Annotated in this window: 49 protein-coding genes, 1 pseudogene and 1 riboswitch (1 of these 51 only partly in view); of the genes and pseudogenes, 15 read left to right on the top strand and 35 right to left on the bottom strand. The window is 73.0% G+C overall.

The features are described from left to right. Positions 1-34 precede the first annotated feature (34 nt). From ACGFH8_RS33690 to ACGFH8_RS33680, 3 genes are all read left to right on the top strand, one after another. Positions 35-970 carry a glutamate ABC transporter substrate-binding protein gene (locus ACGFH8_RS33690; RefSeq protein WP_393375388.1) on the top strand — a complete coding sequence of 312 codons (936 nt, stop codon included), beginning with the start codon at positions 35-37 and terminating at the stop codon, positions 968-970. A 79-nt stretch (positions 971-1049) separates the two neighbouring features. After that, positions 1050-1706: an amino acid ABC transporter permease gene (locus tag ACGFH8_RS33685; RefSeq protein ID WP_393375385.1), complete on the top strand. Its 657-nt coding sequence runs from the start codon at positions 1050-1052 to the stop codon at positions 1704-1706. A gap of 43 nt (positions 1707-1749) precedes the next feature. Beyond that, positions 1750-2622 carry an amino acid ABC transporter permease gene (locus ACGFH8_RS33680; protein ID WP_393375382.1) on the top strand — a complete coding sequence of 291 codons (873 nt, stop codon included), beginning with the start codon at positions 1750-1752 and terminating at the stop codon, positions 2620-2622. Positions 2623-2700: 78 nt separating this feature from the next. Here the strand turns inward: ACGFH8_RS33680 and rny are convergent, their stop codons facing one another. Further along, positions 2701-4467: a ribonuclease Y gene (gene rny / locus ACGFH8_RS33675; RefSeq protein WP_393375379.1), complete on the bottom strand. Its 1767-nt coding sequence runs from the start codon at positions 4465-4467 to the stop codon at positions 2701-2703. A 639-nt stretch (positions 4468-5106) separates the two neighbouring features. Between rny and ACGFH8_RS33670 the strand changes: the two genes are divergently transcribed. Next, positions 5107-5358: a hypothetical protein gene (locus tag ACGFH8_RS33670; RefSeq protein ID WP_393375376.1), complete on the top strand. Its 252-nt coding sequence runs from the start codon at positions 5107-5109 to the stop codon at positions 5356-5358. A gap of 210 nt (positions 5359-5568) precedes the next feature. Here ACGFH8_RS33670 and ACGFH8_RS33665 read toward each other — a convergent pair whose 3' ends face one another. The 9 genes from ACGFH8_RS33665 to ACGFH8_RS33625 all read right to left on the bottom strand — a co-directional run bounded on the left by ACGFH8_RS33665 (position 5569) and on the right by ACGFH8_RS33625 (position 15052). Next, the gene (locus tag ACGFH8_RS33665; RefSeq protein ID WP_393375373.1) at positions 5569-6276 is read right to left on the bottom strand and encodes a 3-keto-5-aminohexanoate cleavage protein; all 708 of its coding nucleotides are present in this window, start codon (positions 6274-6276) and stop codon (positions 5569-5571) included. A 30-nt stretch (positions 6277-6306) separates the two neighbouring features. Beyond that, positions 6307-7005 (bottom strand): regulatory protein RecX, encoded by a 699-nt coding sequence (locus ACGFH8_RS33660; protein WP_393375371.1) that lies wholly within the window; start codon positions 7003-7005, stop codon positions 6307-6309. A gap of 14 nt (positions 7006-7019) precedes the next feature. Beyond that, on the bottom strand, positions 7020-8066 hold the full coding sequence (recA, locus tag ACGFH8_RS33655; RefSeq protein WP_007456801.1) for a recombinase RecA: 1047 nt from the start codon (positions 8064-8066) through the stop codon (positions 7020-7022). A 184-nt stretch (positions 8067-8250) separates the two neighbouring features. After that, entirely contained in the window at positions 8251-8451 is a 201-nt protein-coding gene (locus ACGFH8_RS33650) for a DUF3046 domain-containing protein (protein ID WP_030489422.1), read from the bottom strand. 5 nt (positions 8452-8456) lie between these two features. After that, on the bottom strand, positions 8457-9956 hold the full coding sequence (locus tag ACGFH8_RS33645) for an MFS transporter (RefSeq protein ID WP_393375368.1): 1500 nt from the start codon (positions 9954-9956) through the stop codon (positions 8457-8459). 217 nt (positions 9957-10173) lie between these two features. Further along, positions 10174-10758 carry a hypothetical protein gene (locus ACGFH8_RS33640; protein WP_393375365.1) on the bottom strand — a complete coding sequence of 195 codons (585 nt, stop codon included), beginning with the start codon at positions 10756-10758 and terminating at the stop codon, positions 10174-10176. Between the two features lie 100 nt (positions 10759-10858). Continuing rightward, complete coding sequence (locus ACGFH8_RS33635; protein ID WP_393375363.1) at positions 10859-12463, bottom strand: flavin monoamine oxidase family protein; 1605 nt, start codon at positions 12461-12463, stop codon at positions 10859-10861. A 133-nt stretch (positions 12464-12596) separates the two neighbouring features. Beyond that, on the bottom strand, positions 12597-13301 hold the full coding sequence (locus ACGFH8_RS33630) for a UdgX family uracil-DNA binding protein (protein ID WP_393375361.1): 705 nt from the start codon (positions 13299-13301) through the stop codon (positions 12597-12599). A 410-nt stretch (positions 13302-13711) separates the two neighbouring features. Further along, positions 13712-15052 (bottom strand): aminotransferase class I/II-fold pyridoxal phosphate-dependent enzyme, encoded by a 1341-nt coding sequence (locus ACGFH8_RS33625; protein WP_393375358.1) that lies wholly within the window; start codon positions 15050-15052, stop codon positions 13712-13714. A gap of 36 nt (positions 15053-15088) precedes the next feature. Here ACGFH8_RS33625 and ACGFH8_RS33620 point away from each other — a divergent pair, with 36 nt between their 5' ends. After that, complete coding sequence (locus tag ACGFH8_RS33620; protein WP_393375356.1) at positions 15089-16330, top strand: bifunctional pyridoxamine 5'-phosphate oxidase family protein/GNAT family N-acetyltransferase; 1242 nt, start codon at positions 15089-15091, stop codon at positions 16328-16330. Next, positions 16330-17001, top strand: a complete 672-nt coding sequence (leuE, locus tag ACGFH8_RS33615) for a leucine efflux protein LeuE (RefSeq protein WP_393375354.1) — start codon at positions 16330-16332, stop codon at positions 16999-17001. Before ACGFH8_RS33620 ends, leuE begins: the two co-directional genes overlap by 1 nt. A gap of 154 nt (positions 17002-17155) precedes the next feature. Here the strand turns inward: leuE and ACGFH8_RS33610 are convergent, their stop codons facing one another. The 10 genes from ACGFH8_RS33610 to ACGFH8_RS33565 form a co-directional block, all read right to left on the bottom strand. Next, complete coding sequence (locus ACGFH8_RS33610) at positions 17156-18085, bottom strand: sporulation protein (RefSeq protein WP_393375352.1); 930 nt, start codon at positions 18083-18085, stop codon at positions 17156-17158. A 120-nt stretch (positions 18086-18205) separates the two neighbouring features. Then, positions 18206-19270 (bottom strand): hemolysin family protein, encoded by a 1065-nt coding sequence (locus ACGFH8_RS33605; RefSeq protein WP_393375350.1) that lies wholly within the window; start codon positions 19268-19270, stop codon positions 18206-18208. Beyond that, complete coding sequence (locus tag ACGFH8_RS33600) at positions 19267-20622, bottom strand: hemolysin family protein (RefSeq protein WP_393375347.1); 1356 nt, start codon at positions 20620-20622, stop codon at positions 19267-19269. Before ACGFH8_RS33600 ends, ACGFH8_RS33605 begins: the two co-directional genes overlap by 4 nt. Positions 20623-20793: 171 nt before the next feature. Further along, the gene (mnhG, locus tag ACGFH8_RS33595) at positions 20794-21153 is read right to left on the bottom strand and encodes a monovalent cation/H(+) antiporter subunit G (RefSeq protein ID WP_393375436.1); all 360 of its coding nucleotides are present in this window, start codon (positions 21151-21153) and stop codon (positions 20794-20796) included. Next, positions 21153-21416 (bottom strand): monovalent cation/H+ antiporter complex subunit F, encoded by a 264-nt coding sequence (locus ACGFH8_RS33590; protein WP_030489433.1) that lies wholly within the window; start codon positions 21414-21416, stop codon positions 21153-21155. The genes mnhG and ACGFH8_RS33590 overlap by 1 nt, the downstream gene beginning before the upstream one ends. Next, positions 21413-22006 carry a Na+/H+ antiporter subunit E gene (locus ACGFH8_RS33585; RefSeq protein WP_393375344.1) on the bottom strand — a complete coding sequence of 198 codons (594 nt, stop codon included), beginning with the start codon at positions 22004-22006 and terminating at the stop codon, positions 21413-21415. Before ACGFH8_RS33585 ends, ACGFH8_RS33590 begins: the two co-directional genes overlap by 4 nt. Beyond that, positions 22003-23508, bottom strand: coding sequence for a Na+/H+ antiporter subunit D (locus ACGFH8_RS33580; RefSeq protein WP_393375341.1), 1506 nt, complete (start codon positions 23506-23508; stop codon positions 22003-22005). Before ACGFH8_RS33580 ends, ACGFH8_RS33585 begins: the two co-directional genes overlap by 4 nt. Further along, the gene (locus ACGFH8_RS33575; protein ID WP_393375338.1) at positions 23508-23987 is read right to left on the bottom strand and encodes a Na(+)/H(+) antiporter subunit C; all 480 of its coding nucleotides are present in this window, start codon (positions 23985-23987) and stop codon (positions 23508-23510) included. Before ACGFH8_RS33575 ends, ACGFH8_RS33580 begins: the two co-directional genes overlap by 1 nt. After that, the gene (locus ACGFH8_RS33570; RefSeq protein WP_393375335.1) at positions 23984-26815 is read right to left on the bottom strand and encodes a Na+/H+ antiporter subunit A; all 2832 of its coding nucleotides are present in this window, start codon (positions 26813-26815) and stop codon (positions 23984-23986) included. Before ACGFH8_RS33570 ends, ACGFH8_RS33575 begins: the two co-directional genes overlap by 4 nt. Positions 26816-27034: 219 nt before the next feature. Beyond that, positions 27035-27415 (bottom strand): hypothetical protein, encoded by a 381-nt coding sequence (locus ACGFH8_RS33565; RefSeq protein ID WP_393375332.1) that lies wholly within the window; start codon positions 27413-27415, stop codon positions 27035-27037. 178 nt (positions 27416-27593) lie between these two features. Here ACGFH8_RS33565 and ACGFH8_RS33560 point away from each other — a divergent pair, with 178 nt between their 5' ends. Then, complete coding sequence (locus tag ACGFH8_RS33560) at positions 27594-32276, top strand: DEAD/DEAH box helicase (protein ID WP_393375330.1); 4683 nt, start codon at positions 27594-27596, stop codon at positions 32274-32276. A gap of 18 nt (positions 32277-32294) precedes the next feature. Here ACGFH8_RS33560 and ACGFH8_RS33555 read toward each other — a convergent pair whose 3' ends face one another. Then, on the bottom strand, positions 32295-32900 hold the full coding sequence (locus ACGFH8_RS33555) for a hypothetical protein (RefSeq protein ID WP_393375328.1): 606 nt from the start codon (positions 32898-32900) through the stop codon (positions 32295-32297). A 153-nt stretch (positions 32901-33053) separates the two neighbouring features. Here ACGFH8_RS33555 and ACGFH8_RS33550 point away from each other — a divergent pair, with 153 nt between their 5' ends. The 3 genes from ACGFH8_RS33550 to ACGFH8_RS33540 are packed head-to-tail and all read left to right on the top strand — an operon-like array spanning position 33054 to position 34617. Continuing rightward, a complete protein-coding gene (locus tag ACGFH8_RS33550) occupies positions 33054-33539 on the top strand; it encodes a GNAT family N-acetyltransferase (protein ID WP_393375325.1) in 486 nt (161 codons plus the stop codon). Positions 33540-33548: 9 nt separating this feature from the next. Continuing rightward, positions 33549-34349: an S-adenosyl-l-methionine hydroxide adenosyltransferase family protein gene (locus ACGFH8_RS33545; protein WP_393375322.1), complete on the top strand. Its 801-nt coding sequence runs from the start codon at positions 33549-33551 to the stop codon at positions 34347-34349. 25 nt (positions 34350-34374) lie between these two features. Beyond that, positions 34375-34617, top strand: a complete 243-nt coding sequence (locus ACGFH8_RS33540; RefSeq protein WP_110566168.1) for a CPCC family cysteine-rich protein — start codon at positions 34375-34377, stop codon at positions 34615-34617. Positions 34618-34642: 25 nt separating this feature from the next. Here ACGFH8_RS33540 and ACGFH8_RS33535 read toward each other — a convergent pair whose 3' ends face one another. After that, the gene (locus ACGFH8_RS33535) at positions 34643-35887 is read right to left on the bottom strand and encodes a hypothetical protein (protein WP_393375319.1); all 1245 of its coding nucleotides are present in this window, start codon (positions 35885-35887) and stop codon (positions 34643-34645) included. A 109-nt stretch (positions 35888-35996) separates the two neighbouring features. On the opposite strand from ACGFH8_RS33535, the gene ACGFH8_RS33530 reads away from it, so the two are divergent. Continuing rightward, positions 35997-36806, top strand: a complete 810-nt coding sequence (locus ACGFH8_RS33530) for a DNA-formamidopyrimidine glycosylase family protein (RefSeq protein ID WP_393375316.1) — start codon at positions 35997-35999, stop codon at positions 36804-36806. 164 nt (positions 36807-36970) lie between these two features. Then, positions 36971-40588: a hypothetical protein gene (locus ACGFH8_RS33525; RefSeq protein WP_393375313.1), complete on the top strand. Its 3618-nt coding sequence runs from the start codon at positions 36971-36973 to the stop codon at positions 40586-40588. Positions 40589-40697: 109 nt separating this feature from the next. On the opposite strand, the gene ACGFH8_RS33520 is transcribed toward ACGFH8_RS33525, so the two are convergent. The 7 genes from ACGFH8_RS33520 to ACGFH8_RS33490 form a co-directional block, all read right to left on the bottom strand. After that, complete coding sequence (locus ACGFH8_RS33520) at positions 40698-41483, bottom strand: hypothetical protein (protein ID WP_393375310.1); 786 nt, start codon at positions 41481-41483, stop codon at positions 40698-40700. A 23-nt stretch (positions 41484-41506) separates the two neighbouring features. Continuing rightward, complete coding sequence (locus ACGFH8_RS33515) at positions 41507-42379, bottom strand: PspA/IM30 family protein (RefSeq protein WP_393375307.1); 873 nt, start codon at positions 42377-42379, stop codon at positions 41507-41509. Between the two features lie 203 nt (positions 42380-42582). Further along, positions 42583-43023, bottom strand: coding sequence for a helix-turn-helix domain-containing protein (locus ACGFH8_RS33510; protein ID WP_393375304.1), 441 nt, complete (start codon positions 43021-43023; stop codon positions 42583-42585). Positions 43024-43303: 280 nt separating this feature from the next. Next, on the bottom strand, positions 43304-43864 hold the full coding sequence (locus ACGFH8_RS33505; RefSeq protein WP_393375302.1) for a CinA family protein: 561 nt from the start codon (positions 43862-43864) through the stop codon (positions 43304-43306). Positions 43865-44162: 298 nt separating this feature from the next. Further along, the gene (gene pgsA / locus ACGFH8_RS33500) at positions 44163-44753 is read right to left on the bottom strand and encodes a CDP-diacylglycerol--glycerol-3-phosphate 3-phosphatidyltransferase (protein ID WP_393375300.1); all 591 of its coding nucleotides are present in this window, start codon (positions 44751-44753) and stop codon (positions 44163-44165) included. Between the two features lie 65 nt (positions 44754-44818). Beyond that, the gene (gene rimO, locus ACGFH8_RS33495; protein WP_393375297.1) at positions 44819-46327 is read right to left on the bottom strand and encodes a 30S ribosomal protein S12 methylthiotransferase RimO; all 1509 of its coding nucleotides are present in this window, start codon (positions 46325-46327) and stop codon (positions 44819-44821) included. A 105-nt stretch (positions 46328-46432) separates the two neighbouring features. Next, complete coding sequence (locus ACGFH8_RS33490; protein WP_393375294.1) at positions 46433-47356, bottom strand: ornithine cyclodeaminase family protein; 924 nt, start codon at positions 47354-47356, stop codon at positions 46433-46435. A gap of 142 nt (positions 47357-47498) precedes the next feature. Further along, positions 47499-47562: riboswitch (guanidine-III (ykkC-III) riboswitch) on the top strand. A 62-nt stretch (positions 47563-47624) separates the two neighbouring features. Between ACGFH8_RS33490 and ACGFH8_RS33485 the strand changes: the two genes are divergently transcribed. After that, positions 47625-47939, top strand: coding sequence for a DMT family transporter (locus ACGFH8_RS33485; RefSeq protein ID WP_393375291.1), 315 nt, complete (start codon positions 47625-47627; stop codon positions 47937-47939). Positions 47940-47965: 26 nt separating this feature from the next. On the opposite strand, the gene ACGFH8_RS33480 is transcribed toward ACGFH8_RS33485, so the two are convergent. Then, entirely contained in the window at positions 47966-50422 is a 2457-nt protein-coding gene (locus ACGFH8_RS33480) for a DNA translocase FtsK 4TM domain-containing protein (protein ID WP_393375288.1), read from the bottom strand. A gap of 113 nt (positions 50423-50535) precedes the next feature. On the opposite strand from ACGFH8_RS33480, the gene ACGFH8_RS33475 reads away from it, so the two are divergent. After that, positions 50536-51015, top strand: coding sequence for a YbjN domain-containing protein (locus ACGFH8_RS33475; RefSeq protein WP_393375286.1), 480 nt, complete (start codon positions 50536-50538; stop codon positions 51013-51015). 34 nt (positions 51016-51049) lie between these two features. Then, positions 51050-52667: pseudogene (locus ACGFH8_RS33470) on the top strand (YbjN domain-containing protein); the annotation flags it as partial. A gap of 89 nt (positions 52668-52756) precedes the next feature. Here ACGFH8_RS33470 and ACGFH8_RS33465 read toward each other — a convergent pair. The 5 genes from ACGFH8_RS33465 to ACGFH8_RS33445 all read right to left on the bottom strand — a co-directional run. After that, the gene (locus ACGFH8_RS33465) at positions 52757-54445 is read right to left on the bottom strand and encodes a ribonuclease J (protein WP_327032393.1); all 1689 of its coding nucleotides are present in this window, start codon (positions 54443-54445) and stop codon (positions 52757-52759) included. 52 nt (positions 54446-54497) lie between these two features. Beyond that, the gene (dapA, locus tag ACGFH8_RS33460) at positions 54498-55424 is read right to left on the bottom strand and encodes a 4-hydroxy-tetrahydrodipicolinate synthase (protein WP_393375283.1); all 927 of its coding nucleotides are present in this window, start codon (positions 55422-55424) and stop codon (positions 54498-54500) included. A 47-nt stretch (positions 55425-55471) separates the two neighbouring features. Continuing rightward, a complete protein-coding gene (gene thyX, locus ACGFH8_RS33455) occupies positions 55472-56212 on the bottom strand; it encodes an FAD-dependent thymidylate synthase (protein WP_355031682.1) in 741 nt (246 codons plus the stop codon). Positions 56213-56387: 175 nt separating this feature from the next. Beyond that, positions 56388-56969, bottom strand: coding sequence for a DUF2752 domain-containing protein (locus ACGFH8_RS33450; protein ID WP_393375433.1), 582 nt, complete (start codon positions 56967-56969; stop codon positions 56388-56390). Between the two features lie 85 nt (positions 56970-57054). Beyond that, positions 57055-57671: the 3' portion of a winged helix-turn-helix domain-containing protein gene (locus ACGFH8_RS33445; protein WP_393375281.1), read on the bottom strand. It continues 613 nt past the right edge of the window; 617 of the gene's 1230 nt are visible here — the last part of the coding sequence; the start codon falls outside the window, past its right edge — the gene reads right to left on this strand; the stop codon is at positions 57055-57057.

Here is a 57671-nt window from a genome sequence, read left to right as displayed (position 1 = left end):
ACCACCGGCGGGCTTCTGAAAGAAGGAGAAGAGTATGCGTATGAAGCGCGTGGCGGCGGTCGCCATGATGGCCTCCCTCGCCCTGTCGGCCGCGGCCTGCGGCAAGGAGGGTGAGCCGACCCCGAGCGCGGGCGGCAGCGCCCCCGGTGGCGCCCAGTCCGACACCTGCAAGAGCTCCGGCGCGACCTTCACCCCCAAGACGGACGCGGCCGTCGCCGGCAGCCCGACCTTCGAGAAGATCAAGTCGGCCGGCAAGGTCTCCGTCGGCGTCAAGTTCGACCAGCCGAACCTCGGCTACAAGGACGCCCAGGGCAAGCGCTGCGGCTTCGACATCGAGATCGCCCAGTACGTGGCCAGCACGCTGGGCATCGACCCGGCGAAGATCGAGTACAAGGAGATCGCGTCGGCCAACCGGGAGACCGCGATCAAGGGTGGTGAGGTCGACTACTACGTCGGCACCTACTCGATCACCGACAAGCGCAAGAACGACATCTCCTTCGCCGGCCCGTACTTCGTCGCCGGCCAGGACCTGCTGGTCCGCAAGGACGAGACGTCGATCACCGGCAAGGACACCATCAAGGGCAAGAAGGTCTGCTCGGCCACCGGCTCGACGCCGATCCAGAAGGTCCGTGACGAGGGTCTGACCGAGGCGAACAACATCGTCGAGTTCAAGACCTACTCGGAGTGCGTCTCGCAGCTGCTCGACAAGAAGGTCGACGCCGTCACCACCGACGACGCCATCCTCAAGGGCTTCGCGGCCCAGAGCCCGAGCGAGCTGAAGGTGGTCGGCAAGCCGTTCAGCACCGAGAAGTACGGCATCGGCCTGCCGAAGGACGACAAGGCGCTGCGCGACTACGTCAACAACCAGATCGAGGCGTCGTTCGGCAACGGCACCTGGCAGAAGATCTACGACGGCACGCTCGGCCTGTCCGGCTCGGCGGGCGCCCCGCCCACCCTTGAGCGGTACTGACCGACCGGCTCGACACGAGTAGCGGCGCCGGGCGGGGCTCGTCCCCGCCCGGCGCCCGTCCGAGGACTGAGAGCGAGGCATGGGCGAGTTCTTCCGCGTACTGACGGACAACGGGCAGCTGTTCGTTGAGGGGTTCACCAACACCGTCAAACTTTTCCTGATCGCCGCGGTCGGCAGCCTCGTCCTCGGCACGTTGCTCGGCGCGATGCGGGTCTCCCCCGTGCCGGCGCTGCGCGCGTTCGGCGCCACGTACGTCAACCTGGTGCGCAACACCCCGCTGACGCTTGTCTTCGCGTTCCTCGTGTTCGCGGTGCCGAAGCTCGACGTCAACATCGACTACTTCGCCAGCGCCGCCATCGCGCTTACCGTCTACACCTCCGCGTTCGTCTGCGAGGTGATCCGCTCCGGCGTCAACACCGTCGCCGCCGGGCAGGCCGAGGCGGCCCGCGCGCTGGGCATGACCTTCGGTCAGGTGCTCACGCTCATCGTGCTGCCGCAGGCGCTGCGGGCGATGGTCCCGCCGATGATGAGCGTGTTCATCGCGATGCTGAAGAACACCACGATCGCCGCCGGTTTCTCGGTGCTGGAGGCCGGCGCGATCCCCGCCTACATGGCGGAGCGGGGCGAGCCGCAGTTCGCCGTCCTGCTCTGGATCACCATCGGCTTCCTGATCCTGGTCCTGCCGCTGGTGGCGTTGCAGCGCTTGCTGGAGCGTAAGTGGAGGGTGGCCCGATGAGTGAGCTGGCGAGCCCGACGGCCGCGAACGGAAGGTGGCTGAGTTGAGCCAGGCGTCGATCCTCTACGACCTGCCCGGGCCGCGTGCCAAGCGGCGCAACGCGATCCTGGGCGTCCTCTCCACCGCCGGCATCATCGCCCTGCTCGCCTACATCGGCTACAAGTTCGCCGACACCGGCCAGTTCGAGGCCCGCAAGTGGGAGCAGTTCCAGTACGCCTCGGTGCAGCGCGAGCTGCTCGGCGGCCTGTGGGCGACGCTGAAGGCCGCCGGCATCGCCGCGGTCCTGGCGTTGCTCTTCGGCGCGTTCTTCGCCAGCGCCCGGTTGAGCGACAAGTGGATCCTGCGCACCCCGGCCACCTTCGTGGTCGAGCTGTTCCGGGCGATCCCGCTACTGATCCTGATCTTCTTCGGCTACTACGTGCCGTTGCAGTACGGCTGGTCGATCGACAAGCTGTGGGCGCTCGTCATCGGGCTGATGCTCTACAACGGCTCGGTGCTCGCGGAGATCTTCCGCGCCGGCATCAACGCGGTGCCGTACGGGCAGACCGAGGGCGGGTACGCGATCGGCCTGCGCAAGAACCAGGTGCTGCGGCTGATCCTGCTGCCGCAGGCGGTCCGCTCGATGCTGCCGGCGATCGTCAGCCAGCTCGTGGTGCTGCTCAAGGACACCGCGCTGGGCTTCATCATCACGTACCCCGAGCTGCTCTTCGTGGGTAAGCAGATCGGCGGCCGGTTGCCTTTCGGGCTGCCGTACGTGCCGGCGTACCTCGTCGTGGGGGCGATGTACATCACGATCTGCGGTGCGCTGTCGGCCCTGGCCTGGTGGTTGCAGAAGCGGATGGGTCGCACCCCGCGGACGGCCGCGAAGGTGGTGCCGTCCCAGGATGTCGGCGACGCCGCCGGCCGGATGATCTGACCGGCGCTTCTCGTGAGATCGGGGTGTCCCCTCCGTGGGGACACCCCGATCTTGCTGAACTCGTGAGGATCGGGCCGGTCAGCGGGCGATCTCGGTGACCCGGGACTCGCGGACCACCGTGACCCGGATCTGACCCGGGTAGGTCAGCTCCTCCTCGATCTGCTTGGCCACGTCGCGGGCCAGCACGGCCGCACCGATGTCGTCCACGTCGTCCGGCTTGACCATCACCCGGATCTCCCGGCCGGCCTGCATGGCGAAGACCTTGTCCACGCCGAGCTTGCCGGCCGCGATCTCCTCGATGCGCTCCAGCCGCTTGACGTACGCCTCCAGGCTCTCCCGGCGCGCGCCCGGCCGACCACCGGAACAGGCGTCGGAGGCCTGGGTGAGCACGGCCTCGATGGTCTGCGGCGGCACCTCGTTGTGGTGCGCCTCGATGGCGTGCACCACGTCCTCGTGCTCGCCGTACTTGCGGGCCAGGTCCGCGCCGATGATGGCGTGGCTGCCCTCCACCTCGTGGGTGAGCGCCTTGCCGATGTCGTGCAGGAACGCCGACCGCTTGATGATCGGCACGTCCAACCGCAGCTCGGCGGCCATGATGCCGGCGATGTGCGCGGTCTCCACCAGGTGCTTGAGCACGTTCTGCCCGTACGAGGTGCGGTAGCGCAGGCGACCGAGCAGGGCCACCAACTCCGGGTGGATCTCGGTGATGCCGACCTCGACCAGGGCGTCCTCGGCGGCGCGGAGGCAGAGCTGCTCCACCTCCTGCCGGGCCAGGTCGTAGACCTCCTCGATCCGGTGCGGGTGGATCCGCCCGTCCAGGACCAGCTTCTCCAGGGTCAACCGACCCACCTCGCGGCGGACCGGGTCGAAGCAGGAGAGCAGCACCGCCTCGGGGGTGTCGTCGATGATCAGGTTGACGCCGGTCACCGACTCGAAGGCGCGGATGTTGCGCCCCTCCCGGCCGATGATCCGCCCCTTCATCTCGTCACCGGGCAGGTGCAGGACGCTGACCACGCTCTCCGCGGTCTGTTCGCTGGCCACCCGCTGGATCGCGTCCACCACGATGTGGCGGGCCCGCTGCTCGGCGGTGTTGCGCGCATCGGACTCGATGTCGCGCACCAGCAGCGCCGCCTCCCGCTTGGCCTGGGTCTCGATCGCCTCGACCAGCTCCAGTCGGGCCGCGTCGGCGCTGAGCCCGGCGACCCGCTCCAACTCCCGGCGGCGCAGTTCCTCGGACTCGGCGAGCTCGGTCTCCCGTCGGGCCAGTGCGGACTCCCGGGTGGCGAGTGCCGCACGCGCCTCGGTGAGCTGCCGCTCCCGCTCGGCGAACCGCTCCACCTCCTCGGTGTGCATCCGCTCCCGCTCGTCCATCCGGGCCGCCCGACGCTCCACCTCCGCGGCCTGCTCGCGGGTGGTGGCGGCGAGCACCGCGACCTCCCGCTCACCGCTGCGCCGGGCCGTCGTCCGCAACTGCTCGGCGTCCGCCTCGGCCTGCTTGTGGGCGCGCTCCAGGACGGTGTCCGCCTCGGCGCGGGCATCGTCGAGCACCCGGCGGGCCTCGGCGCGAGCGGCCTTCGCCTCGGCCTTCGCGGCCGCCGCCTCGGCACGGGCCGCCGCAGCCGCGGACTTCGCCACGTCGATCGTGCTGTTCGCCTCGTCGGCCGCGGTCCGCAGGGCAGCGAGGGACTGCTCCTGACGATCCTTCTCGGCGATGAAGGCGGGATCCTCCGGAGCCGGCGCGGCACCCATCCGCCGCAGCGTCCGGATGCCGACAAGCACGGCCCCGATCACCACCACGGCGAGGACGAGGACGGCCGCGAGGAGCACGACGTCGAAGGCGTTCATGCCGGGACCCCGTCGGGTCTACCGATGAACCTGTGCCGCCGCCCCGCCATGGCCGCCTCCCCTAACGTCGAGACCGCAGCGACCGTGCCGGGGCACACTCCTGCGGCTGTGGACGCCCGACCGGAGCGACTGGCCGTGGGGTAGCTCTCTCCGCCGGCGGTGCCCTCGGGCATCGTCGGCGACCGGGTGCAGTTGTCGCGGAGGTCCGGACCGGCCTGTCCAGATCTGCCGCCAAAGGCCGGGAGTCGGCCAAAGTGATGCTGTCTTGTTACGCGATCTATGTTGTGCGCTTAGCCTGCGCTGGTCGGGCAATGTGAGCCTGTATGGCGAGGCTAGGTCGCCGGGGGTGGTCTGGTCAAGGACTCATGATCAAACCCCCCGAACGGAGAGAAGTTGCGTCGTCACGCAACGCTGATGCCGTTGTGGACACGCGGTGACAAACCTGGCGATCCGCCGCCATGAATCCGGATGTCGTGCCTGTTCAGCGACGGCAGCACCCCTCGCCGAGCCAACTGTGTGACACCAGCGACCCCACATCCCCGCCCGACCCTCGTCAGGTTCGCGCCTGACAAGATCCCACTCGTCCCGCCAGGATCGCGCCTCCCCCGCAAGCTCGCGCTCGCCGTGATCGTGCTCGCCGTGATCGCGCCCGCCGTGATCGCACTCGCCGTGATCGCACTCGCCGTGATCGCACTCGCCGTGATCGCGCTCGCCGTGATCGCGCTCGCCGTGATCGTGCTCGATCCAGGAAATAGTGGTCTCACCGCGCGAGGACCCAACTACATCCTGGATCGAGCACGATCTTGGCCGGCGGTCCAGCGGACGCCAACGGCCCAGCGGACGCCAACGGCCCAGCGGACGCCGACGGCCCAGCGGACGCCGACCGCCTAGCAGACGCCGGCCGCCCCAGCACGGCAGCGCACCCAACACGGCAGCGCACCCAACACGGCAGCGCACCCAGCACGGCGGCGCGCCCTCAGCACGACGCCGAGCGCCCAGTACGGCAGCGCGCGCAGCACGACACCGGCCGCCCCAGCGCGACGCCGGCCGCCCCAGCACGGCAACCCGTCCAGCACGACAGCGCCCAGCAGGGCGGCGCGCTCAGTGGGCGCCGGCCGCCAACGCGGCGGTGACCAGCGCGGCGTTGTGCGGTGCTGGTGTGCCGTCGGGCAGCAGGAGTGTGTCCTCCAGGCCGATCCGGGTGTGCAGACTGCGGCTGACCGCGTCGGCGAGCACCGCCCAGGTGGCCGGCCCCTCGGCGTGCAGGAGCACCGGTGGGGTCCCCCGCGCCGGCAGGGCGGCGAGGATCCGCGCCGCGTCGGCCACCGCGACCGGCACCTCCTCGGCCATGCACTCCACGAGGATCCGGCCGGCCGGCACCCGCCACCTCCGGTACGCCTCGACGGCGTCGAGCGTCCAGAGCCCCACCTCGACGAGCACACCCCGCTCGTGCAGGGCTGCGGCGACGGCCTCGGCACCGGCCTCGTGCGCGTTGACCGAGGCGAAGTCGGGCAGCACCGACCAGGCCCGGACGGCTGCCACCCGGTCGGCCGGGGCCGGCGCGATCCAGGCGCCGGTGCTCACCCCCACCGGCAGCCCCGGCTGGGTGGCGCGGATCGCGGTGAGCGCGTCGGCGATCACCTCTGGGCGCAGCGACTCGGCACCCGACGCCTCACGGGGATGGACGTGCACGGCCGCGACGCCGAGCGCCGCGCAACGGGCCGCGTCGGCGGCCAACTCCGCAGGCGTGATCGGCACCGCCGGGTGGACGTCGCGGCCGCGTCCACCGTTCAGACACGCCTTCACCATCGGACCACCCCACAGCGCCCAGCGCGACTCTCACCCGATCGAGCGGTTGTCGCGATCCACCTCGCCCTCGCCCTCGGCTTCGGCGAGCGCGTCGGCGTCGATCTGCTCGGCGAACTCGGCCGCCTCGGCGCTCTGCGAGGCCAACGCGTCCTTCACTGCGCGGATCGCCACACCGGGCGGGTAACCCTTGCGGGCCAACATGCCCACCAGCCGGCGGAACACCGCGTCCGGCTCGCCTCGGGCGGTGCGCAGTTTGCGCTCCACCAGGGCGCGGGCGGTGTCCGCCTCGGTCTCCTCGTCCAGCTCACCGAGCGCCTCGGTGGCCACCTCGCCGTCCACGCCCTTGCGGCGCAGCTCGTTGGCGAGCGCCCGGCGGGCCAGCCCACGCCCCGAGTGCCGGCTGGACACCCAGGCCCGCGCGAACGCGGCGTCGTCGATGATGCCGACCTCGTCGTACCGGTCGAGCACCTCGGCCGAGACCTCCTCGGAGATGCCCCGCTTGGCCAGCGCACCGGCCAGCTCGGCCCGGGTGCGGGGCCGGACCGCGAGCTGCCGCAGGCAGATCTCGCGGGCCACTTCCGACTCGTCACGAGGGGGAGACTCGACCGCGTCGGTCTCGGCGGAGCGTCCACGGCGACCCTGGCGGGGGCGCGGCGCATCGGTGGCGTCGCCCGTACGGGGTGGGCTGGCATCCCAGCCCCGCCCCGTACGGGCGCGTCGTCCTGCCATGGGTCAGCGACCGGTCAGAAGTCGACAGGCGGCAGCTCGGGGCCACCGGCGGCGTCACCCGCACCGACACCGACGCCGAGCTTCTCCAGGATCTTCTTCTCGATCTCGGCGGCCACGTCCGGGTTCTCCTTCAGGAACTCCCGGGCCTTCTCCTTGCCCTGGCCGAGCTGGTCGCCGTCGTACGTGTACCACGCTCCGGACTTGCGGATGATCGCCTGCTCCACGCCGACGTCGATCAGCGAGCCCTCGCGCGAGATGCCCTTGCCGTACATGATGTCGAACTCGGCCTGCTTGAACGGCGCGGCGACCTTGTTCTTCACGACCTTGACCCGGGTGCGGTTACCGACCACGTCGGTGCCGTCCTTGAGGCTCTCGATGCGTCGCACGTCGAGCCGGACCGAGGCGTAGAACTTCAGCGCCCGACCACCTGTCGTGGTCTCCGGGCTGCCGAACATGACGCCGATCTTTTCCCGCAGCTGGTTGATGAAGATGGCAGTGGTGCCGGTGTTGCTGAGCACACCGGTGATCTTTCGTAGTGCCTGGCTCATCAGCCGGGCCTGGAGACCCACGTGGCTGTCGCCCATCTCGCCCTCGATCTCGGCGCGCGGCACCAGGGCCGCCACCGAGTCGATCACGATGATGTCCAGGGCGCCGGAGCGGATCAGCATGTCCGCGATCTCCAGCGCCTGCTCGCCGGTGTCCGGCTGCGAGACCAGCATCGCGTCGGTGTCGACGCCGAGGGCCTTCGCGTACTCCGGGTCGAGCGCGTGCTCGGCGTCGATGAAGGCGGCGATGCCGCCGTTGCGCTGGGCGTTGGCCACCGCGTGCAGTGCCACCGTGGTCTTACCGCTGGACTCGGGACCGTAGATCTCGACCACCCGGCCACGCGGCAGACCGCCGATGCCCAACGCCACGTCGAGCGCGATGGAGCCGGTCGGGATGATTGCGGTCTGGACGACCGGCCGGTCACCCAGCCGCATCACCGAGCCCTTGCCGAATTGCTTGTCAATCTGAGCGAGAGCTAGGTCGAGTGCCTTCTCCCGGTCAGGCCCTGCTGCCATGGTTGCCACCCCTGCCTTCGCCGGCGTCTTTGCTGAGCTTCGCGTCACGCGGACACGCTAGGCGCTGGGTCCGACAGAAAACCAGCCGACGGGCCGCGAGCTGTGGACGAGCACCCCGCTGTGGACAATAGCCGAACAGGTGTACGACTAGACAAGCGACACGCGGAAGCGGCGAAAAGGCTGCTCAGCGTAGTCGGGCGGGTACGCGGTCGGGGTACGCGGCACAAACCGCCCGCCACACCACGTGCGTCTGCTCCCCCGACGCCAGTGCCTGCTCGATGGTCCGTCCGCCGAGCTGCGACAGCACCTGATCGCGGGCGATGCTGGCCGCGTAGCCGGGCCCGAACGCCTCGTCAAGGCGCGTCCAGAAGTCGGTCAGCCGCACAGTGATCAGCCCTCCTCGTCCGGTGCCCCGGTCGGCACCGGCCGCAACGCTAGCGCCACCAGGGGCACCACCGCGACCGCCGCGAGCAGGGTGAGCACGGGATATCCGGCGGACTGCATGACAAACCCGCTGACCACGGCGGCCCCGGCCCCGGCCAACCCCATGATCAGGTCGGAGAACCCCTGGACACTCGGCCGCACACCGGCCGGCACCGACTCGGACAGCAGCGTCGAGCCGGCCACCATCGTCCCCGACCAGCCCAGGCCGAGCAGGACCAGACCCACCGACAGCCGGGGTGTGTGGTGCCCGGCGGTGCCGGCGACCGCGCAGGCGGCCAGCAACAACCCGACCCCACCGAGGATCACCGCCCGCCGGCCGAGCCGGTCGGTGAGCCAGCCGACCACCGGGGAGAACGCGTACATGCCGGCGATGTGCAGGCTCAACACGATGCCGACCAGCCGCAGCACGTCGGCGTCGGCGTGCGACTCGCCGAGCCGGACCGGCGTCATCGCCATCACCGCCACCATCACCAGGTGACCGATCGCCACGGCGGCGATGCCGAGCCGGGCGGCCGGCCGCCGGCGTACCACCGACCAGGCCGCCCACACCCCGGCGCCGCGCGCCGCGCGCACCCGGACCGGCGCGGCGACCGGCGTCCCACCGCCACCGGCCGCCGGCGTCCCGGCCGCCACGGCGGTCCCCCGCGCCTCGGCGGCCACGAAGGTCCCCGGCGCCTCGGCCGCCACGGCGGTCCCCGGCGTCTCGGCCGCCACGGCGGTCCCCGGCGTCTCGGCCGCCACGGCGGTTGCCCGCGCGTCGGCCGCCGGCGGTGGGCCGGCGACCGGCGCGGCGTCCGCCGCGAGCCGCCGCGCGGTGAGCAGCGGGTCGGGCCGGAGCAACCCGAGGAGTACGGCGGCGGCCAGCACGAACGCGACCGAACTGAACGCGAACGGCCCGGCCAACGGGGGCAGCCCCCACCCGGTGGTGACTCGGTCGGCCAGCGCGGCGAAGTTCGGCGCGGCCACCGCGCCGATGGTGGTGGCCCAGACGATCAGCGAGAGCTGCCGCCCGCGGCGGACCGGCTCGGCGAGATCCACCGCCGCGTAGCGGGCCTGAAGGTTCGCGGCGGTGCCGCCACCGAAGAGCAGCATCCCGAGGAAGAGCAGCGGCACCCAGCGGGTGGCCGCGGCCAGCACCACGAGCACGCCGCCGACGGCGCCGATCGCGTACGCCAGCACCAGGCCGGGCCGACGACCGTGCCGCGCCATGATCCGGGTGACCGGGACGGCGAGCAGCGCCGCGCCCACCACCCCGGCGCTCTGCGCCACACCGGCCATCGCGGTGCCGGCGATCCGCGCGGCGAGCAGCGCGCCCACGGCGATGCCGATGGTCACGCCGATGCCGCCGACGATCTGGGTGGAGAAGAGCAACCGCAGGGTACGACGCTGGATCGACGCGACGTCGGGTCGGGCGGCGGTACGCGGCGCGGTCAGGTCGGTGGCCATCGGCGCTCCTCGGGAAGGGGTAACCCATCCTCGCGCACCCGCCCCGACCAGCGGCAGTGGGTTTTGCCGACAGCCGCCAGCCGCCCGCCGCCCGCCGCCCGCCGCAAGATCGTCGCAACTTCGGTGAAACTGCTGTCTCAGCGCGCCGGGAGGCAGCACTTTCCCCGAAGTTGCGCGGCCATGGGTTCGTGCGCGGGGGCGGGCACCGGGGGTCGTCCTACTCGCGCGGTGGTGGTGGGTTGGGCACGGCCAGCAGGGCTGCGAGCCGGCGGATCCGGGTCAGCGTGAGCGCGGCGACGGCCACACTGACGGCGGCGACCACGCCGAAGGTCACCGCGAAGCCCTCGTTGTCGGCGGTGAGCAGGGCGAGCAGGATCAGCCCGAGGGAGATGCCCAGGATGGGCAGCAGCGCCGCCCAGGTGGCCCGCCGCTGCCCCGCGAGGTAGGTGGGCAGTTCGGCCCGTACCGCGTCGTCCTCGGGCACGCTGCCGGTACGCAGTGCCTGGCGCAGCGCGTGCCCCTCGGGATCCTGCCGGGCCGCGCCCACGATCCCCCGCGTCAAATAGATCGAGGGGCCGATCCAGACGGTGTTCAGGGCGGCGCCGAGCACGGCCTCGTCAAGTGACTCCTGTCGGTCGAGGAGCCAGCGCAGCGGCAGCCCGACGACCACCGCCATCGGCACCCAATAGAGGGCCATGAGCTGCAAACCGGGCGCCAGATTGAGGAACCGATTCCATCTCTCGCGACGGCCGGCGGCCACCGGCGGCGCACCCGCACGACGTTCCTCGTTGTCAACGTCCATCGACACCCGTTACCCACTCGGGCGATCCGCGACGCACTGTCAATCGTGGACAGTATCCGTTCGCGCGAACGGAAATTGTCCACGATCTGGACGGTGCGGGCTAGCCGGCCATCACCCGCTGGTGCAGCGCGGAGACCGCCGACCGGGCCGCCACGAACGCGCCGTGCTGCCAGGCCACCTCGTGGCTCAGCCAGTCCCCGGCGAAGTAGACCCGCCCCGCCGGCTGGAGCAGCAGGTTGTATCCGGGCGTGCCGTACCGGGGCGAGGTCCAGGCGCCCTCGATGTAGCGGGTCCGGTCCCAGGCGTGCGAGTACGAGGTGGCCAACTCGGTGCGGTACTTGTCACCGTGGATCTTCACACCCTGGCTGACGGCGCGCTCGCTGCGCTGCTCCGGCGCGAGCCCGCTGTACGCCCTGGCGTTCGCCCCGGTGTTGTAGTAGCCGACGACCAGGCCGCGCCTGCCGTGGAAGCCGTGCGACGGGTACCAGATGTGCGACAGGTCCAGGTCGGTCTCGGTGATGCCGCCGTAGATCCGCTGGTCGGTCTCCCACCAGCGGCTGCGGTATTCCAGGCCGATCTTCCCGGCGGCGGTGACCGGGAAGTCGGCCAGAGCGGCGGTCACCTCGGCGCCGAGATTGTGTGGCACCCGGGCCATCAGGTGCGGCGGCAGCGCCGCCACGCAGTAGTCGGCGGTGATCTGCGACTGCCGGCCACCCTGCCGGTAGGTCACCTCGACCCGGCTGCCCCGGTCGGTCACCCCGGTCACCTCGGCGTTGAGGCGTACCCGTCTCGTGCCCACGGCCTTGGCCAGGGCCCGCGGGATCTGGTCCATCCCGCCGACCGGCTGGAACATGAGCATGGCCTGGTCGTAGCCGAGCTCGAACGAGAAGTACCTGCCCACGTTGCTGGCGAAGACGTCGGAGAGCGGCGGCGGCGAGCCGAGCAGGGCGCCCACGTCGTTGCCCGCGCCCGGATACCCGGAGAACCCGCGCCGGTTGGTCCCCGTGTACGCCCACTCGCTGGCCCGCCCGCCGATCGCGCCGAAGCTCTGCAGGAACGACAGCAGCCGGTCGCGGTCGTCGGTGGTCAGCCGGCTGTCCAGCGCACCCTGGTCGGTGGCCTTCGCGAGCAGTTCCGAGACGTAGCCGTACACGTCCGCCTTGGCGGTGCGGTAGCGGATCGGCTCGGTCATCCCGGCGGACTCGTTGTAGATCCAGGCGTCGGCGTTCTGGTTGGTGAAGACCTCGATGGGTACGCCGAGTTCCCGGCAGTAGTCCATGGTGACCATCCACTGCGCGATCCGACCCGGCCCGGCGTTGAAGTAGACCCCGTCGGAGAAGCCGGCCCGCTGGGTGCGTCCGTCGAGGTCGGTCTCGACGTCGCCACCGCGGATGGTCAGGTTCCGCCCACCGACGCGGTGCCGGGCCTCCAGGATCGTGCAGTCATAGCCTGCCTTGCCCAACTCGTACGCGGTGGTGAGCCCCGCGATGCCGCCGCCGAGGACGACGACGCTGGCGCCCGACCGCCCGGTGAGGGTGAAGTCAGATCGCTCCGGCGCCCGGAATGAGGGGAGCACGGATCCGGCCGCGCTGGGAGCGAGCCCCATGGCGCCCATCGTGGCGAGCATCGCGCCGGCACCGCCGCTGACCCCGACCGCCCGCAGGAACCCACGCCGGCTGACCATCGACTGTGTCTGATCGCTCATAACGGCCTCCCCTACAAGATCGACTCGCATGAGTCTGCAGAGGACCTGTTACGCGCGTCGCGCATTGTCGTTTCTGGCGGGTATCGCCTCGATACCCGACCGCTGTGGCACTTTTCGACAGGCCGTCGGTCAGCTACTCGGGCAGGGCGCGGGCGACGACGGTGAGGTCGGCGACCAGTCCCTCGTACGCCTTGTCCTGATCGTCGGCCCGCAGCACCGCGGACGGGTGGATGGTGGCCAGCAGTCGCGCCGTCGGCACGTCGGCACGCTTTCCGGAGTTGTCCACCGGCACCCGCTGGAAGTCCTCCGGGTGCTGTGCCGACTCGGGCCAGGGCAGCAACTCACCCCGCTGCCGGGTGACCCGGAAGGACGGGCCGAGCAGCGCCTTGGCGGCGGTGGCGCCGAGCACCACCACGACCTCCGGACGCAGCCGGGCGAACTCGCCGACAAGCCAGGGCCGGCAGGCGGTGATGTGCACCTGGTCCGGCGTCTGGTGGATCCGCCGCTTGCCGCGTAGAGAGAACCGGAAGTGCTTCACGGCGTTGGTCAGGTAGAGGTGACCCGGCTCCAGCCCGGCGTCGTCGACGGCACGTCGCAGCAGCCGTCCGGCGGGGCCGACGAACGGCAGCCCTTTCTGGTCTTCCATGTCACCGGGCTGCTCACCGACGAGCACCACCCGGGCGCTCTCGTCGCCCCGACCGAAGACCGTCTGCGAGGCGTCGCGGTACAGCTCGCAACCCCGGCAGCCACCGGCCGCGGTGCGCAGGTCATCGATGGTGTCAGCGTCGGGCGGGATGAACCGCTGGGCGCCCGGAGCGCTCCCGGTCTGCTCGGCCATGCCGACTGTTATATACCCGTCAGGCACCCCGCGCCCGGTACGTCCACGGCGCGGTGCCGCGACGCCGCGCGCCTTCGACGAGGGCGCGACGCGCTCCCGGCCATGCCAGGTGGTCGGCGACGCGATGCCACCCCGCAGGCGTCAGTACCCGTTACCGCCGCCGTCCCCACCGGACGCGATCGCGATCAGCACGATAATGATGATGATGATCGCCACTGCCACCGCGATCCAGACGCCCTTACGTGCCCCACCTGAAGCCATGACCCCACCTCCGGCGCCCCGCATACCCGCCTCGTCCGCCCCGAATCCCCGCGATCTTGCACTTTCTGCCCGGGCAAACGCGGCATTAATCGACATATCGACGACAGAAAGTGCAAGATCGCGGAGGCCGGGGCGGGGGGCCGGGTGGGCTACGTCGGGAAACCTCGGGGCGGGGCGGGATTCTCGGCCTGGGCCAGGGCTGCCGCCAGCGGGGCCAGATCCTCGGTGGTCAGGGGGCTGACGCAGATCCGGACAGCGGGTGGCGCGGCGATCCGGTAGAGCGCGCCGGGGGCCACCGCCCAGCCGGCATCGCGCAGGGCGGTGACCACGCTCGTCTCGTCGGACACGGGCAGCCAGACGTTGATGCCGCTGCGGCCGTGCGCGGTCAGGCCGTGCGCGGCCAACGCGGCCAGCAGCCCTTCGCGCCGCCGCTCGTAACTCTGTGCCGCCCGCCCCACCTGGTCGGCGACCACCGGGTCCTGCCAGAGGGCGAGGACCAACCGCTGCAACACGGTGGAGACCCAGCCGGCACCGACCCGGGTCCGGCCGGTCACCCGGGCCACCGTGGTCTCGTCGCCGACAAGCACCGCGAGCCGCAGGTCCGGGCCGAAGGGCTTGCTCACCGAACGGACGAAGGCCCAACTCGGGGTCGCCCCCGCCAGCGGGTGCAGGGGTACGCGGGCCAGTTCGGCGGCGTGGTCGTCCTCGATCAGCAGCAGGTCCCGCCGACCGGCGAGCAGCGCGCGGAGGGCTTTCGCGCGGGCGGCCGAGACGGCGGCGCCGGTCGGGTTCTGCGCCCGGCTGGTGACCACGAGCGCCCGTGCTCCGGCGGCCAGCGCGGCGGCCACCCCGGCCACACGTGGCCCCTCGTCGTCGAGCGGTACGCCGATCGGGCGCAACCCCAGTGCCGCGACCAGGTCGAGCAGGTTGGCCCAGCCCGGGTCCTCCACCGCCACCGCGTCACCGGGGCGCAGGTGGGCGCCGAGCAGCCGTTCGATGCCGTCCAGCGCGCCGCCGGTGAGGGTGAGTTCCCCGGCCGGTACGCCGTCGGCGCTCAGCCGGGCGCGGGCCGCCTCGGCGAGCTCCGGCAACACCCCGGCGTCGGAGTAGCCGACCGACGGGCGGTTGTCGGCGGCGAGGGCCGCCAGGTGCGGGCCCAGCGGCGGGAGCAGCCGGGGGTCGGGTTCGCCGCGGGACAGGTCGCGGGCGCCGGGCAACGGTGGAGGACGCAGCGCGGAGCGGCGGGCGGCCACCGGCGGGCGCGGGCGTACCCGGGTGCCGTGTCGCCCGGCGGTGGCGAGCAGGCCGCGCTGACGCAGGTCCTGGTAGGCGCGGGCGACGGTGGCGGGGCTGACCCCCAGCTCGGCGGCGAGGGCCCGCACGGACGGCAGGGCGGCCCCCGGCGGCAGGGCGTCCGTGCGGATGCCCGACTCGATGCTGGCCGAAATCTCGGCGGCCGTCGTACCACTGAGCTGATAGTGTGCTGACACAAATATTAGATTGTACTAGAACAAAGGGGCGCGCGCATGTATCCACCCACCGCCCGGACCACACCCCACCGCTCCCGCGACAAGATGAGCTACGACCGGGCCGCCGCCCACGCGGTGCTCGACGAGGCGTACCACTGTGCGCTCGGCTTCACCGTCGACGGCCAGCCACGGGTGCTCCCCACCCTGCACGTCCGCATCGGCGACACGCTCTACCTGCACGGCTCCACCGGCAGCCGGCCCCTGCTCGCCGCCCGCGACGACGGGCTGGAGGTCTGCGTCACGGTGACCCTGCTGGACGGCCTGGTCTACGCGCGCTCGCAGTTCCACCACAGCGCCAACTACCGCTCGGTCGTCGCGCTCGGCACCGCCCGACTGGTCACCGACGAGCGGGAGAAGAGCGCCATGCTCACCGCGCTCGTCGAGAAGGTCGGCTCGGGGCGCAGCACGGACACCCGCCCACCCAGCCGGCGCGAGCTGGCCGAGACCGCCGTGCTGGCGCTGCCCCTGCACGAGGTGTCCGTCCGGACCCGCAGCGGCGGGGTCCGCGAGGACGAGGCCGACCTGGACCTGCCGCACTGGGCCGGCGTGCTGCCGTTGCGGCTGACCGCCGGGCAACCCGAGCCGGACGCCGGGGTCACCGCGCCGCTGCCGGCGTTTCTCCGCACGGCCCGCACGCCCTGGCACGATCCGGTGGCACTGCACGGCGAGCACGTCCGGCTGGAGCCGTTGGAGGTGGCGCACGCCGACGAGTTGCACACCGCCACGGCGGACGCGGAGGTGTGGCGGCACCTCAGCGCCGCACTGCCCACCACGCCCGCCGCGACGGCCGAGGTGATCCGCACCGCCCTGGCCGCCCAGCACCGTGGCGAGCGGGTGGCCTGGGTGCAGCGATGCGCGAGGACCGGGGCGGTGGTCGGCACCACGTCCTACTACGAGATCGACCCGCAGCGGCGATCGGTGGGGATCGGGCACACCTTCCTCGGCCGGCCCTGGTGGCGTACCGGGATCAACACCGAGGCGAAGTTGCTGCTGCTCAGCCGGGCCTTCGACGACCTGGACGCGGTACGCGTCGTCTGGCACACCGACATCCGCAACCTTCGCTCCCAGGCCGGCATCGAACGGCTCGGCGCGACCCGGGAAGGGGTGCTCCGGATGCACCGGCAACGCCCGGACGGCTCCTGGCGGGACACCGTGCAGTACGCGATGACCGTCGACGAGTGGCCGAGGGCACAGGCCCGGCTGCGGGAAAGACTTCTGCGAACGGCACCGGTGGCGTGATGATGGCGGGCGTGCTGGGGATCACCGACATCTGGACGTACGTGCTGGGCACCGTGGCCATCATCCTGCTGCCCGGGCCGAACTCGCTCTTCGTGCTCTCCACCGCGGCCAAACGGGGCGTCGCGGTTGGCTACCGGGCCGCCGGTGGGGTGTTCGTCGGCGACGGGGTGCTGATGTTCCTCTCCGCCGCCGGGGTGGCGTCGCTGCTCAAGGCGTACCCCCCGCTGTTCCTGGTGGTCAAGTACGCCGGCGCCGCGTACCTCGGTTATGTCGGGGTGACAATGCTTGTCGGCGCCGTGCGGCGCTGGCGCGACCGCAACGACCCGAGCACGCCGCGGCTCATCGACGCCGCGGAGCCGGCGGCGATGCGCAGCCCGTTCCGCAAGGCGCTGGTGATCAGCCTGCTGAACCCGAAGGCGATCCTGTTCTTCATCTCGTTCTTCATCCAGTTCGTCGACCCCGGCTACGCGTGGCCGGCGCTGTCGTTCCTGCTGCTCGGGCTGATCGCCCAGGTGACGAGCGCGCTCTACCTCACCGCGTTGATCTTCGCGGGCACCTTCCTGGCCGCCCAGTTCCGCCAACGCCGCCGCCTGGCCGCCGGCGGCACCACCGCCGTGGCAGCCCTCTTTCTAGCCTTCAGCCTCAAACTAGCCACCGCCACCGCCACCTAACCCCCTGCCCCACCCCCACCCTGCCCCCACCCCGCCCCGCCCCCGGCGTTGATCATGAGGTTATAGCCACTCGCGCCGGCGTGTCGGGACTACAACTCCATGATCAACGCAGGGGGTGGGGTGGGGGTGCGGGGTGGGGGCCGCAGGGTGGGGGTTAGGTGCCGTCTCCGCCGGAGCCGCCTCCGCCGACGCCTGCGCCGCCGGCGGTGCCGCCGAGGCCGTAGCCGGACTGGACCGGCTCGTCCGGGTGGCGGGTGACGTGGGCCGAACCCGCGATCCGCGCGGACCAGTCGGCGTGCGCGGCCGCGGCGGCGTGCCGGTTGATCGCCTGGCGGATCCAGCCGTCGACGGTGGCGACCCAGTCCCGCCGTTCGCTGTCCTCGTGCCAGATCCGGAACCGGCTGATGCTCTGGTGGGTGATCCCGGCCAGCGCCAGCCGGCGATCCATCCAGAGGATCGCCTCCAGACCCGCCGAGTTGGTCACGAAGATCACCTCCAGCTCGGTGATCGGGCCGGCGTAGAGCGGCCCCACCCAGTAGCCCCAGCGCTGGTGCAGCGGCAGGGTGTGCTCCACCCCGGGCAGCCCACCCTCCTGCAACCCGGACTGGCGGATCAGGAAACCCAACGTGTCAAGCGCCGCCAGCACGTGCTGCTGGGTGGGGAGCGGGTGCACGAAGACGGGCACCATGGCCCCCTGGTCCAGGTCGGGATCGAGCGACACCTCCGTACGCAGGCCCATCCGCAGGCTCAGCAGCGGCACCCCGCCGAAGGTGGTCACCGGGGTCTCCCACGGCAGCGGCAACGCGAAGTCGACAGCCCGCCGCCGGCCGGCCGGCACGACGAACCGGCCGGCGATCGGCAGGTGGTGAAACTGCATGAGACGCCGGGGGGCGGCCGGGTCGTCCGGTTCGACGGTGGTGACCAGGCCGAGCCGGACGTGTCGCACCAGCACGTCCTCCGGCCCGGCGGCGAGGGTCACCCGCCCCGGCAGGCGCAGGCCCGGCCGGGTGCTCGGGTTGGGCAGCGTGGTCCGCACGGAGAGCCCGGTCCGACCGGACTCCCGGGACACCCCAGTCAGCCGCACCGCACGCCCCCTTCCGGGACGAGGCCCCGCCGGCCCCGCACGGGCAGCGCCTACCCCGTCGAGACGACCTCACGCCCCGCCGACCCGGCCGCACCTCGTACGCGCGGCCGGGTTGGCGGCTCAGCGCAACCGCCGCCCGCGCGGCACCATGTCGGTCTCGTCGTCGAACTCGCCGATGACCTCCTCCAGGAGGTCCTCCAGCGCCACGAAACCGATCGGCCGGGCCGGGCCGCCGCCGTTGCGCACCAACGCGAGCTGCGACTGCCGGGCCCGCATCGCCGCCACCGCCTCGGTGACCGAGGACGTCGCGGGCAGGGTGAACGCGGGTGTCATCAGCGACCCCGCGGTGGCGACCCGGCCGGCGGTGACCACCCGCACCGCCTCCCGGACGTGCACCAGGCCGCAGACGTCGCCCGCCTCGTCGAGCACCGCCAGTCGGGACCGACCGCTGTCCCGGCTCACCTGTTCGATCCGCTCGGCCGGGTCGTCCCGACGGACGGTGACCATGGTGGCGAACGGTTCCATCACCTGCGCCACGGACGTGCCCTGCAACTCCAGCATGCTGGTCAGCAACTGGTGCTGCTCCGCGCCGAGCAGCCCGTGCTCGCGGGACTGCTCCAGCAGGATGCGCAGCTCGTCCGGGCCGTGCACCTGGGCGAGCTGATCCTGCTGGTTCACCCCGACCAGCCGCAGGATCGCGTTGGCCAGGGCGTTGAGCGCCGACAGCACCGGCCGGGACACCCGGGCGAAGGCGCGGAACGGCAGCGCGAGCAGCGTCGCCGAACGCTCCGCGTCGGTGATCGCCCACGACTTCGGTGCCATCTCCCCCACCACCAGGTGCAGGAAGGTGACCACCCCGAGGGCGAAGACCAGGGCGACGAGGTGACTGGCCGCGTCCGGCAGGCCCACCGCGTGCAGCAGCGGGCTGAGCAGGTGCTCGATCGCCGGCTCGGCCAGCGCGCCGAGACCCAGGGTGCACAGCGTGATGCCGAGCTGCGCGCCGGCCAACATCAGCGACAGCTCGCGGACGCCGTCCAGCGCGGCACGCGCGGCCCGTCCGCCGTTCGCCGCCGCCTGCTCCAGGCGGTACCGCTTGCTGGCCACCAGGGCGAACTCGGCGGCCACGAAGAACCCGTTGAGCGCCAACAGGATCACCGAACTGAACAGCGCGATCCCGGGGCTCACGCGACCACCCCCGGCTTGGTCAGCTGCAACCGCACCGAGTCGGCCACGTGCCGGTCCACGGCCAGCACCTCGACAAGCGCCCGGGGCTCGGCGTCGTTGTCCTCGCCGTCCGCGCCCTCGGGCAGCAGGCTGATCTCCAGCCGGTCACCGACCTCCGGCACCCGACCCAGCTCCCGCATCACCAGTCCGGACAGGGTGTCGTACTCCGGGGCCTCCGGCAGGGCGATGCCTGTGCTGTCGGCGACCTCGTCGATCCGCCAGCGCGCCGGCACCACCCAGGACCCGTCGTCCTGCCGGGCCGGTGCCCGGTCGGGTGGGTCGTCCTCGTCCCGGATCGGGCCGACCAGTTCCTCGGCGATGTCCTCCAACGTGATCACCCCGGCGAAGCCGCCGTACTCGTCGACCACGCAGGCCATCTGCCGATGCCCGGACCGCAGCCGGTCGAGCACCGTGGGCAGGGGCAACGTCTCCGGTACGAGCAGCGGCGGCACGGCCACCGCGCTCACCGGGGTGGTGGCCCGCTCCCCCGGGGGTACGCCGAGCACGTCGGCGATGCCGACGACGCCGAGCAGGTCGTCGACGCCCTCCGCACCGCGCACCGGGAAGCGGGAGTGGCCGGTGTCCAGCAGCTCGACCACCCGGCTGACCGGCTCGTGCGCCCGTACGGTGTGCACGTCGACCCGGGGCACCATGGCCTCCCCGGCGGTCAGCTCGCGGAAGTCCAGACCTCGGTCGAGCAGCGTGGACATCTCGGCGTCGAGGCTGCCCTCCTCGCGGGACTCGGCGATGATCTGTTCCAGGTCCGCCGGGGTGGCGCCGCTGGGCAGCTCCTCGATCGGCTCGATGCCGATGCGGCGCAGCAGCCGTACCGAGGCCCGGTCGAAGAGCCGGATCAGCGGCCCGGCGACGGCCAGGTAGATCAGGGTGGATCGGCTCAGCGCCCGGGCCAGTTGCACGGCCCGGGCGATGGCCAGGTTCTTCGGGGCCAGCTCACCGAGCACCATCTGCACGACGGTGGCGATGACCAGGGCCAACGCCACCGACAGCGGCAGGCTTACCGCCTCGCTGACGCCGGCCACGCCGAGCAGGTCGGCGAGGCCACCGCCGAGGTACGGCTCGGCGACGTAGCCGACCAGCAGGGCGGTGACGGTGATGCCGAGTTGTGCGCCGGAGAGCATGAAGGAGAGCCGGCTGGTGACGGTCAGTGCCCGGGCGGCGGCCTGATCGCCGTCGTCGGCGAGCTGGCGCAGCTTGCCCCGGTCCACGGCGACATAGCCGAACTCCTGCGCCACGAAGTAACCGGTGGCGGCGGTGAGCACGATGATCAGAAGAAGGCCGACGACGATCAGCACCTGTAGCTCAGGGCTCCCGAGGTCGTCGGGACGGGGATATGCCGGGCACGACCCGGCTGGCTACTGCTGCCCTCCTGGGCAGAGGAGTCGATCATGCCGCTATTTTATCGGCGCGGCCTGGGACTCCGCTGGGGGTGGGCCGAAGGAGCGAGATGTCCGGTTCGCCAGCCCTCACGCCGGTCCGGTCGGACCGCCGCCCGAGCCCCGTTCAGCGAGTTCGTCGGCGTCGAGCAGGCTCCGGTCCAGCCGCCCCGACCGGTACGCGGCCCGCCCGATCATCTGGGCCGCGACCGGCGCGGTCGCCAACTGGAAGACCGCCACCAGCGCGACCATGCCCAGGTCGGACGGCGACCGCAGGCGCAACGCGATGCCCACCAGCAACAGCAGCACCCCGAGCACCTGCGGCTTCGTGGCCGCGTGCATCCGGGACAGCGCGTCCGGGAACCGCAGGACGCCGATCGCGGCGGCCAGGCCGAGCAGCGCGCCGGCCACCAGGCAACAGGCCCCCAGCCAGTCCGCGATCGTCGCGATCACTGCTGCTCCCGCACGGCGAAGCGGACAAGTGACACCGAGCCCACGAAGCCGAGCAGGGAGAGCACCACGAGTACGGGCAGCGTGGTGGCATGCCTGTTGACCGCCGCCTCGGCGCCCACCGCGCCGACCATCGTGGCGAGCAGCATGTCCGCGGCGATCACCCGGTCGACGAGCGACGGGCCACGGTAGAGGCGGGCCAGCGCGAGCAGCGCGGTCACCGACAGCAGGGCGGTAAGGACGACGGCCAGGAACGTGGTCACCGGCTGGTTCCCCTCTCGGATCGGTGGGTCTCGACGAGGCGCAGTTCGGCGTCGGAGCCCACCGCGCGGATGATTCGCCGTTCGACGGCGCGGGTGCGTTCGCGGGCCACGTCGAGGTCCGCCGCTCCGTGGGTGTCGAGCACGTGCAGGTAGAGCGTCCCGGAGTCCCGGTCCACCTCGAGGATCAGCGTGCCCGGCACCAACGAGACCGCCTCGGCGGTGAGCGCCAGGTTCAGGTCGGTGGACACCCGCAGCCGGACCGCGATGATCGCCCCACGCGGCCGGTAGCCGGGCTGCACGGCGATGCGGGCCACGTGCAGGCTCGCGCTGACCAACTCGACGACGAACCGGCCGCCGAACACCAGCAGCGCCCCGGGCCGCAGCCGGCCGACGAAGGTGACCGCCGGCAACGGATAGAAGACCAGCACCGCGCCGCCCACCAGCAGGCCGCCGAGCACGTTCGCCCAGGTGATGTCCCCCCAGAGCAGGTTCCAGACCACCACCAGCCATCCGAGCGCCACCACCTGGTCGCGCCAGCGCCCGAGCCGGCCTCGCCCCACCACTGCGGGCGCCGACTCGGGGCCGGTCACGGCGCGCCGCCCGGCAGCACGGCATGCACGTACGGGGTGCGCAGCCGCAGGTCGGCGGCCGCGTCCGCGGTGACGTCGAAGAGCGGACCGGCCAGTACGGTCAACGCCAGCCCGAGGGCGACCAGGGCCACGGTGGCCCCGACCATCAGCTTCGGCAGCCGGACGGCCGGCTCGCTGGTGGCCAGTCGGGGCGCCCGCCAGAAGGCGATGTTCCACACCCGGGACGCCACGTAGAGGGTGAGCAGGCTGGTCAGCGTGCCCGCCGCGACGAGCACCCAGGGCAGCGGACCGCCGGCCTCCACCCCGGCCTGGAGCAGGCCGAGCTTGCCGAGGAACCCGGAGAACGGCGGCACCCCGGCGAGGTTCATGGCCGGGACGAAGAACAGCACCCCGAGCAGCGGCGCCACCCGGGCCAACCCGCCGATGCGGCGTAGGTCGGTGCTGCCGGCGCGCTCCTCGACCAGCCCGGCGACGAGGAACAACGTGGTCTGGATGGTGATGTGGTGCACCACGTAGAAGATCGCGCCGGAGAGCCCGGCGGCGGTGCTCAGCGCCACCCCGAAGATCATGTAGCCGATGTGGCTGACCAGGGTGAACGAGAAGAGCCGCTTCAGATCGGACTGGGCCACCGCGCCGAGGATGCCGATCACCATGGTCAGTCCGGCGACGACCATGAGCAGCACGTCGGCATGCCCACCGGGGAACAGCAACGTCTCGGTGCGGATGATCGCGTAGACGCCCACCTTGGTGAGCAGACCCGCGAAGACGGCGGTGACCGGGGCCGGTGCGGTGGGATAGCTGTCCGGCAGCCAGGCCGACAGCGGGAAGACCGCCGCCTTGATCGCAAAGGCCAGGAGCAACATCAGCTCCAGGGCCAGCCGGACGCCGTCGGGCAGGTCGTCGAGGCGCTGGGCGAGTTGGGCCAGGTTGAGCGTGCCGGTGGCCGCGTACACCAGACCCACACCGGTCAGGAAGATCATCGAGGAGAGGATGCTGACCACCACGTACGTCGACCCGGTCCGGATCCGGGTCTCCGTGCCACCCAGGGTGATCAGCACGAAGCTGGCGGCCAACAGGATCTCGAAGCCGACGAAGAGGTTGAACAGATCACCGGCCAGGAACGCGTTCGTGACGCCCGCGGTGAGCACCAGGTACGTCGGGTGGAAGATCTCCACCGGGCTGGACTCGCTGGACTCGCTGCGACCCTGGCCGACGGAGTACAGCAGCACGCAGAGGGTCACCGCCGACGAGACCACCACCATCAGCGCCGCGAGCTGGTCGGCGACCAGCACGATGCCGACCGGCGCCGGCCACCCACCGACCGCCACCACCACCGGCCCGTGCCGGTACGCCTGCACGAGCAGCACCAGCGCCACGGCGAGCGTGCCGCCCAGGCAGGACACGCTTATCGAGCGTTGGAGCCGGGGTTTCCCGGCCAGCAGCAACGTCAGCGCCGCGCCGAGCAGTGGCACCACCACCGGCAACGGCACCAGCGCGCTCATCACGACTCCTTCCCACGGCGGAGCCGGCGGCGGGCGGGCTCGGGATCGACCTGCTCCGGGTCGCCGTTCGGGCCCTCCCCGCCGTGGTCGACGGCGCCCACCTCGTTGCGCACCGCCCGGCGGAGGATCTGCCGGTCCTCCAGGTCGTCGGGCACCTCGTCGTCGCCGGTCAGATACCAACTGCGGTACGCCACCGCGAGCAGGAACGCGCTGAACCCGAAGGTGATCACGATGGCGGTCAACACCATCGCCTGCGGCAGCGGATCACTCATCCGATCCACCGCACCGGTGCCGACGATCGGCGCACCACCCGGTCGCCCACCCAACAGGATCAACAGGTTCACCCCGTTGCCGAGCAGGATCACCCCGAGCAGGATCCGGGTCAGGGTGCGCTCCAGCAGCAGGATCACCCCGCAACCGACGAGCACCGCGACAGCCAGCACCAGCACCAGCGTCGGCCCCGCATCGCTCTCGGTCACTGCTCCCCCTTGTCGACGGCCAGGCCACCGGTGGCCGTTCCGGTGGCCTCGATGTGCCGGTCCACCTCGGCACCGAGGCTGCGCAGGATGTCCAACACCAGCCCGATCACGACCAGGTACACACCGATGTCGAAGAAGATCGACGTGACCAGGTGGGCGTCACCGAGAAACGGCAGCGACCTGTCGACCTTGGCGCTCTCCAGCACCGATCCGCCGACCAGCAGCGCCACCACGCCGCTGCCCACCGACAGGGCCAGCCCCGCGCCGAGGATCGCGCCGGCGCCGATCGGGGCCGCCTCGGTCAACTCGTACCGGCCGCCGGCCAGGTAGCGGACCACCAGGGCGAGACCCGCCACCAAACCGCCGGCGAAACCACCCCCCGGCGCGTTGTGCCCGGAGAAGAGCAGGAACAACGAGAACAGCACCACGGTGTGGAAGATCAGCCGGATGACCACCTCCAACACGATCGAGCGACGTCCCTCGTAGAGGGTGGGACCGCCGCGCAGCCACACCGGCCGGCCGGGCTCGTCGGCCCGCTGATCCGAATCCGGCCGACGCGGTCGCGGCCCGGTCCGGGACCGCTCGAAGATCAGGCTGGCCACCCCGGTCGCGGCCACCACCAGCACCGCCAGCTCGCCCATGGTGTCCCAGGCCCGGATGTCGACGAGTGTCACGTTCACCACGTTGCGGCCGTACCCCTGCGCCACCGCCAGATCGGGGAACGCGGCGGAGATGTCCGGGGCTCGGCGGGCCCCGGCGGCGGTGAGGGCCAGCCCGGCGGCCACCACACCCACCGCCACCCCGATCGCCCGACGGACCCAGCGGGTACGCCGCAACGGGCGGGCCGAGAACCGCTCCGGCAGGCGACGCAGCACCAGCACGAAGACCGCGATCGTCGCGGTCTCCACCAGGAACTGGGTGAGCGCCAGGTCGGGTGCGCCGTGCAGGACGAAGAGCATGGCGGTGCCGTAGCCGGTCATCCCCACCAGCAGCATCGCGGTCAGGCGACGGCGGGCGCCCACCGCCAACACCGCGGCCACCGCGATCACCACCACGACCACCGGTTGGAGCAGGCTGTCCCAGAGCGGGATCCGGGCCCGCCACGGGCCGGCGGAGAGCATCGCCGCGCCGGGCACCAGCACCAGCGTAACCAGGATGATCCCCAGATACTGCGGCAGCGAGCCGCGCTGGGTCGCGCCGGTGACCTCGATGGCCAGCCGGTCGAACCGGCCCACGATCCACTCGTACCCCTGGTTGCCGGCCACCGGCGACCGAAGCCGGGCCAGCAGCGGGGCCAGCGGCCCCCGCACGGCGAAGAGCGCGCCGCCGCCGACGAGCGCCAGCACGGACAGGCCGAGCGCCGGGGTCGGCCCGGACCAGAGCGCCAGGTGCGCGTCGACCCCACCGAGCAGATCGGCGTACGGACGCAGCAGCTCGTCCATCACGCTCGCGGCCGGGCCGGCGAGCAGACCCACCCCGGCGAGCACCGCCGGCGGGACCAGCAGCGACGCGGCGATCGGGCCGGGCCGGGCCGGTGCCACACCCGGGCGGTCGGCGAACGCGCCCCAGAGGAAACGGGCGCTGTACGCGACGGTGAGCACCGTCCCGGCGACCAGGCCGGTGAGGAGCAGCGGCCGATCGGTGAACGCTCCGAAGACGGCCTCCTTCGCGACGAAGCCGACGAGTGGCGGCACACCTGCCATCGACGCGGCAGCCAGCACCGCGACCACGAACAGCGGCCGGGACCAGTGCCGCAGGCCGGACAGCTCACGTAGGTCACGGGTGCCGGCGCCGTGGTCGATGATGCCGACGACCAGGAACAACGCCGCCTTGAACAGGGCGTGCGCCAGCAGCATCGCGGTGCCGGCCAGGGCGGCGTCCGGGGTGCCCGAGCCGGTCACCGCGACCAGCAGACCCAACTGGCTGACCGTCCCGTACGCCAGCAACAGCTTCAGGTCGGTCTGTCGCAGCGCGGCCCAGCCGCCGAGCAGCATGCTGGCCACGCCGGCGATCTGCACCACCGGTTGCCACGGCCCGACGGTGGCGAGCACCGGCGCGAGCAGCCCGACCAGGTAGACGCCGGCCTTGACCATGGCGGCGGCGTGCAGGTACGCGCTGACCGGCGTGGGCGCCGCCATCGCGACCGGCAGCCAGGAGCTGAACGGCAGCACCGCCGACTTGGACAGCGCGCCGGCCAGGATCAGCAGCACGGCGACCACCAGGTATCCGCCGCCGGGCGGTGCCTCGGCGGCGATCTCCGACCACCGGTGGGTGCCCGCGTGCACGCCGAGCATGATGAACCCGACGAGCATGGCGAGCCCGCCCAGCGTGGTGACCGTCAACGCCTGCGCCGCCGCCCACCGGCTGGACCGCCGCTCGGTGCTGTGCCCGATCAGCAGGTACGAGAAGATCGTGGTGAGTTCCCAGCCGACGTAGAGCAGCAGCAGGTCGTCGGCGAAGACCAGGACGAGCATCGCGCCGGCGAAGGCGACCAGGACCCCGGCGTACTGCGCCAGCCCGCTCGATCCGGTGCTGAAGTAGCGGGCGCTGTAGACGAGCACCAGCGCGCCGACGCCCCCGATCAGCAGCGTCATCAGCCAGGAGAGCGTGGTGAGCCGGAACGCGACGTCGAGGCCCAACTGCGGAATCCACCGGTACGTCTCGACCACCGCCCCGCCGTCCGCGACGGCCGGGGTGCGGGCCAGCGCCCAGCCGAAGGCGGCAGCCGGTGCCAGCGCCAGCGGGTAGCACGCGCCCGATCCCCACCACCGGACGAGCAGGGGTGCGACGAGGGCCGCCACGAGGTGGAGGACGAGCAGTACCAGCACCTGCGCTCCCGATCCAGGTGGCCGACGCCCGTGCAGCGGCGGCCCCTAGCAGCGATCAGACGCCAGTTCATCGCCCTTCGGGCGGTTTTGCCGGAATCCCCCGCAGATCGCGGGTCCCCCACCCGCCGATCAGGGAGTTGTGGTGCCGGTTTGGTGCCACGGCGGGGGCTTCGTCACCCACCACAACTGCATGATCGACCCGGGTGGGGTGGGGGTGGGCTAGTGGAGGAGGGTCTGGGGGTGGGGGGCTTCGGGGGTGGGGCGGTCCTGGCGCAGCTCGGTCAGCAGGTCGGCTCGGCCGAGCTGGCGTGCCACCCGGTCGACCACCCGCTCCGCGGCGGCCAGCGACCGCACCGAGAGCAACCGACCGCGGCTCTCCCGGCGTAGCACGAAGTAGTGGACGGCGGCGCGGACCTGACCGCGATCGGCGGCGCTGGCCTGGGCGGTGCACAGGACCAGCTCCCGAAGGCAGCGGGCGAGGCGTTCGGCGAGCTCGAACTCGGCGCCGTGCAGGCCGCCACGGAGCGCGGCGAGGTGGCTGTCGACCTTGCGAATCAGCACGTCGGTGCCGGGTTCGACGGTGTGCTGCTCGCCGGCCATCAAATCCCCTCACCCCCGGTTCGCGTTGGCAGTGAAGTTACTTTATGTTGCTCCTTAGAAGCAAGCAGTTAAGTGAGACTTAACGTATTAAGCGCACGTTCCATGCTTTTTGCTTTTGTCCGGCGCATTCCACCGCCGCTCGGTCGTCGTTGTCGTACCGGCGGGGCAGGATGGACCGGTGACCGGGGCAGACGCAGACGCCGGCGCGGTGCTGGCCGGCTTCGGCCCGGCCACCCGCGCCTGGTTCGAGGCCGCCTTCGCCGCTCCCACCGCCGCGCAGACCGGCGCCTGGCGGTCGGTCGCCGCCGGCCGCAGCGCCCTCGTGGTCGCACCCACCGGTTCCGGCAAGACACTCGCGGCCTTCCTCTGGTCACTGGACCGGCTGGCCCGCGAGCCCGCGCCGGCCGAGGCGCGGCAGCGGTGCCGGGTGCTCTACGTCAGCCCGCTCAAGGCCCTCGCCGTCGACGTGGAACGCAACCTGCGCGCGCCGCTGGCCGGCATCCGGCAGGCGGCCACCCGGTTGGGCGTCGCACCGCCCGACATCACCGTCGGCATGCGCACCGGCGACACCCCGGCCGACGAGCGACGCGCCTTCGCCCGCACCCCACCGGACATCCTCATCACCACGCCCGAGTCGCTGTTCCTGCTGCTCACGTCCGCCGCCCGCGATTCGCTGCGCGGCGTCCAGACGGTGATCGTCGACGAGGTGCACGCGGTGGCCGGCAGTAAACGCGGCGCCCACCTGGCCCTCTCCCTCGAACGCCTCGACGAGCTGCTGCCCGCTCCGGCGCAGCGCATCGGCCTCTCCGCCACCGTCCGGCCGATCGACGCCTGCGCGCAGTTCCTGGGCGGCGCCCGCCCGGTCGACGTCGTGCAGCCGGCCACCTCGAAGACGATCGAGGTGAGCGTGCAGGTCCCGGTGGAGGACATGACCCGCCTGGACGAGCGGGAGCAGCCACCGGAGGACGATCTGGGCGGCCCCGGGCCACGGCGCGCCTCGATCTGGCCGGCCGTGGAAGAACGGGTCTTCACCCTCATCGGGCAGCACCGCTCCACAATCGTCTTCACCAACTCCCGCCGCAGCGCCGAGCGCCTCTGCGCCCGGCTCAACGAGCTGGCTGCCGAGGCGGTGGCCGCCGAAGCGTTGGCCTCCGCGTCGGGCGAGGACGCGATCGTCGTACCCGAGGGGTTGTCGGCCGGCGACGACCCGGCGGCCGACGACGACCCGGTGTCCGGCGCGCAGCGGTGGGGTGTGCCCGCCGGTCCGCTGCGCAACCGGCCGCCGGCCGAGGTGATGGCCCAGTCCGGCGCGGCCGGCGGCGCGGCGCCGGTGATCGCCCGCGCCCACCACGGCAGCGTCTCCCGGGAGGAGCGCAAGCACATCGAGGAGGCGCTCAAGTCCGGCCAGCTCCCCGCGGTGGTGGCCACCTCCAGCCTGGAGCTGGGCATCGACATGGGCGCGGTCGACCTCGTGGTGCAGATCGAGGCCCCACCGAGCGTAGCCGCCGGGCTGCAACGGGTGGGCCGGGCCGGGCACCAGGTGGGCGCCGTCTCCCGGGGGGTGGTCTTTCCCAAGCACCGCGGCGACCTGCTCTCCTGCGCGGTGGTCGCCGAGCGGATGACCGACGGCGCGATCGAGGAGCTGCACTACTCGCGCAACCCGCTGGACGTGCTGGCCCAACAGATCGTCGCGATGGTGGCACTGGAGCCGTGGCCGCTCGACGACCTGGCCGTGCTGGTGCGGCGGGCCGCGCCCTTCGCCGAGCTGCCCGACTCCGCGCTGCACGCCGTGTTGGACATGCTCTCCGGCCGCTACCCGTCCACCGCGTTCGCCGAGCTGCGCCCCCGACTGGTCTGGGACCGGGCCACCGACCTGCTCACCGGCCGTCCCGGCGCGCAGCGACTGGCGGTGACGAGCGGCGGCACCATCCCGGACCGGGGGCTGTTCGGGGTCTTCCTGGCCGGCGCCGAACGGGCCGCCCGGGTCGGCGAGTTGGACGAGGAGATGGTCTACGAGTCCCGGGTCGGTGACGTCTTCCTGCTCGGCTCGTCCTCCTGGCGCATCGAGGAGATCACCCCCGACCGGGTGCTGGTCTCGCCCGCCCCCGGGCAGGCCGCCCGGATGCCGTTCTGGAAGGGCGACCAGCTCGGCCGCCCGGTGGAGCTGGGCCGGGCCATCGGCGCCCGGGTGCGCACCCTGCTGCGGCAGAGCGACGAGGCGGCCCTGGCCACGTTGCGGGACGGTGGGCTGGACGACTGGGCCGCCGGCAACCTGATGGCATACCTGCGCGAGCAGCGCGAGGCCACCCGCTCGCTGCCCGACGACCGCACGGTCGTGGTCGAGCGGTTCCGCGACGAGCTGGGCGACTGGCGACTCGCCGTGCACAGCGTCCTCGGTGCCCGGGTCAACGGGCCGTGGGCCCTCGCGGTGGGCCGCCGGTTGGCCGAGCGGTACGGGGTGGACGCCCAGGTGATGCCCTCCGACGACGGCATCGTGGTGCGCCTGCCGGACACCGCCGACGAGCCGCCCGGCGCCGACGTGGTGGTCTTCGAGCCGGACGAGATCACCCAGCTGGTCGAGGAGTCGGTCGGCACCTCCGCGCTGTTCGCCGCGCGCTTCCGCGAGTGCGCCGCCCGTTCGCTGCTGCTGCCCCGCCGCGACCCACGCCGCCGGCAACCGCTGTGGCAGCAGCGGCAGCGCGCCGCGCAACTGCTCGACGTCGCCCGCGAGTACGCGGACTTCCCGGTCACCCTGGAGGCCGCCCGGGAGTGCCTCCAGGACGTCTTCGACCAGCCGGCGCTGGCCGGGCTGATGCGCGACCTGGCCAGCCGGAAGGTACGGCTGGTCGAGGTCGAGACGAGCGCGCCGTCGCCGTTCGCCCGGTCGCTGCTCTTCGGCTACGTCGGCGCGTTCCTCTACGAGGGCGACGCCCCGCTCGCCGAGCGGCGCGCCGCCGCGCTCGCCCTGGACTCCACACTGCTCGGTGAGCTGCTCGGCCGGGTCGACCTGCGCGAGCTGCTCGACCCCGCCGTGCTCGCCGAGACCGACCGGCAGCTGCGGTGGCTGACCGAGCAGCGCCGACCCCGCGACGCGGAGGACGTGGTCGAGCTGCTGCGGGTGCTCGGTGACCTGAGCGACGCCGAGTTGACCGAGCGGGACGTGCCGGAGACCTGGCTGACCGAGCTGGAGGCCACCCGGCGGGTGCTGCGGGTGCGGATCGCCGGCGAGCAGCGTTGGGTGGGTGTCGAGGACGCCGCCCGGCTGCGCGACGCCCTCGGCGTGGCGTTGCCGGTCGGGGTGGCCGAGGCGTACCTCGCCCCGGTGGCCGATCCCCTCGGCGACCTGGTGGCCCGCTACGCCCGCACCCACGGGCCGTTCGCCGCGGCCAGCTGCGCGGCCCGCTTCGGGTTGGGCGTGTTCGTCGTCGAGCAGGCGCTGCGCCGGCTCGGCGCCACCGGGCGGGTGGTCTCCGGGGAGTTCACCCCGGATTCGGCAGGCGCCCAGTGGTGCGACGCCGAGGTGCTGCGGATGCTGCGCCGCCGCTCGCTCGCGGCGCTGCGCCGGGAGATCGAGCCGGTGCCGCCCCGGGCGCTGGCCGCGTTCCTGCCCCGCTGGCAGCAGGTCGGCTCGTCCGCCCGCGGGGTGGAGGCGCTCGCCGCGACGGTCGAGCAGTTGCAGGGTGCGGCGGTGCCCGCGTCCGCCCTGGAACGGTTGGTGCTGCCCGGCCGGGTCGCCGACTACTCCCCCGCCCAGCTCGACGAGCTGTGCGCCAGCGGGGAGGTGCTCTGGGCCGGGTCGGGGGCGATCTCCGGGGGCGACGGCTGGGTCACCCTGGCGTACGCGGACGCCGCCCCGCTGCTGCTCCCGCCGCCCGACGAGGCGCTGACCCGCACCCCGCTGCACGACGCGGTGCTCGACGCGCTCGGCGACGGGCAGGCGCTGTTCTTCCGGCCGCTGGCCGACCGCGTCGGCGCGACCGACGACGCCGCCCTGACCGGGGTGATCTGGGACCTGGTCTGGGCCGGGCACCTCACCAACGACACCCTCGCCCCGCTGCGCGCGGTCCTCGGCGCCGGCGGTGCGCACCGATCCCGGCCGTCCGCGCCGCGCACCCGCTACCGGCGTCCCGGTCGGGTGGCGCTGCCCACCCGGGGTGGCCCGCCGACCGTCGCCGGCCGCTGGTCCCGCCTCCCGGAGCGCGACGTCGACCCGACCCGGCGTGCCGCCGCCCTCGCCGACGTCCTGTTGGAGCGGCACGGGGTGGTCACCCGCGGCGCGGTGATGGCCGAACAGGTGGTCGGCGGGTTCTCGGCGGTCTACCCGGTGCTGTCGGCGCTTGAGGAGCGCGGTGCCGCCCGCCGGGGTTACTTCGTCGAGGGGCTGGGCGCGGCGCAGTTCGCGGTGCCCGGTGCGGTGGACCGGCTGCGCGCGCTGGCCGAGCCGATGGACGGCACCCGGGCCCGGGGAGCGCCGGCCACCGTCCTCGCCGCCACCGACCCGGCCAACCCGTACGGCGCCGCGCTGCCCTGGCCGGACCGGGTGGTCGACTCCGGCGACGGGGCCACCCCGGCAACCGGGCACCGGGCCGGCCGCAAGGCCGGAGCGCTGGTCGTGCAGGTCGGCGGTGACCTGGTGCTGTACGTGGAACGCGGCGGCCGGACGCTGCTGTCCTTCACCGACGACACCGAGACGCTCGCGGTGGCCGGCAAGGCGCTCGCCGACGCCGTCCACTCCGGCGCGTTGGGCGCGTTGTCGGTGGAGCGGGCCGACGGCGAGGCGGTGCACTCCTCGCCGCTGCGCGACGCGCTCACCGCCGCCGGCTTCCGGGCGACCCCGCGCGGCCTGCGCCTGCGCGGCTGACCCGCCCCGGCGCACTGCTCAGCGAAGGCCGTCGAGCACCTTCTCGTAGCGCGGGCGGTCGGCCGCCGGGGTCTTCGCCTCGAGGTAGTTGAGCACCACCGCGCCACGGCGGTACGACTGGCCGCCCCAGGTCTCCGCGATGTCGCCGGCGCTTGTCTCGTCCGGGAAGACGTACACGGTGACGGCGTCGGTGGCGATCAGTTCGGAGCAACCCAGGCCGAGGCCGTCCGGTCCGCAGTCGACCGAGCGGTCCATCGGGCGCGGCACCTTGAGGCCGGCGGCCCGGAACGCGTCGACGACCTGTTTCGCCCCGGGCGCCCCGGCCGGTCGTTTGGGCAGCACCACAGGCGGTGGACTGGCCGGCCGGCGCTGCGGCGGCCCCGGCGGGACGACGGAGGGCGCGGCCGGTGGGGGTGGCGCACCGCCGGTGCTCGGCGGGGCTACCGAGGGCGTCGGCGCGCTCGGCGACACGGCGGCCGTCGGGGCCACGTCGGGCGACGCCGGCGAGGCGGACGAGGCGGTGGGAGCCGCGCGCGACGGGTCGGCGTCGTCACCGCCGCAGCCGGCGGTGAGGGCGACGGCGGCCAGCAGCACCGCGACGGCGGGCACGCTCCGAAGGGTCACCAGGGCAGTCTGCCCCGCACCGCTCGGCGACGGGAGGGGCCGGTCGGCCACCGCGCTGTCCCATTTCCGCCATCCGCGGGTCGACCGCGCGTCGCCGGTACGCTCCAGGGCCGGGCGGGGACGGCGAGGAACCGGGGGTCGACAGTGGACAGAGTGCGGGTACGGGCGGCGCGATCCGCCGAGCGGGCGGCCGTCGACGCGTTGCACCAGCGCGAGTGGGGTGGCCCGTACGTGGTCGCCCACGACACCCGGCACGACGTGCGTACCCTGCCAACCCTGGTGGCGGTCGACGGCGCGGCGGTGCTCGGGGCGCTTACCTACCGCACCGACGAGGACGGCCTGGAGGTGGTCACCCTCGTCGCGGCCTCGCCCGGCGGTGGCGTCGGTACGGCCCTGCTGGAGGCGGTGACCTCGATCGCGGCGGAGGCGGGACTGGCCCGGGTGTGGCTGATCACCTCCAACGACAACCTCCGGGCGCTGCGGTTCTACCAGCGGCGCGGGATGCGGCTGGTGCACGTGGACCGGGGTGCGGTGGACCGGGCCCGTCGACTCAAGCCGGAGATCCCGCTGGTGGGCGAGGACGGCATCCCGCTGCACGACGAACTCGTCCTGGAACGGCGCACCGACGTCGAGGGTTAGCCTGCGGGGATGTCCGACACGCCCTGGATATCCCTGACCACCGACTACGGCCTCACCGACGGTTTCGTGGCCGCCTGCCACGGGGTGATCGCCCGGCTCGCGCCGACCGTCCGGGTCATCGACGTGACCCACCTGGTGCCACCCGCGGACGTGCGGCGGGGCGCCGCCGTGCTGGCGCAGACGGTGCCGTACCTGCCCGTGGGTGTGCACGTGGCGGTGGTCGACCCGGGGGTGGGCACCGCCCGGCGGGGGGTCGCGCTGGCCACCCCTGGCGGGCTGCTTGTCGGTCCGGACAACGGGCTGCTGCCGGACGCCGCCGCCGCTCTCGGCGGGGTGACCGCGGCGGTGCGGCTGACCGAGCCGCGCTGGCTGGCCGAGCGGGTGTCCGCCACGTTCCACGGACGGGACGTCTTCGCGCCGGTGGCGGCCCGGCTGGCGCTCGGCGCGCCCCTGGCCGAGGCGGGGCCGCCGGTCGACCCGGACGGCCTGGTCCGGCTGCCGACGCCGACGCTGGCCCGCGACGACGAGGGCTTCACCGCCGAGGTGTTGACCGTGGACCATTTCGGCAACGTCCAGGTGGCCGCACCGGCGCACCTGCTGGACAGGCTTCCGGCGGAGCTGCGGGTCGGGCCGCCCGGTGCGGAGCCGGCCCGGACGGCCGTCCGGGGACGGACCTTCGGCGACGCCCCGGCCGATGGCCTGGTGGTGTACGTCGACTCGGCCGGGCTCGTCGCGGTCGCGGTCAACGGCGGGCGGGCGGTGGACCTCCTTCGGGTGGCCCCGGGTGACGTCCTGCGGGTTTCCCGCTGATATTCGACTGTGGAATGCTGCCCCGGTGGGTGAACAAGTGGTTCCCGTGGGCTGTCCCTGCTGTGCATCCCGGACCGGTGGGGGGACCTGCCCGGTCTGTTTCTGGACCGACGACGGCCAGACCGACGCCGACGCCGACGCGGTCCGGGGTGGCCCCAACGGCGACCTGAGCCTCTCGCACGCTCGACTCAACTACGCCGTCTACGGCGCCAGCCACCCGCGTTACCAGGACATGGTGCGCCCGGCCCGCCCCGACGAGCGCCCCTGAGGGCACCCGCCGGGGCGAGCACGGGTCAGCAGACCGGCACGACGCCTCCGTAGACGACCGAGATGTAGGCGTGGCTGACGTACTGGCCGGTGGCCAGCCGGTCCCAACGGGTGGTGGTGCCGTAGGGACCGGCCACGGACTGGCCGGTGACGTAGCACTGGATCGGCACGTTGGCGAACCGGGCAGCGAGACCACGGCTCGGGTACGACGTGCTGGCCCCGGTGCGGATGGTGAGCGGCCCGTCACCGACCACGCCGCGCAGCCCGCCACCGGTCCACAGGTAGGCGACGTCCACCCACGCGTTGGTGGTCAACTGGAGACCGTCCCAGAAGGTGCCGTCGGCCAGGTCGACGGCGGCCGGGTTGAGCACCGTCCTGCCGAACTGGTCCCGCCCGCCGTTGAAGCCGGACTGGTAGGCGGCCTGCGCCTCGGGTCGGCCCTGCCCCAGGATCTTCCAGTTCTCCCGCACCGCCGACGGGTTCCAGTAGTCGTCGCGGGTGTTCCACGGCCCGACGTCCCAGACCGGGGCGTACTCGCAGCGGGAGCCGCTGGTGGTGCAGACCCGCACGGAGTAGTCGCCCGAGTTGAGCGGGGACAGGCTGCGCCGCGACGGTAGCGCCACGAAATGGTCCCGGGGTTGCACGGTGCGGCCGTTGGCGGTCTGCTGGCCGACCAGGCCGATGCGGGTGGCGTACACCCGGTAGGTGAGGCCCGGCGTGGCGACGGCGACGGCGGCGGCGGCCGTGTCGGCGGTGAGCTGGACGCCCCGTACCGTCGCGGTGGCGCCGCCGGCGGTGGCGGTGAGCACGACCCTGCTCTGCACCCGGCTCACCGGGTGGTCGAAGACGGCGCCTGCGGTGGCGGTCCGCCACTCGGTCCAGCCACTGACCCGCCAACCACGGACCTGGGCCTCGACTGTGGCGCCCGCCGGTGTATGGGCGCTGACCTGGGCGCGGACCCGGTTGGCCGGCCGACTGAGGGTCCGGGGAGCGCTCAGCAGCATCCCCTCGGCGACTGCGCTGCGCGGGCTGCGTCCGGCGGGCCGGGCCTCGCGCAGGCGCAGCCCGGCGGCGGTGCGCCGGACGTTTACGTCGTCCCGGTCGACGACGGACAGGTCGGCGTTCCACCGTTCGCCGCCGGGTGCGGCGGCGGTGCGGGTGAGCGGGCTTCCGGCGGCGGGAGTCTGGCTGGCGGCGGGTAGGAGGGTGGCGGCGAGGGCGAGGGGGACGACGAGGGCGAGGGACCGAGTACGACAATGCAGCCTGGACATAGGCATTCTCCTCAGAACTCCCTGACCATCGCATGTCGGGAGATCAGGAGGAACCGGTGTACAAATAGCGACACATGCGAATGCCACTCAAATGAGGGAGAATGACAGGGTGCCCGAAGGCGACACCGTCTGGAACACCGCGCGTGTGCTGCACCGCGCGCTCGCCGGCGCGCGGATCACCGACAGTGACTTCCGCGTGCCCCGGCTGGCGACCACCGACCTCACCGGTTGGACCGTCCGCGAGTCGGCCAGCCGGGGCAAGCACCTGCTGCTCCGCCTCGGCGCCCCGGACCAGGCGCACTGGACCCTGCACTCGCACCTGCGGATGGACGGGGCCTGGCGGGCGTACGCCCCGGGGGAACGCTGGACCGGCCGGCCCGCCCACCTGATCCGCGTGGTGCTGCGCAGCCCCGGCGCGGTCGCGGTCGGCTATCACCTGCACGAGCTGACCCTCGTGCCGAGCGCCGAGGAGGACCAGCTGGTCGGCCACCTCGGCCCCGACCTGCTCGGCCCGGACTGGGACCCGGACGAGGCGGTCCGCCGACTCGCCGGCCACCCGGAACAGACCATCGGCGAGGCGCTGCTCGACCAGCGCAACCTGGCCGGGGTGGGCAACCTCTACAAGTGCGAGGTGCTGTTTCTGCGCGGGGTGTCCCCGTGGACGCCGGTCGGCGCGGTGCCCGACCTGCCCGGCCTGGTGGCCCTCGCCCAGCGGCTGCTCGCCGCCAACCGTGGCCGGTGGACGCAGAGCAGCACCGGTTCCCTGCACCGGGGCCAGACCAGCTACGTCTACGGTCGCCGCGCCCAGCCGTGCCGCCGCTGCGGCACCGCGATCCGCAAGGAGGAGTTGGGCGAGAGGGTCACCTACTGGTGCCCGGTCTGCCAGCCCGACCACCCCGGCACCCCAGAATCCGGCTGACCAGGGCAGCGATCGGCGAAGTCCGGCCCAGATACGGACGATTGGGTAATTCCTATCCGGCCGTCGGAGTCGCATGCTGCGGTTGAGTGCTCACCGATCGTCAACAGAGCGCCGAGGCAGCCACGCCGGGGTGGTGACCCTCGCGCCCCGACCCGGGGAGAGTCATGGCGTTGTTCCGCAGACTCCGCTCCACCTTCTTCGAACGGGCCGCCCGCGACACCGACGGCCGTGTCAACGGCGCGACGGCGTCCGTGCCGGCCGCGCGTACCGCCGAGGAGACCACCCCGGCGCCGAGCCTGGACCCGGCCGTGCCGCCCCGCTGCTTCGGGCCGGTGCCGAACTTCGCCCACAGCCCTCGCCCGACGCGCGACACCGCCGGGCGGCTGACGCCCGGAAGCGGGCTGCGCAAGTTCGTCGACCCACTGCCCGTCCCGGGCCGGCGCGACGGCACCGACCTCGGCGGCCACCTGCCGGTGGCGACGCCGGACACCATCACCTTTCCGGGCTGCGACTACTACGAGATCGTCGTGCAGGAGTACGCGCAACGGCTGCACCGGGACCTGCCGGCCACCCGGCTGCGCGGCTACCGGCAGCTCAACCTGGGCACCGACCCGGCGGGCCACAACACGGTGGCGCCCCCGGAGCGGCCCTGGCACCTCGGCCCGATGATCATCGCCCGGCGGGGCCGACCGGTCCGGGTGAAGTTCATCAACCACCTGCCGACCGGCCGGGCCGGCGAGTTGTTCCTGCCGGTCGACGACACCGTCGAGGGGGCCGGGATCGGCCCGCTGGACGGGCCCGCCCCGTTTCCGCAGAACCGCGCCGTGCTGCACCTGGCCGGGGCGCACACCGGCTGGAACAGCGCCGGCAACCCGGGGCAGTGGATCACGCCGGCCGGGGAGATCACCCCGTACCCGATCGGGGTGGGCGTGACAGACGTGCCGGACATGCCGGCGCCGGGCGCCGGGGCCACCACCCTGTACTACCCGAACGAGCAGAGCGGCCGGCTGCTGTGGTTCCACGACAACACCCTCGGACTGGCCCGGCTCACCGTGTACGGCGGACAGCTCGCGCTCTACCTGCTCACCGACCCGGCCGAGGAGCAGCTCGTCGCCGACGCGGTGCTGCCGGCCGACCAGCTGCCGCTGGTGATCGAGGACAAGACGTTCGTGCCGGACGACGCCCAACTCGCCGCCGAGGACCCCACCTGGGACCGGGAACGCTGGGGCGCCCGGGGCAGCCTCTGGCACCCGCACGTCTACCAGCCGCGGCAGAACCCGTACCGGTCCGGCGGACGCAACCCCACCGGCCGGTGGGACTACGGCCCCTGGTCGCGTGATCCCGCCGCGGACAGCGCACGCGCCGACGGCTGCGTCGCCAACCCGCACCACGATCCGGTCGACGCACCGGACGAGCCACCGCTGCGCCCCGGCGTGCCGTACCCGTCGGCGGTGCCCGAGGCGTACGGCGACACCCCGCTCGTCAACGGCGTCGCCTACCCGTACCTGGAGGTGGCGCCGCGCGCGTACCGGTTCCGGATCCTCAACGCCTGCCTGGACCGCAGCCTCAACCTCCAGCTCTACCGGGCCTGCTCCGACGCGCCGATGTGGACGGCCGACGGGGCGCTCGCCGAGGCCGAAGCCGGGGAGGTCCCGATGGTGCCGGCGGTGCGGGCGGCGGACCGGCCGCCGGGGTGGCCGACCGACGGACGCGACGGCGGTGTGCCGGATCCGCGCGCCGCCGGGCCGGAGTTCATCCAGATCGGCAACGAGGCCGGGCTGCTGCCCGCCCCGGTGGTGCTGCCGAACCGGCCGGTCGGTTACCGCTACGACCGGCTCGACCCCACCGTGCTGAACGTCGACGGGCACACCCTGCTGCTCGCCCCGGGCGAACGGGCCGACGTGCTGGTCGACTTCTCCACCGTGGCGCCGGGCAGCACGCTGATCCTGTACAACGACGCCCCGGCGCCGCTGCCCGGCTTCGACCCACGCTACGACCAGCACACCGACGCACCGGACCGGACGGCCGAGGGTGGGCCGCCGGGCACCGAGCCGGGGTACGGCCCGAACACCCGTACCCTGCTCCAGTTCCGGGTGGCGGGGGCCCCGGCGCCGCCGTACGACCTGGGCCGGCTGCGGGACCGGCTGCCCGTGGCGTACGCGGCCAGTCAACGTCCGCCGATCGTGCCGCAACCGGAGTACGACCCGGCGTTCGGCACCCGTACCGCGTCGACGACGACGGTGCCGGTGCACGCCACCTCGGTGACGATCACACCGACGGCCGCGGCGGGCCCGGTGACGCTGCCGATCGCGGTCAAGGCCGTCCAACAGGTCTTCGAGCCCGACCACGGCCGGCTGGTCGGCCGACTCGGCGTCGGACATCCGCACGCCGGGCCGCTCAACCCGACGACCCTGCCCCTCGGTCCGACCGACCCGGTCACCGAGGTGCTCTTCGCCACCGACCCGGCCGTGCCGTTGGGCAGCGCGACCGACGGCACCCAGCTCTGGCGGATCAGCGGCAACGTCCGGCAGACCGAACCGCTGCATTTCGGCGGCTGCGACGTGCAGGTGGTCAACCGGGTCGGTTGGGACGGCACGCTGCGGCTCCCGCACGGCACCGAGTTGGGCTGGAAGCAGATCGTCCGGGTCAACCCCCGGGAGGACGTGGTCGTGGCGCTGCGCCCGGTCGCCCCGGCGTTGCCGTTCAAGCTGGGTGACAGCGTCCGGCTGCTCGATCCCTGCCGCCCGGCCGGTGCCCGGACCGGCTCGACCCCGGTGAGCCCGGCGGACGGGCGACCCGCCACAGTGGTCAACCAGCTGGTCAACCTCGGCTGGGAATACCGCTGGCACAGCCACCTCGCCGGCCACCGCGACGGCGGGATGACCCGGCCACTGGTGCTGCGGGTGACGCCGAAGGCGCCGACCGGGCTGACCGCCACGCCGGTGCCGGGCTCGGCCACCGCGCTACCCGCGATCGCGCTCGCCTGGACCAGCAACGGCGGCCGTCCACCGGCCACCAGTCACCTGCTGCAGCGCGCGGCCGACGCGACATTCGACGGGGAGGTCACCACGATCACCGTCGCGGCGGCCGCCAGCCGGTACACGGACGCGTCGGTCACTCCCGGGGTGACCTACCACTACCGGATCCGGGCGGAGAACGCGGTCAGCTACTCGTCCTGGTCCAACGGGGTGCCCGCCTCGGTGCACCTGGCCGCGCCGAGTGGCCTGGTCGCGGCGCTGCCACCCGCCGCGCCGCTGCGGGCGGGCCTGCGCTGGACGAACCGGTCCTTCGCCACCGGCATCGACGTGCAGCGGGCCACCAACCCGACGTTCACCAGCGGGCCGGGCATCACGGCGATCGGTGCCGGCGACAACCACCTGGACGTCGCGATCGCGCCGGACACCACGTACTACTACCGGGTGCGGACCACCTACCTCGGTGCCGCCTCGGCCTGGTCGACGGTCGCCACGGTGACCTCTCCGCCCGCGCCGGGCACCCCGAACGGGGTGGACGCCACGGCGAGCGCACCCGGGCCGGACACCGCGACTGTGGTCCTGGTCTGGGCGGCGAGCACCCCCGCCGGCCCGGGGTCGGGGTTCATCGTGCAGCGGGCGCTGGACCCGGCGTTCGACCGGGAGGTGGCCACCTTTACGGTGACCGGTCGCGGCTTCAGCAACACGGGCTTGACCCGGGGCGTCACCTACCACTACCGGATCAGGTCGTTCAACGTGGTGGGCAGTTCGCCGTATACGGAACCGGTCCGGGTCACGACCCCGCCGTGACCGGGCCGGCGCGGTGCTCTCAGCGGGTCGGCGCGCGCAGTGGAGTGCCGACGCCGCGCAGCTCTCAGCGAGTCGGCGCGCGCAGCGGAGTGCCGACGCCGCGCAGCTCTCAGCGAGTCGGCGCGCGCAGCGGAGTGCCGACGCCGCGCAGCTCGGCCAGCGCACCGGCCACCCCGTGCAACAGGTCGGTCGCCTCGGTGAGCCGGTCGGCCGCCGGGTGCGCGGGCTCCGGTCGGGCGTCCTCGGCCAGGTAACCGGCGGCGGCCACCACCAGCCGTTCGTAGGCCGCCACCCCGCCCTCCAACTGGGCGGTCAACATGGCGTGTGCCTCGGCCAACGGCGGCCGGGCGTCGGCCGGGGCCAGCCGCAACGCCCGTTCGACGCTTGCCACCCGTGCGGCCAGGTCGCGCAGCGAACGGTCGGCGGCGGCGGCCTCCAGCACCGCCGGCTCGGCCAGCCCGGTGAGCCGGGGAGCCATGCCGGCCAGGGTGAGCGCAGCCCGGTCGAGTCGGGCCCACTGCTCGCCCGCGCTGGTGCCGCGCAGGGCGATCCGGGAGCGGACCCGGCGGACCTCGGCCAGCACCCCCGGGCCGACCGGCAGCCGCTCCACGGCGGCGATCAGCCGGGCCCGCGACCGGGCCGCGGCCTCCGCCGGGTCGAGGGCGGGCGGTGCCGGTTGGGCGGCGAGGGCACGCACGTCGATCCAACGCCAGGCGGCGAGCGCCACCGCACTGCCCGCGGCGCCGGCCCAGGCCGCGTCGGGCAGACCGAGGCCGGCGTACGGGGTCAGCACCGCGGCCGCGCCGCCGAGCCCACCGGCAAGCACGCTCCACCGTCGGGCGGAGCGGCGAAGCCGACCCAGTTTGCGGAAGTACCGTGTCCGCTCGTCTGCCACCCTGACCTCCTCGGTCCGGTCGTTCAGCCGGCGGCTGTCGGGTCGCCGGTGCCCCGCTCACGGGCCATGCTGGCGCGCAGCTCGTCGAGTCGGGCAGCGGCCGTCGGGTCGGTGGCCGGGCCTGCCTTCTCGGCCTGCGGCACGGCGGGTCGTTGCGACGCGCCGCCGAGCTGCTCCCCCGCCATGCTGGACCGGATCTGCTCCAGCCGGGCCGAACCGGCTGAGTCGATCGTCGCCTTCTGGATCTCCAACATCCGACCCTCGACGGAGTTGCCCGCCAGTTCGGCACGGCCCATCGCGTTGGCGTACCGCCGCTCGATGCGGTCGCGCACCTCGTCCAGGGACGGGGTGTTCGTGGGCGCGGTGAGCGACGACATCGACTCCAGCGAGCGGGCCACCGACTCCTGCATCTTGGCCTGCTCCAGTTGGCTGAGCAGCTTGGTGCGCTCGGCGAGCTTCTGCTGGAGGATCATCGAGTTGTTCTCGACCGCACGGCGGGCCTGGGCGGCGGCGCCCAGCGCCTGGTCGTGCAGGGTCTTCAGGTCTTCGGTGGCCTGTTCGGCGGAGACCAACTGGGTGGCCAGGGTCTGCGCCGACTGCTCGAACCGCACGGCCTCGGCCTCGTCACCCTTGGCCCGGGCCTGGTCGGACAGCACCAGGGCCTGCCGGGCGTTGCCCTGCAACCGCTCGACCTCGGACATCTGCCGGGACAGCTTCATCTCCAGCTGACGCTGGTTGCCGATCACCGCCGCAGCCTGCTGGACGAGCGCTTGGTGCTGCCGCTGGGCATCCTCGATGGCCTGCTGGATCTGCACCTTCGGATCGGCATGCTCGTCTATTTTCGCACCGAAGAGCGCCATCAGGTAGTTCCAACCCTTGACGAACGGGTTCGCCATCTCCGCCGTATCCCCTCAGTAACGTCGCTCCACCACGGCCGGCCGGGCCGGATGGACCGACTAGCCACCACCGGCCGATCTCCATCGTCCCAGCCGAACGCCAACGAGGCATCCGTACCGGGCGGTCGACCGCGCCGGCAGCTCCTGTGGGCCACCCTACGCGGCCGGAGCCAGCCCTCCCACGGTCCGACCGAGCGGCGGGCTCAGGCGGCGCAGACCACGTCCCGGTCGCGCTCGGTCGGGCGGACGCGCGAGCTGCGCAGCGTGGCCTTGAGCGGCGATTCCTGGCGGACCGAGACGGCGACCTTGCCATCGGAGGTGACCTGACGGACGCCCCGGCCGGTGTTCTTGGACACCGCCCCGGCGTCGGCCGACTCGTCCTGCATCGAGACGAGCACCTCGGGCATCTGCTCGGCGAGCGCCACGGTGTCGCTCACCTCACGGAGAAGCTCGGACAGACGGGCACCGAGGGCGTCGCAGATCGCGGCGAGCAACTCGCTGGACGGCTCCTTGTGCCCCCGCTCGATCTCGGAGAGGTAGCCGAGGCTGACGTTGGCGGCGGTGGAGACCTCACGCAGCGTGCGCTGCTGCCCCTGCCGGCGCGCCCGCAGTGCGTCACCGATCACCCGGCGTAGCAGGATCATCGCACCTCCCCCTGAGGGATACCTCGCGCCCGGCGCTGGGCGGCCGGCCGCGGCGGACCGCGCCGACCCCGAAACGTCGGAGCCTTCCCGCAACCGTACCCGTTGTGAGCCCAGCCGACATCCCGCCCCGCCCGTCGGTTCGCCGAGACCAGCTCACGTCGGGCGGCGTCGACCGTTCCCAACTGCCCGGATGCCCGGGGCCGGTCGCGGAGTCGGTTTTCCGGGCGAGGGCCGCCACCGCGTCGGTCCGCCCCGCGGCGGATGCTGCCCCTTCGTCGCCCTAGGTCGTGGGCAGCGCGGGGGTCGCGGTTTCGGCGGCGTGGATCCGCTCGGCGAGCAGCCGCAGCGCCTCGACCACCGCGGCGGCGCGGACGTGGTCGCGCCCGCCGCCCAGGTCGAGTTGCCGGACCGCACCGCCGTTCGGGCCGGCGACCGCGACGTAGACCAGGCCGACGGGCTTGCCGTCCTGCGGCTCGGGGCCGGCGACGCCGGTGGTGGCCACTCCCCAGTCCGCGCCGCAGCGCTGGCGGCCACCCGCGGCGAGCGCCGCCGCCACGTCCGGGTCCACCGGCCCCCGCTCGGACAGCAGGTCGGCGGGCACGTCGGCCAGGGTGCCCTTCAACTCGGTGGCGTAGACCACGAGGCCGCCCCGGTAGATCCCGCTGACGCCGGCGATGTCCACGATCGACGCGGCCAGCAGCCCGCCGGTGAGTGATTCGACGGTGGCGAGGGTCTCGTGCCGCTGCACCAGCCGGTGCACGACTCCCGCTGCCGCACTACCCACCTCGGCGTCATCGGCCCCACCATCCGCCGGCCGCTCACGACCCGTGTCCCGCTGCATCAACAAGTCCTTCCCGCCACACCCACACCCTTCCCCACCCACCAACCCCCAACCCTGCCACCCCCACCCCACCCACCCCACCCACCCCACCCACCCCACCCACCCCACCCAACCCACCCCCGACCGCGTCGCCCACCCACCCCCCGACCGCGTCGATCATGAGGTTATAGCTGCGACACGCCGCGCCGGACGCCGATAACCTCATGATCAACGGGGTTCGGGCGGGGCAGCCGGGGGCCGGGGTGGGGGTGGGGTGGGGTGGGGTGGGGTGGGGTGGGGGTGGGGGTGGGGGTGGGGTTTAGCGGGGGCGGCGGAGGCGGAGGGCCTGGGCTATGTAGTCGAAGCCGGTGGCGACCGTGACCAGGACGGCGGCGGCCATGATCCATGGGCCGACGGCGGCGAGGGCGGCGGGCATCGGCCAGAGATACCAGGCGATGGCCAGGATCTGGAGCGCGGTCTTGACCTTGCCGCCTCGGCTGGCCGCGATCACGCCGTGCCGGATCACCCAGAACCGCAGCCCGGTGATGCCCAGCTCGCGGACGAGGATCAGCGCGGTCACCCACCAGGGCACCTGGCCGTACCAGGAGAGCAACACCAGGGCGGCGCCGGTGAGCGCCTTGTCGGCGATCGGGTCGGCCACCTTGCCGACCGACGTGACGAGCCCGAACCGGCGGGCGATCCAGCCGTCCACCAGGTCGGTCGCCGACGCCACCGCGAAGATCAGACAGGCCGCCATCCGCCAGCCGGCGTGGGTCATCCCGGACATGATCACCGAGGCGGCGAAGACCGGCACCAACGCGAGCCGCAGGGCGGTGAGCGCGTTGGCCGCGTTGACGATCGGCACCACGGCGACCACCCGGGCCGGCGTCGACTCCGTCGCCCCGGTCACCGCCGCGCTCCGTGGCGTACCCGGCACCGCACCACTGGGCTCCCCCGCTCCGCCTGGGCCCACCGTCACCGTGCCGCGCCGGGCGCCGCCGAGATCATCTCATCCGGCACCGCCAGCAGGTCCACCCCTTCGGTGCCGGTGACCGTTGCGCGTACCAGGTCACCGGGTCGCAGCGCGGCGAGGTCGACCCCACCCTCGGCCGGGGCGACCAGGGTGGTGGAACCGTCCACCTCCGGCGCCTGGTGCGCCGCCCGACCCTCCACCACGCCGTCCTCGACCGAGTCGACGAGCACCTCGACGGTTGAGCCGAGACGGTCCTCGGCCCGCTGCGAGCACAGCTCGTCGGCGAGCGCGCTCAGCCGGTCGTAGCGCCGCTTGATCGTCGCGGCGGAGACCTTGCCGGGCAGGCCGGCGGCCTCGGTGCCGTCCTCGTCGCTGTAGTCGAACATGCCGATCGCGTCCAGCCGGGCCTCGGTCAGGAACCGGACCAGCTCGTCGACGTCGGCGCGGGTCTCGCCGGGGAAACCGACGATGAAGTTGCTCCGGGCGCCCGCGTCCGGGGCCAACGCCCGGGCGCCCGCCAGCAGCTCCAGGAAACGGTCGGTGGAGCCGAAACGTCGCATCCGGCGCAGCACCGGCTCGCTGGAGTGCTGGAACGACAGGTCGAAGTACGGGGCCACGCCCGGGGTGTTGGCGATCGCCTCGACCAACCCGGGGCGGGTCTCCGCCGGCTGGAGGTAGCTCGCCCGCACCCGGACGATGCCGGTCACGGCGGCGAGCTGCGGCAGCAGCTTCTCCAGCGCGCGGGGGTCGCCCAGGTCCTTGCCGTACGAGGTGGAGTTCTCACTGACCAGCACCAGCTCCCGTACGCCGGTCTTGGCCAACCACTCCGCCTCGGCGAGCAACTCGTCCGGGGTACGCGAGACGAACGCTCCCCGGAAGGCGGGAATGGCACAGAACGCGCAGCGCCGGTCGCAGCCGCTGGCCAGCTTCAACGAGGCCACCGGGCCGGTGTCCAGTCGGCGGCGCAGGATCTGCCGCAGGTGCGCGGGGGTGTGCTCGTCGGTGTCGACGGCGGTGCGGCTCACGGTGCCGTGACCGGGCAGCGACACGGCGCTGTCGCGCCGCTTCACCGGGGTCAGCGGCAGCAGCTCACGCCGGTCTCGCGGGGTGTGCGCGGTGACCTGCTCACCGGCGACGACCGCGTTCAGCCGAGCGGCGATGTCCGGGTAGTCGTCGAAGCTCAGCACCGCCTGCGCCTCGGGCAGGCTGTCGGCCAACTCCCGGCCGTACCGCTCGGCCATGCAGCCCGCCGCGACCACCTTGGCGCCGGTCCCGGCGGCGGCGAGCAGGGTCTGGATGGAATCCTGCTTGGCCTTCTCCACGAAGCCGCAGGTGTTGACGACGACCACGTCGGCGCCCTCGCCGTCGGTGGTCACCTGCCAGCCGTCGGCGTGCAGCCGTGCGGCCAGCTCCTCCGAGTCGACCTCGTTGCGGGCGCAGCCCAGGGTCAGCAGGGCGACGCGACGGCCCTCGGCGTTGTCAGAGGGAGCGGGAGAGGTGGCAGACACCATCCGAGGGTACCGGGCCGTCCGGGGAAGCCCACGCACGCGGGGCTGCGGTGACGACCCGGGCACGCGGCTCGGCACCGAATCGGTCACCGGGTCCCCCGCCGGCGCTCAGCGAGCCACGGCGCCCGTGCGGGTCAACGCGTCGAGCAGGAAGACCTCGGTGCCGGCCAGGCCGGTGGAGCAGAAGACCGAGATCTGGTCCGTGGTGGTCCGGCCGGGGACGGCGCCGGCCAGGACGCCGCCCAGGTCGCGCAACCGCCCGGCGTACGGGGGCGTGGCGGCGAGCATCGGCGGCTGGTAGTCCGCAGCCTGTGCTGGCGAGTCGGTGACCAGCAGGTCGGCGGCGTCCAGCAGGTCGGTGCCGAACTCGCTGCGGTCACGCTGCTTGAAGCCGACCGCGTTGAGGTGCGTGCCGGGGCTGAGGTCGGCGGCGCGGAGCACCGGGGTCGGGCTTGTCGTCGCGAGCACCACGATGTCCCGCCCGGCGACGGCCGAGCCGGCGTCGGTCACCGTCCGGGCGGGCACGCCCAGTTCGGCGCGGACCCGCGCGGCGAAGGCGTCCCTCCGGGCGGCGGAGCGGCTGTGCACCACCACCTCGCGCAACGGGCGGACCGCGGCGGCGGCCCAGACCTGGGTCCAGGCCTGCCGGCCGGAGCCGACCACGCCGAGGGTGGCCGCGTCCGGGCGGGCCAGGGCGTCGACCGCCAGGCCACCCAGTCCTCCGGTACGACGGGAACCCAGCTCCTCGCCCACCGCGACCGCCCGGATCGCCCCGGTGCCCGCGTCGTGCAGCACCACCACCTGCTCACTCCTTGGGTGGCCGAAGGTGTCGTAGGAGCGGAAGCCGTACCACTCGCCGACCAGGTGCCCGGCGGTGAGCACCAGCCGCCCACCGCTGAGCGGAGCGGCGGCCCGAGGCGGGGCCACGAGACGTCCCTCGTACGCGGCCAGGAGGGCGGCCCGCATGACGTCGACGGTGGTGGCGGCGTCCAGCGCGGCGGCGACCTCGGGGTCGGCATAGATCAGCGTCATGGTGGTCATCCTGCAAGTTAGAGTCAAGTGCAGGTCAAGACGGGGTGGCGGGAGTCACTGCGCCACCGGCACCCGACCCGTCCAGCCGCCAGCGCCTCACCCGTCCAGCCGCCACGACGGCCGACCGGTGCTAGCGTCGGCCTCGGTGGCCCGCGGCCACCCCGGACGAGTGGTGGGCGTACCCGGTCAGGCCAAGACGCCCCGCGACGTGCAGACCCGACTCGTCCCCGGCCCTCGGCGGCCCGGGCACTCCCGCGTGAGGTGAACGATGGCCTGGCTGGTACTGGTGATCTCCGGACTGTTGGAGACGGCCTGGGCGGTCGCCCTGGACCGCAGCGCCGGCCTCAGCCGGCTCGTCCCGTCCGTGGTGTTCGCGGTGACGCTGGTCCTGAGCATGGCCGGCCTGGCGTACGCGCTGCGCGAGATCCCGGTCGGCACCGGGTACGCGGTCTGGGTCGGCATCGGCGCGGTCGGCACGGCGTTGGTCGGGATGCTGGTGCTCGGCGAGTCGGCGAGCCTGCCCCGGATCCTGTGCCTGCTGCTGGTGGTCGCCGGCGTGATCGGCCTGAAGATCTTCCACTGAGGAACCGTGGTGCGGGTGACCGTCGGTCAGTCCACGTCACCGCGCAGGCCGGACAGGACCTCCTCCAACTCGTCCGGCTTGACCAGCACGTCACGTGCCTTCGACCCCTCGGACGGCCCGACCACCCCACGGGTCTCCATCAGGTCCATCAGCCGGCCCGCCTTCGCGAAACCGACACGCAGCTTGCGCTGGAGCATCGAGGTCGAGCCGAACTGCGAGGTCACCACCAGCTCCACCGCCTGCACCAACAGGTCGAGGTCGTCGCCGATGTCCTCGTCGATCTTCTTCTTGGTCTCCTGCGCGGGGGCCAGCACGTCCTTGCGGAACTCCGGCTCGCGCTGGTCCTTGCAGAACTTCACGACGTCGGCGATCTCGCGCTCGGTGACCCAGGCGCCCTGGATGCGTACCGGCTTGGAGGCGCCCATCGGCAGGAAGAGCCCGTCGCCGCGACCGAGCAGCTTCTCCGCGCCCGGCTGGTCGAGGATGACCCGGGAGTCCGCGAGCGAGGAGGTGGCGAACGCCAGCCGGGACGGCACGTTCGCCTTGATCAGACCGGTCACCACGTCGACCGAGGGCCGCTGGGTGGCCAGGACCAGGTGGATGCCGGCCGCGCGGGCCAACTGGGTGATCCGGACGACCGAGTCCTCCACGTCGCGCGGCGCGACCATCATCAGGTCGGCCAACTCGTCCACGATCACCAACAGGTACGGGTACGGGCGCATCTCCCGTTCGCTGCCCGGCGGAGCCTTGATCTCGCCGTTGCGGACCTTGCGGTTGAAGTCGTCGATGTGCCGGACCCCGTTGGCGGCGAGGTCGTCGTAGCGCATGTCCATCTCGCGGACCACCCAGTCCAGCGAGTCGGCCGCCTTCTTGGCATTCGTCACGATCGGGGTGACCAGGTGCGGGATGCCCTCGTAGCCGGTCATCTCGACCCGCTTCGGGTCGATCAGCAGCAGGCGTACCTCGTCCGGGGTGGCCCGGGTGAGGACGGACACCAGCAGGGTGTTGAGGCAGCTCGACTTGCCCGCGCCGGTGGCCCCGGCTATCAGGATGTGCGGCATCTTCGCGAGGTTGGCCACCACGTAGCCGCCCTCGATGTCCTTGCCGAGCGCCACGACCATCGGATGGTGGTCGCTTGTCGCCGCACGTGAGCGCAACACGTCGCCGAGGGCGACGTTTTCCGGATCGGTGTTCGGGATCTCCACGCCGACCGCGCTCTTGCCCGGGATCGGGCTGAGGATCCGCACGTCCGGTGACTTCACGGCGTACGCGATGTTGCGGGAGAGCTGGGTGATCCGCTCGACCTTGACGCCGTGGCCCAGCTCGACCTCGTAGCGGGTGACCGTCGGGCCACGGGTGAAGCCGGTGACCGCGGCGTCCACGTCGAACTGGTCGAACACGCCGGTCAGCGCGGCGATCACCTCGTCGTTGGCCTTGCTGCGGGTCTTCGCGGCGGCACCGGCGCTGAGCATGTTGGGCGGTGGCAGGGTGTAGTCGCCGGCCAGTCCGGTGAGCGCGAGCTGCTCGGCGCGCGTCGGCGCGGGCGAGTGCTCCGGCGGCTCGACCGGCGGCCGGCGGCTCGCCGGCACCTTCGCCGGGGACTTGCGCGGCAGCACCATGGTTTCCTGGAGGTCCGCGCCGTCCAGGTCCTCGAAGTCGTCCGGGTCCACCGGCGCAGGCGTCCGCTTCGCCGGCCGCTTCCGCGGCCGCTGGGCGGCCGGCTCGTCGGCTTCCTCGGCGGCCTCCGGTGTGGCGACCAGCCCGCCGGCCAACAGGCCCAGCCGCTCCGGGATCTTGTTGATCGGTGTCGCGGTCACCACGAGCAGACCGAAGAGCAGCAGCAGGATCAGCAGCGGCACCGCCACCCAGGCGGTGACCGCGCGTTCCAGCAGCCCGCCGATGCCGGCGCCGACCAGCCCGCCCGCGAAGTCCCGCTGCAGCGGGTTGCCCGGGGCCTGACCGATGTGGAGCAGCGCGGCGGTCGAGACGAGCAGTGAGCTCCAGCCGATCAACCCGCGGCCCCGGTGCTCCGGGTCGGCCGGCTGACGCATCAACCGCCACGCGCCGATCATCAGCAGCACCGGTACGACCACCGAGATCGCGCCCAGGAACAGCCGGATCGTGTCGGCCAGTTGCGCGCCCACCGGGCCCGCTCCGGAGAGCCACAGCGCCACGGCGGTGAGCAGGGCGAACCCGAACATCAGCAGCCCGGCGCCGTCCCGGCGGTGCTCCGGGTCGAGGTCGCGGGCGGAGGCGGCCTGCCGACCGGCGGCCCGCACCGCCCAGCCCATCCCGTGTGCCACGCCCATCCACAGTGCGCCCACCGCGCGGCCCACGTAGACGGCCGCGCCGGGTCGCGCCGGCGTCGTACGACGACGGACCGGCGCCCGGGTCTTCTTCGCCGGTTGACGGGCACGACTGTTGGTGCCACCGCGCGGCGACGCGCCGCGCCGCCGGCTCGCCTGAGAGGTACGGCCCGCCATAGAGTCACGGTAACGGTGGGGCCGGGCAGATCCCCGCTTTTCCGGGTCGTGTCCGCGCGTCGTAACACGAACCCCGCCGCCGGTCGTGATATCCGCCTCAGAAGGGATGCCCCATGGCGTCGCCGGAATACGAGGGCGATCCGAACGATCCGCTGGCCGGGCACCCGGGCGCGCTACGCCCGTTGAGCGGCGAACTGGTCGCCGCGGTGCTCGCCGCCCGGGGCCGGCCCGTCGGCCGGACCGAGGACGGCGAACTGGTGGGTCGCTTCGACGACAACATGATCTGGTTCCTCCGCCTCGGCGGGGACGGCGAGCTGCTCCAGGTCCGCACGATGGTCACTCCCACCTTCGGGATCGAGCAGGTGCCCGCCCTGTACGCGTTCTGCAACTCGTGGAACCACGACCGGCTCTGGCCCAAGGCGTTCGTGCACGTCGACGACGACGGTCGGGCCCGGGTCTACGGCGAGGTGGTCACCGACCTGGAACGCGGGGTGACCCCACACCAACTCGACCACCTGCTCGACTGTGGCATCTCCACCGGGTGCCAGCTCGCCGTGGCGGTCCGTCGACTGCCCGGCGCGGTGCCGTCGTGACCGGCCGGGACGAGTTCACCGGCAGTCGCACCGACCGGGCAGGCCACCGCGACGCGCCACCCACCGGTCCCGTCGACCCGGCCGCCCCGCCGGCCCTGGCTGTCGCGCTCTCCGACGCTCGGGACCTGCCCGACGGCCCGGCCCGGCAGGTGGCCCTGGAACGGCTCGCCGAACGCGCCGACGCCACCGGGGACGTCCGCTCCGGGGTGGACGCACGGTTCGCGCTCATCGAGGCGTACCTGCTGCACGGGGAGCGGTGGCGCCTGGTCGAGCCGGTCCGGCGGTGCCGGGCCGCCGCCGACCACCGGCCCGACCTGCTCACCGACGTCGAGTCCGGGCTGCTGCTGGGCTACCAGCGGTACGCGGTGGAGGCGCTGCTCGGCACCCCACGGGTCGGGCTGGACCAGACCCGTGCCCTGCTGCACGACCTGGCCCACCGGGTCGGCGCGAACGGTCCGGACGCGCCAACGGTCGCGGAGTTGCACTGCCGGATCGCCGACCACCTCGGCGACGAACCCACCGCCCGACACTGGTACGAGCGGTGGTCCGGCCGGCGGCCCGGCCCGGCCGGCGGCTGCCCCGGTTGCGCCCCGGCCCGGCGCGCGGAGCTGCTGGCCGGCTGGGGCGAGTGGCGAGCCGCGCTGGACGAGCTGCCGGCGACGGACGACGACCCGGAGGCCTGCACCGATCAGCCCGAACGGAATCTGGTCGCCAGCCTGCTGCCCGCTCTGCGGGTCGGCGAGCCGGAGCGGGCCGCGACGGCACACGTGCGGGCCTACCGCCGGCACCGGCGCGAGCCCGCCGCGTTCGCGCACCTCGCCACGCACCTGCGGTTCTGTGCCCTGAGCGGGCACGTGGAGCGCGGTTTGACCATCCTGGCCGAGCAACTGCCCCGGTGGGACCGGCCCACCGACGACCTCGCCGCCATGGAGTTCGCCGCCGCCGGGGCGCTGGTCTGCGGTCTGGGCGTGGCGGCCGGGCTGGGCGGGCGAACGATGCCACGCCCGGCGTACGGCGGGCGGCCCGCCACCGAACCGGACGTGGCCAGCCTCGGCGCGCTGCTGCTCGGGGTGGCCAACGAGCTGGCCGGCAGCTTCGACGCCCGCAACGGCACCGGCCACCACTCCGGGCGGATGGCCGCCTGGCTCGCCGAGCGACCGCTCGCGGCACCGGTCCCGCTACCCGCCGACGACGAGCCGGACGGGTACGCCGAGGAGTCCGCCGGGGAGAGCGGGACGGACGGTCGGGAGTTGATGGCGCTGACCCTCGACCTGATCACCGCGTCACTGGACCGGCGCGGCGACGGATATCTGGTGGAGGAGGGCGACCGGGTCGTCGGCCGGTGGGACGGCGTGGTGATCCAGTTCCAGCGGGCCGGCGAACGCGGTGAGGTGCTGCACGCCCGTGCCATGGCCACCCGCCGGCTGCCGGCGACCCGCCGCGCCGAGGCGTACGCCTTCTGCAACGCCTGGAACCACGACCGGTTGCTGCCCAAGGCGTACGTGCACGACATCGGCGGGGAGTTGGTGCTGGCCGGGGACGTGGCCACCGACCTGGGCCACGGCGTGGCCCCGGCCCAGCTGACGGTGCTCGTCGACGCCGCCATCGCCACCGGCGTCGCCTACGCCGAGGCGGTCGCCGCGCTCCCCTGAGTCGCACACCGGGTGCCTGGTCGCGGTACGGGCCGGGCCGGTCACCGACCACCACAGGGGTGTCGGTGACCGGCCCGGTCAGCCGTGTGTCAGACCTCGACGACGGTAGGCACGATCATCGGGCGACGACGGTACTTGTCGTTGACCCACCGACCCACGGTCCGGCGGACGATCTGCTGGAGCTGGTGCGGATCGGTGATGCCGTCCGCCGCGGCCCGGTTGAGCGCCTCGGTGACCAGCGGGACCACCGGATTGAACGCCTCCGGGTCCTCGGAGAAGCCCTTCGCGGACAGCGTCGGGCCGGCGACCACCTTGCCGGTGACCGAGTCCACGACCACTGTGGTGGCGATGAAGCCGCCGTCACCGAGGATCCGCCGCTCGGTGAGCAGCGACTCGCTGACGTCACCGACGGCGAGGCCGTCCACGTAGACGTACCGGCTCTTCACGTGCCCGACCAGTGTGGCGCGACCCTCGACCAGGTCGACCACGTCGCCGTCCTCGCAGATCACCACCCGGTCGGCGGCGACCCCGGACTCGATGCCGAGGCGGGCGTGGGCACGCAGGTGCCGCCACTCGCCGTGCACCGGCATCAGGTTGCTGGGGCGGACCACGTTGAGCAGGTAGAGCAGCTCTCCGGCGGGGGCGTGCCCGGAGACGTGCACCTTGGCCACGTCCTTGTGCACGACCACCGCGCCCGCCCGGGCGAGCCGGTTGATCACCCGGTAGACCGAGGTCTCGTTGCCGGGCACCAGCGAGGAGGCCAGCACGACGGTGTCGCCGGGGGCGATGGTGATGTGCCGGTGGTCGCCGCTGGCCATCCGGCCCAGCGCGCTCATCGGCTCACCCTGGGAACCGGTGGACATCAGCACGATCTCGTCCGGCGGCAGGGTGGTCGCCTCGTCGATGCTGATGACCAGGCCGGCCGGGATGTTGAGCAGGCCGAGGTCCCGGGCGATGCCCATGTTGCGGACCATGGACCGGCCGATCAGCGCGACCTTGCGGCCGTGCTCGCCGGCGGAGTCGAAGACCTGCTGCACGCGGTGCACGTGCGAGGCGAACGAGGCCACGATGATGCGGCCCTTCGCCTTCGCGAAGATCGAGTCGAGCACCGGCCCGATCTCCCGCTCCGGGGTGACGAAGCCGGGGATCTCCGCGTTCGTGGAGTCGGACAGCAGGAGGTCGACGCCCTCGGCGCCGAGCCGGGCGAAGCCGGCCAGGTCGGTGATCCGGCCGTCCAGCGGCAGCTGGTCCATCTTGAAGTCGCCGGTGTGCAGCACCAGGCCGGCGGGGGTACGGATGGCCACCGCGAGAGCGTCCGGGATCGAGTGGTTGACCGCGAAGAACTCGCACTCGAACGGGCCGAGCCGCTCCCGGCCGCCCTCCCGCACGGTGAGCGTGTACGGCTGGATCCGCCGCTCCGCCAACTTCGCCTCGACGAGCGCGAGGGTGAACTGTGAGCCGACCAGCGGGATGTCGGGTTTGTGGGCGAGCAGGTACGGCACCGCGCCGATGTGGTCCTCGTGGCCGTGGGTCAGCACGATGGCCTGGACGTCGGCGAGTCGGTCCAGGATCGGACCGAAGTCGGGCAGGATCAGATCCACGCCCGGTTGCTCGACGTCGGGGAAGAGCACCCCGCAGTCGACGATCAGCAACTTGCCGTCGTACTCGAAGACGGTCATGTTCCGACCGATGGCGCCGAGCCCGCCGAGCGGGATGATCCGCAGGCCGCCTTCCGGCAGCGGCGGGGGTAGTTCCGCCTCGATGTGCGCCTCGGTCACGCGTCCACCTCATTCTGCGACGCCGTCACTCGGCGCCCATCGTGTCGTTCGTTCATTCGGGCAGCTCCAGGCCCGCTGCGGCGAAGTCCGCGCGCAGCTGGGCGATCTCGTCGGTGGTGGCGTCCACGAGCGGGGGGCGCACCGGGCCGGCCGGCAGGCCCAGCGACGCCAGACCCGCCTTCACCAGGATGGTTCCCTGGGTGCGGAAGATGCCGGTGAACAGCGGCAGCAGCCGCCGGTGCAGGGCAAGCGCGGCCGGCATGTCCCCCGCGTCGTACGCCTCGATCATCTGTGCGGTCAGCGCCCCGGTGAAGTGCGTCGAGGTGCCGACCACCCCCACGCTGCCGATGGCCAGCGCCGGCAGGGTGAGGGCGTCCTCGCCGCAGTAGAAGGCGAGGGCGGTCCGGCTGGTCACCCAGCCGGTGGCGATCAGGTCGCTCTTGGCGTCCTTGACCGCGACGATCCGGCCGTGTTCGGCGAGCCGGACCAGCGTCTCGGTGTCGATCGGCACGCCGGAGCGGTGTGGGATGTCGTACAGCATCACCGGGAGGCCGGTGGCGTCGGCGACGGCGGTGAAGTGTCGCAGCAGCCCGGCCTGCGGCGGCTTGTTGTAGTACGGGGTGACCACCAGCAGGCCGTGTGCACCAGCCTTCTCGGCGGCGGTGGCCAGCTCGATGGTGTGCCGGGTGTCGTTGGTGCCGACCCCGGCGACCACCTTGGCACGGTCGCCGACGGCCTCCACCACCGCCCGGATCAGGTGTTCCTTCTCCGTGTCGGTGGTGGTCGGCGACTCGCCGGTGGTGCCGTTGACCACCAGCGCGTCGTTGCCCTGCTCGTCGACCAGGTGGCTCGCCAGCCGGGCGGCGCCGTCCAGGTCGAGCGAGCCGTCGGGGGTGAACGGGCTCACCATGGCGGTGAGCACCCGGCCGAAGGGGCGGGACGCCGGTCGGGCGGCGGCGTCGAGGTGGTCGTGCGTCATACCCTCCAACCTAGCGGACGACCAGCCGGGGCCCGCCGGGGAAGGGCTCAGGACGCCTCGTGCGGGCTGGCCGCCACTTCGGTGCCGTCCGGCAGCGTGGAGATCACGAAGTCGGCGAACACGTTCGGGGCGACCCCCTGCAGCTGGCGCAGGCACTCCACGGCCAGCTCACGGATCTCCACGTCGGCGTGCTCGGTGGCCCGCATCGCGATGAAGTGCCGCCAGGCCCGGTAGTTGCCGCTGACCACGATCCGGGTCTCGGTGGCGTTGGGCAGCACCGCTCGGGCGGCCTGCCGGGCCTGCTTGCGGCGCAGCGTCGGGTTCGGCTCGTCGGAGAAGCGCTGCTCAAGGCCCTCAAGCAACTCGGTGTACGCCTGAACGCTCGCCTCGGCGGCCGCCACGAACTTCTTGTGCAGCTCCGGGTCGTCGGCGATGACCGCCGGCTCGACCATGGCCGCGTCCCGTTCCGGGACGTAGCGCTGGGACAACTGGGAGTACGAGAAGTGCCGGTGCCGGATCAACTCGTGGGTGAAGGAGCGGGACACCCCGGTGAAGTAGAAGGTGACCGACCCGTGTTCCAGCACCGACAGGTGCCCGACGTCGAGGATGTGCGCCAGGTAGCCGGCGTTGGTGGCGGTCGCCGGGTTCGGCTTCTTCCAGGACTGGTAACAGGCCCGGCCGGCGAACTCGGCGAGGGCCTGGCCACCCTCCGCATCGGTCGACCACGGCACGTCGTCCGGGGCCGCGAACTGGGTCCACGCGATCAACTTGACCTGGGGCTGCACCATCTCCGGCATTCCTGGGACTGTAGTGGCCGTCGGTCCCTGGCCCAACTCGGGCTCGCGGTCGAGAAACCGCCCAGCTACCACCAAATCCGCGACGCTTACCCGACACCGTGGGGGTCGCAGGTGTCCAAGATCTCGACGACGCGCCAGCCCTCTGACAGCCCGGAGGGCGGACGGGTCAGACGTAGAGGGAGGTGAACGGCGCCCAGGGCAGGTTGCGCAGCACCGAGAAGGCGAGCCACACGCCCATGAACCCGATGATGACCTTCGAGCTGATCTGCAGCTCCGGCAGTCGCCAACCGAACGCCTGGTTCGCCGCCCAGGCCACGAAGAGGTACGCGAGGAACGGCAGCGCGAAGACGAACAGGAAGTGGTGCCGGGCGGCGGCCGGCAGGTCGGCGTGCAGCACGTACCAGAGTGCGCGGGTGCCGCCGCAACCTGGACAGTCCAGCCCGGTGGTCAGCTTGAGCAGACAGGTGGGCGCGGCGTCCGGGGCGGCGTCGGCCGGGTCGCTGATCAGCGCGTAACCCATACCCGCGGCGACGCAACCGACCGCGGCCAGCGGCCCCACCCAGCGCGGCGAACGCTCGTTGAGCCGCAGCACGAAGCGGGTGAGCCGGTCCCCCGGGTGCTCACTCGGCGGGGTCATCGGCCAACCGGCCGGACCCATGCCGGCCGGACCCACACTAGCCGGACCCATGCCGGCCGGACCCATGCCGGCCGGACCCATGCCGGCCGGACCCATGCCGGCCGGACCCATGCCGGCCGGATCGGCCGGGACGGTGTGTACCGCCCCGGGGGCGGGCTGCGGCTGGTCGACCGGACCGGGAGCGCTCGTCACGCGCTCACGGTACACCGGACACGCCGGCCAACGCGGCGGTGAGCGGACCGGCCAGGTCGCCGGCCAGCGGCGGCGCCACCGCGTCCAGGCCGAGCCAGCCGGCGAGCCGGCGCAGCTCGGCGGCGAGCGCCACCGCGGTCTCCGCCGGGTCGGCGCCGGGCTCGATCCAGGCGGCCGGCACCAGCAGCACGCCGGCCTTGCGGTCGGCTTTCAGGTCGACCCGCGCGGTGAACCGGTCGTCCTGGAGGAAGGGCAACACGTAGTAGCCGTAGATCCGCTGCGGCGCGGGGACGTAGATCTCGATCCGGTAGCTGAAGCCGAACAGCCGCTCGGTGCGGGCCCGTTCCCAGATCAGCGGGTCGAAGGGGCTGACAAGTGTGTTGCCGCGAATCCACCGGGGCAGCCGGGCGGACGCGTGCAGCCAGGCCGGCTGGCGCCAGCCCGCCACGGTGACCGGCACCAGCTCACCGGCCTCGGCCAGCTCGGCGACGGCCTGCCGGGCGCCGGCCAGCGGCAGCCGGAAGTAGTCGCGCAACTCCGGCTCGGCGGCCACCCCCAGCGACCGCGCGGCAAGGGCCACAAGCGTGCGGTACGCCTCGGCGTCGGTCGGGGTGGGCGCGG

The sequence above is a fragment of the Micromonospora sp. NPDC049175 genome (assembly GCF_043197345.1).
Lineage (GTDB): Bacteria > Actinomycetota > Actinomycetes > Mycobacteriales > Micromonosporaceae > Micromonospora.
This window is presented reverse-complemented; position numbering and strand designations above follow the sequence as displayed.

What these genes read in the sequence shown, in the direction of transcription:
- ACGFH8_RS33690 (WP_393375388.1), top strand. Translation starts at nt 35, where the DNA reads ATGCGTATGAAGCGCGTGGCGGCGGTCGCCATGATGGCCTCCCTCGCC.
- ACGFH8_RS33685 (WP_393375385.1), top strand. Translation starts at nt 1,050, where the DNA reads ATGGGCGAGTTCTTCCGCGTACTGACGGACAACGGGCAGCTGTTCGTT.
- rny (WP_393375379.1), bottom strand. Translation starts at nt 4,467, where the DNA reads ATGAACGCCTTCGACGTCGTGCTCCTCGCGGCCGTCCTCGTCCTCGCC.
- ACGFH8_RS33665 (WP_393375373.1), bottom strand. Translation starts at nt 6,276, where the DNA reads ATGGTGAAGGCGTGTCTGAACGGTGGACGCGGCCGCGACGTCCACCCG.
- ACGFH8_RS33660 (WP_393375371.1), bottom strand. Translation starts at nt 7,005, where the DNA reads ATGGCAGGACGACGCGCCCGTACGGGGCGGGGCTGGGATGCCAGCCCA.
- recA (WP_007456801.1), bottom strand. Translation starts at nt 8,066, where the DNA reads ATGGCAGCAGGGCCTGACCGGGAGAAGGCACTCGACCTAGCTCTCGCT.
- ACGFH8_RS33645 (WP_393375368.1), bottom strand. Translation starts at nt 9,956, where the DNA reads ATGGCCACCGACCTGACCGCGCCGCGTACCGCCGCCCGACCCGACGTC.
- ACGFH8_RS33640 (WP_393375365.1), bottom strand. Translation starts at nt 10,758, where the DNA reads ATGGACGTTGACAACGAGGAACGTCGTGCGGGTGCGCCGCCGGTGGCC.
- ACGFH8_RS33635 (WP_393375363.1), bottom strand. Translation starts at nt 12,463, where the DNA reads ATGAGCGATCAGACACAGTCGATGGTCAGCCGGCGTGGGTTCCTGCGG.
- ACGFH8_RS33630 (WP_393375361.1), bottom strand. Translation starts at nt 13,301, where the DNA reads ATGGCCGAGCAGACCGGGAGCGCTCCGGGCGCCCAGCGGTTCATCCCG.
- ACGFH8_RS33620 (WP_393375356.1), top strand. Translation starts at nt 15,089, where the DNA reads ATGTATCCACCCACCGCCCGGACCACACCCCACCGCTCCCGCGACAAG.
- leuE (WP_393375354.1), top strand. Translation starts at nt 16,330, where the DNA reads ATGATGGCGGGCGTGCTGGGGATCACCGACATCTGGACGTACGTGCTG.
- ACGFH8_RS33580 (WP_393375341.1), bottom strand. Translation starts at nt 23,508, where the DNA reads ATGAGCGCGCTGGTGCCGTTGCCGGTGGTGGTGCCACTGCTCGGCGCG.
- ACGFH8_RS33565 (WP_393375332.1), bottom strand. Translation starts at nt 27,415, where the DNA reads ATGGCCGGCGAGCAGCACACCGTCGAACCCGGCACCGACGTGCTGATT.
- ACGFH8_RS33545 (WP_393375322.1), top strand. Translation starts at nt 33,549, where the DNA reads ATGTCCGACACGCCCTGGATATCCCTGACCACCGACTACGGCCTCACC.
- ACGFH8_RS33535 (WP_393375319.1), bottom strand. Translation starts at nt 35,887, where the DNA reads ATGTCCAGGCTGCATTGTCGTACTCGGTCCCTCGCCCTCGTCGTCCCC.
- ACGFH8_RS33525 (WP_393375313.1), top strand. Translation starts at nt 36,971, where the DNA reads ATGGCGTTGTTCCGCAGACTCCGCTCCACCTTCTTCGAACGGGCCGCC.
- ACGFH8_RS33515 (WP_393375307.1), bottom strand. Translation starts at nt 42,379, where the DNA reads ATGGCGAACCCGTTCGTCAAGGGTTGGAACTACCTGATGGCGCTCTTC.
- ACGFH8_RS33510 (WP_393375304.1), bottom strand. Translation starts at nt 43,023, where the DNA reads ATGATCCTGCTACGCCGGGTGATCGGTGACGCACTGCGGGCGCGCCGG.
- ACGFH8_RS33505 (WP_393375302.1), bottom strand. Translation starts at nt 43,864, where the DNA reads ATGCAGCGGGACACGGGTCGTGAGCGGCCGGCGGATGGTGGGGCCGAT.
- rimO (WP_393375297.1), bottom strand. Translation starts at nt 46,327, where the DNA reads ATGGTGTCTGCCACCTCTCCCGCTCCCTCTGACAACGCCGAGGGCCGT.
- ACGFH8_RS33490 (WP_393375294.1), bottom strand. Translation starts at nt 47,356, where the DNA reads ATGACGCTGATCTATGCCGACCCCGAGGTCGCCGCCGCGCTGGACGCC.
- ACGFH8_RS33485 (WP_393375291.1), top strand. Translation starts at nt 47,625, where the DNA reads ATGGCCTGGCTGGTACTGGTGATCTCCGGACTGTTGGAGACGGCCTGG.
- ACGFH8_RS33480 (WP_393375288.1), bottom strand. Translation starts at nt 50,422, where the DNA reads ATGGCGGGCCGTACCTCTCAGGCGAGCCGGCGGCGCGGCGCGTCGCCG.
- ACGFH8_RS33475 (WP_393375286.1), top strand. Translation starts at nt 50,536, where the DNA reads ATGGCGTCGCCGGAATACGAGGGCGATCCGAACGATCCGCTGGCCGGG.
- dapA (WP_393375283.1), bottom strand. Translation starts at nt 55,424, where the DNA reads ATGACGCACGACCACCTCGACGCCGCCGCCCGACCGGCGTCCCGCCCC.
- thyX (WP_355031682.1), bottom strand. Translation starts at nt 56,212, where the DNA reads ATGGTGCAGCCCCAGGTCAAGTTGATCGCGTGGACCCAGTTCGCGGCC.
- ACGFH8_RS33450 (WP_393375433.1), bottom strand. Translation starts at nt 56,969, where the DNA reads ATGGGTCCGGCCGGCATGGGTCCGGCCGGCATGGGTCCGGCCGGCATG.